Source organism: Verticiella alkaliphila (genome assembly GCF_018904615.1).
Lineage (GTDB): Bacteria > Pseudomonadota > Gammaproteobacteria > Burkholderiales > Burkholderiaceae_B > Verticiella > Verticiella alkaliphila.
Map to the genome: position 1 here is coordinate 1 of NZ_JADCNH010000024.1, position 57671 is coordinate 57671.

General features: G+C 67.6%; 41 protein-coding genes and 2 pseudogenes (1 of these 43 running past the window's edge). 19 read left to right on the forward strand and 24 right to left on the reverse strand.

Annotated elements, in window-relative coordinates; translation table 11 throughout:
• On the reverse strand, positions 1-809 hold an 809-nt coding region (locus IMZ29_RS23340), incomplete at its 3' end, for a type IV pilus assembly protein FimV (RefSeq protein ID WP_371820295.1).
• A 119-nt stretch (positions 810-928) separates the two neighbouring features.
• On the opposite strand from IMZ29_RS23340, the gene aptA reads away from it, so the two are divergent.
• The 5 genes from aptA to IMZ29_RS15080 all read left to right on the forward strand — a co-directional run bounded on the left by aptA (position 929) and on the right by IMZ29_RS15080 (position 6713).
• Complete coding sequence (gene aptA / locus IMZ29_RS15060) at positions 929-2248, forward strand: omega-aminotransferase AptA (protein WP_371820296.1); 1320 nt, start codon at positions 929-931, stop codon at positions 2246-2248.
• Positions 2249-2490: 242 nt separating this feature from the next.
• A complete protein-coding gene (gene ugpB / locus IMZ29_RS15065) occupies positions 2491-3795 on the forward strand; it encodes a sn-glycerol-3-phosphate ABC transporter substrate-binding protein UgpB (protein WP_216185574.1) in 1305 nt (434 codons plus the stop codon).
• Between the two features lie 48 nt (positions 3796-3843).
• Positions 3844-4725: a sn-glycerol-3-phosphate ABC transporter permease UgpA gene (ugpA, locus tag IMZ29_RS15070; protein WP_216185577.1), complete on the forward strand. Its 882-nt coding sequence runs from the start codon at positions 3844-3846 to the stop codon at positions 4723-4725.
• A gap of 34 nt (positions 4726-4759) precedes the next feature.
• Positions 4760-5596 (forward strand): sn-glycerol-3-phosphate ABC transporter permease UgpE, encoded by an 837-nt coding sequence (gene ugpE / locus IMZ29_RS15075; RefSeq protein WP_216185579.1) that lies wholly within the window; start codon positions 4760-4762, stop codon positions 5594-5596.
• A gap of 34 nt (positions 5597-5630) precedes the next feature.
• Positions 5631-6713: a sn-glycerol-3-phosphate import ATP-binding protein UgpC gene (locus IMZ29_RS15080; protein ID WP_216185581.1), complete on the forward strand. Its 1083-nt coding sequence runs from the start codon at positions 5631-5633 to the stop codon at positions 6711-6713.
• 731 nt (positions 6714-7444) lie between these two features.
• Here IMZ29_RS15080 and IMZ29_RS15085 read toward each other — a convergent pair.
• The 7 genes from IMZ29_RS15085 to IMZ29_RS15115 form a co-directional block, all read right to left on the reverse strand.
• On the reverse strand, positions 7445-8194 hold the full coding sequence (locus tag IMZ29_RS15085) for an ABC transporter ATP-binding protein (protein WP_216185583.1): 750 nt from the start codon (positions 8192-8194) through the stop codon (positions 7445-7447).
• Positions 8187-9986: a branched-chain amino acid ABC transporter ATP-binding protein/permease gene (locus IMZ29_RS15090; protein ID WP_216185585.1), complete on the reverse strand. Its 1800-nt coding sequence runs from the start codon at positions 9984-9986 to the stop codon at positions 8187-8189. Before IMZ29_RS15090 ends, IMZ29_RS15085 begins: the two co-directional genes overlap by 8 nt.
• A gap of 4 nt (positions 9987-9990) precedes the next feature.
• Positions 9991-11028: a branched-chain amino acid ABC transporter permease gene (locus tag IMZ29_RS15095; RefSeq protein ID WP_216185587.1), complete on the reverse strand. Its 1038-nt coding sequence runs from the start codon at positions 11026-11028 to the stop codon at positions 9991-9993.
• Between the two features lie 198 nt (positions 11029-11226).
• Positions 11227-12384, reverse strand: a complete 1158-nt coding sequence (locus IMZ29_RS15100) for an ABC transporter substrate-binding protein (protein ID WP_216185589.1) — start codon at positions 12382-12384, stop codon at positions 11227-11229.
• 159 nt (positions 12385-12543) lie between these two features.
• Entirely contained in the window at positions 12544-12975 is a 432-nt protein-coding gene (locus IMZ29_RS15105) for a hypothetical protein (RefSeq protein ID WP_216185591.1), read from the reverse strand.
• A gap of 37 nt (positions 12976-13012) precedes the next feature.
• Positions 13013-13888, reverse strand: a complete 876-nt coding sequence (gene htpX, locus IMZ29_RS15110; protein ID WP_216185593.1) for a protease HtpX — start codon at positions 13886-13888, stop codon at positions 13013-13015.
• 85 nt (positions 13889-13973) lie between these two features.
• Positions 13974-14423 (reverse strand): response regulator, encoded by a 450-nt coding sequence (locus IMZ29_RS15115; RefSeq protein WP_216185595.1) that lies wholly within the window; start codon positions 14421-14423, stop codon positions 13974-13976.
• A 370-nt stretch (positions 14424-14793) separates the two neighbouring features.
• On the opposite strand from IMZ29_RS15115, the gene egtD reads away from it, so the two are divergent.
• Both egtD and egtB read left to right on the forward strand, forming a co-directional pair.
• Complete coding sequence (egtD, locus tag IMZ29_RS15120) at positions 14794-15774, forward strand: L-histidine N(alpha)-methyltransferase (protein WP_216185597.1); 981 nt, start codon at positions 14794-14796, stop codon at positions 15772-15774.
• A gap of 37 nt (positions 15775-15811) precedes the next feature.
• A pseudogene (gene egtB, locus IMZ29_RS15125) lies at positions 15812-17118 on the forward strand (ergothioneine biosynthesis protein EgtB).
• Positions 17119-17198: 80 nt separating this feature from the next.
• Here egtB and IMZ29_RS15130 read toward each other — a convergent pair.
• From IMZ29_RS15130 to IMZ29_RS15150, 5 genes are read right to left on the reverse strand one after another with little or no spacing between them, the layout of a single operon-like run.
• Positions 17199-18179: a lysylphosphatidylglycerol synthase domain-containing protein gene (locus tag IMZ29_RS15130; protein ID WP_253207157.1), complete on the reverse strand. Its 981-nt coding sequence runs from the start codon at positions 18177-18179 to the stop codon at positions 17199-17201.
• Positions 18180-18219: 40 nt separating this feature from the next.
• Positions 18220-19458, reverse strand: a complete 1239-nt coding sequence (gene clsB / locus IMZ29_RS15135) for a cardiolipin synthase ClsB (RefSeq protein WP_216185599.1) — start codon at positions 19456-19458, stop codon at positions 18220-18222.
• The gene (locus IMZ29_RS15140) at positions 19455-20237 is read right to left on the reverse strand and encodes an endonuclease/exonuclease/phosphatase family protein (RefSeq protein WP_216185601.1); all 783 of its coding nucleotides are present in this window, start codon (positions 20235-20237) and stop codon (positions 19455-19457) included. Before IMZ29_RS15140 ends, clsB begins: the two co-directional genes overlap by 4 nt.
• Before the next feature lie 36 nt (positions 20238-20273).
• Positions 20274-22457 carry a VTT domain-containing protein gene (locus IMZ29_RS15145; protein ID WP_216185603.1) on the reverse strand — a complete coding sequence of 728 codons (2184 nt, stop codon included), beginning with the start codon at positions 22455-22457 and terminating at the stop codon, positions 20274-20276.
• 20 nt (positions 22458-22477) lie between these two features.
• Positions 22478-22696 carry a dodecin gene (locus tag IMZ29_RS15150; RefSeq protein ID WP_216185605.1) on the reverse strand — a complete coding sequence of 73 codons (219 nt, stop codon included), beginning with the start codon at positions 22694-22696 and terminating at the stop codon, positions 22478-22480.
• A 136-nt stretch (positions 22697-22832) separates the two neighbouring features.
• Here IMZ29_RS15150 and IMZ29_RS15155 point away from each other — a divergent pair, with 136 nt between their 5' ends.
• Together IMZ29_RS15155 and IMZ29_RS15160 are read left to right on the forward strand one after the other, a co-directional pair.
• A complete protein-coding gene (locus IMZ29_RS15155; protein ID WP_216185607.1) occupies positions 22833-23087 on the forward strand; it encodes a hypothetical protein in 255 nt (84 codons plus the stop codon).
• A 78-nt stretch (positions 23088-23165) separates the two neighbouring features.
• Positions 23166-24077 (forward strand): recombination-associated protein RdgC, encoded by a 912-nt coding sequence (locus IMZ29_RS15160; RefSeq protein ID WP_216185609.1) that lies wholly within the window; start codon positions 23166-23168, stop codon positions 24075-24077.
• A gap of 64 nt (positions 24078-24141) precedes the next feature.
• On the opposite strand, the gene pdeM is transcribed toward IMZ29_RS15160, so the two are convergent.
• Genes pdeM through IMZ29_RS15180 form a run of 4 tightly spaced genes read right to left on the reverse strand, consistent with a single transcriptional unit; the run spans position 24142 to position 30303 of the window.
• Positions 24142-24918, reverse strand: a complete 777-nt coding sequence (gene pdeM, locus IMZ29_RS15165) for a ligase-associated DNA damage response endonuclease PdeM (protein WP_216185612.1) — start codon at positions 24916-24918, stop codon at positions 24142-24144.
• Positions 24915-27584, reverse strand: a complete 2670-nt coding sequence (locus IMZ29_RS15170; protein ID WP_216185614.1) for a ligase-associated DNA damage response DEXH box helicase — start codon at positions 27582-27584, stop codon at positions 24915-24917. The genes pdeM and IMZ29_RS15170 overlap by 4 nt, the downstream gene beginning before the upstream one ends.
• Complete coding sequence (locus IMZ29_RS15175; RefSeq protein WP_216185616.1) at positions 27581-29224, reverse strand: ATP-dependent DNA ligase; 1644 nt, start codon at positions 29222-29224, stop codon at positions 27581-27583. The genes IMZ29_RS15170 and IMZ29_RS15175 overlap by 4 nt, the downstream gene beginning before the upstream one ends.
• A complete protein-coding gene (locus IMZ29_RS15180) occupies positions 29221-30303 on the reverse strand; it encodes a ligase-associated DNA damage response exonuclease (RefSeq protein WP_216185618.1) in 1083 nt (360 codons plus the stop codon). The genes IMZ29_RS15175 and IMZ29_RS15180 overlap by 4 nt, the downstream gene beginning before the upstream one ends.
• Positions 30304-30597: 294 nt before the next feature.
• Here IMZ29_RS15180 and glgA point away from each other — a divergent pair, with 294 nt between their 5' ends.
• The 10 genes and pseudogenes from glgA to IMZ29_RS15230 all read left to right on the forward strand — a co-directional run bounded on the left by glgA (position 30598) and on the right by IMZ29_RS15230 (position 52162).
• Entirely contained in the window at positions 30598-32241 is a 1644-nt protein-coding gene (gene glgA / locus IMZ29_RS15185) for a glycogen synthase GlgA (protein WP_253207158.1), read from the forward strand.
• Between the two features lie 37 nt (positions 32242-32278).
• Positions 32279-35425, forward strand: a complete 3147-nt coding sequence (locus IMZ29_RS15190; RefSeq protein ID WP_216185622.1) for a maltotransferase domain-containing protein — start codon at positions 32279-32281, stop codon at positions 35423-35425.
• 41 nt (positions 35426-35466) lie between these two features.
• A pseudogene (gene treS, locus IMZ29_RS15195) lies at positions 35467-38822 on the forward strand (maltose alpha-D-glucosyltransferase).
• On the forward strand, positions 38819-40990 hold the full coding sequence (glgB, locus tag IMZ29_RS15200) for a 1,4-alpha-glucan branching protein GlgB (protein ID WP_371820297.1): 2172 nt from the start codon (positions 38819-38821) through the stop codon (positions 40988-40990). Before treS ends, glgB begins: the two are co-directional and overlap by 4 nt.
• Positions 40987-43107, forward strand: a complete 2121-nt coding sequence (gene glgX / locus IMZ29_RS15205; RefSeq protein WP_216185628.1) for a glycogen debranching protein GlgX — start codon at positions 40987-40989, stop codon at positions 43105-43107. Before glgB ends, glgX begins: the two co-directional genes overlap by 4 nt.
• The gene (treZ, locus tag IMZ29_RS15210; protein WP_216185630.1) at positions 43104-44981 is read left to right on the forward strand and encodes a malto-oligosyltrehalose trehalohydrolase; all 1878 of its coding nucleotides are present in this window, start codon (positions 43104-43106) and stop codon (positions 44979-44981) included. Before glgX ends, treZ begins: the two co-directional genes overlap by 4 nt.
• The gene (gene malQ, locus IMZ29_RS15215) at positions 44978-47059 is read left to right on the forward strand and encodes a 4-alpha-glucanotransferase (RefSeq protein ID WP_216185632.1); all 2082 of its coding nucleotides are present in this window, start codon (positions 44978-44980) and stop codon (positions 47057-47059) included. The genes treZ and malQ overlap by 4 nt, the downstream gene beginning before the upstream one ends.
• A complete protein-coding gene (treY, locus tag IMZ29_RS15220; RefSeq protein ID WP_216185634.1) occupies positions 47056-49827 on the forward strand; it encodes a malto-oligosyltrehalose synthase in 2772 nt (923 codons plus the stop codon). The genes malQ and treY overlap by 4 nt, the downstream gene beginning before the upstream one ends.
• Positions 49828-49947: 120 nt before the next feature.
• Positions 49948-50319 (forward strand): sensory rhodopsin transducer, encoded by a 372-nt coding sequence (locus tag IMZ29_RS15225; protein ID WP_216185636.1) that lies wholly within the window; start codon positions 49948-49950, stop codon positions 50317-50319.
• A gap of 10 nt (positions 50320-50329) precedes the next feature.
• A complete protein-coding gene (locus IMZ29_RS15230) occupies positions 50330-52162 on the forward strand; it encodes a glycoside hydrolase family 15 protein (RefSeq protein WP_216185638.1) in 1833 nt (610 codons plus the stop codon).
• Between the two features lie 106 nt (positions 52163-52268).
• On the opposite strand, the gene IMZ29_RS15235 is transcribed toward IMZ29_RS15230, so the two are convergent.
• The 7 genes from IMZ29_RS15235 to ilvD form a co-directional block, all read right to left on the reverse strand.
• A complete protein-coding gene (locus IMZ29_RS15235; RefSeq protein ID WP_253207160.1) occupies positions 52269-52763 on the reverse strand; it encodes a hemerythrin domain-containing protein in 495 nt (164 codons plus the stop codon).
• A gap of 44 nt (positions 52764-52807) precedes the next feature.
• Positions 52808-53137 carry a hypothetical protein gene (locus tag IMZ29_RS15240; protein ID WP_216185640.1) on the reverse strand — a complete coding sequence of 110 codons (330 nt, stop codon included), beginning with the start codon at positions 53135-53137 and terminating at the stop codon, positions 52808-52810.
• 167 nt (positions 53138-53304) lie between these two features.
• Positions 53305-54108 carry an IclR family transcriptional regulator gene (locus IMZ29_RS15245; RefSeq protein WP_216185642.1) on the reverse strand — a complete coding sequence of 268 codons (804 nt, stop codon included), beginning with the start codon at positions 54106-54108 and terminating at the stop codon, positions 53305-53307.
• Positions 54109-54259: 151 nt separating this feature from the next.
• On the reverse strand, positions 54260-55234 hold the full coding sequence (locus tag IMZ29_RS15250; protein ID WP_216185644.1) for a tripartite tricarboxylate transporter substrate binding protein: 975 nt from the start codon (positions 55232-55234) through the stop codon (positions 54260-54262).
• A 19-nt stretch (positions 55235-55253) separates the two neighbouring features.
• Positions 55254-56036 (reverse strand): Bug family tripartite tricarboxylate transporter substrate binding protein, encoded by a 783-nt coding sequence (locus tag IMZ29_RS15255; RefSeq protein WP_371820298.1) that lies wholly within the window; start codon positions 56034-56036, stop codon positions 55254-55256.
• A gap of 38 nt (positions 56037-56074) precedes the next feature.
• Positions 56075-56218: a hypothetical protein gene (locus tag IMZ29_RS22835; RefSeq protein WP_253207161.1), complete on the reverse strand. Its 144-nt coding sequence runs from the start codon at positions 56216-56218 to the stop codon at positions 56075-56077.
• Positions 56219-56322: 104 nt separating this feature from the next.
• Positions 56323-57671, reverse strand: partial view of a dihydroxy-acid dehydratase gene (gene ilvD, locus IMZ29_RS15260; protein WP_216185646.1) — the 3' portion only. The gene runs 334 nt beyond the window's last position; only the last 1349 of its 1683 coding nucleotides appear in the window; its start codon lies beyond the right edge, outside the window; it ends in the stop codon at positions 56323-56325.

A 57671-nucleotide genomic window follows, 5' to 3' on the forward strand; every position in this document is an offset into this window, starting at 1 on the left:
TCGCCGCGCGCGGCGACGGGCGCCACCGTGCCGGCAGCCCGGGCCGTACGGGCGCGATAGGCCGCGAAGTCCGCCATGTGACGTGCATAGAGCCGGCGAGCCTCGGCAGGATCGATGGCGCGTACGGCAGCCGCGTCGGGCACGGCGAGCCGGGCGCCTGCGCGCAGCCGATTCAGATTGCCGTCGATGAACGCCGCCGGATTGGCCTGCAGCAACGCCGCGAGCACCTGATAGAGCGTCGCGTCACCATAGCCGCGCTGCGCGCGCAAACGCTGCGCGATGCGCCCGGCCGTGTCGCCCGAGCGAACGGTCACGCTGTCGCCCGCAGGCGCCGCCACGGGACGAGCCAGCGAGATCGGGCTCACGCCGGGCCGCAAGGCAGGGGGCAGCATGAGGATGAGGCGACGCTGCTGCGTGCCGCGCACGGAATCCAACGTGAGCCGCAGATCGGCCACGGGCAGACGCACCGGCTCGGGCGAGACCAGGATGGCGACCAAGCCGCCGTCGGTGCGTGAGCGCAGGATGGCTTCCACCGCCAATGGCTCGCGTCCGGTCAGCCCGGCATCGGCGGCCTGACCGCCCTGCACCCGCACGACCAGCGTCGTGGCGGACTCGCCCTCGGCCAGGCGCGCGACCGGGATCTCCACCCGTAGCGGCTGGCCCACGCCCGAGAGCGTGCGTGCGCGGCCGAACTCGGCGGCGTGGGTCGTGCCTGTGGCCAGGACGAGCAGCGCTACCGCAACTGCCTGGCTTCCCGGACGCCGACGCCAGCCTGGCGTCATCCGGCCCTGATTGCGCCCTGAAAGCACGAGGACTCCGTATGCGATTGGTTCAAATTGCAACCCAACATAGCACCCGCCGCGACGGGTGACAAGACGCGGATCACGCTTGTTGTTAGGCTTCACGTTTCGCCCTTGCAGGAGTGCCCATGCGCCGGCCCGATCACGCCCCTCTCGATCCTCTGTGGATGCCGTTCACCGCCAACCGCGCCTTCAAGGATGAGCCGCTCCTGCTGGCCTCGGCCGAGGGCATGCATTACCGCACGCCGGACGGCCTCGCTGTGCTGGACGGGACCGCCGGGCTCTGGTGCGTCAATGCCGGGCATGGCCGCACCGCCATCACCCAGGCTGTCACCGAGCAGCTCTCCCGTCTGGATTACGCGCCCGGATTCCAGCTCGGTCACCCGAAAGCCTTCGCCGCCGCGCACGCCGTCGCGCAGATCATGCCGGCCGGCCTGGACCGCATCTTCTTTACGAACTCTGGCTCTGAAGCGGTGGATACCGCGCTCAAGATCGCCCTCGCCTATCACCGCGCCCGCGGCCAAGGGCAACGCACCCGATTCATCGGCCGTGAGCGCGGCTATCACGGCGTGGGATTCGGCGGCATCTCGGTGGGCGGCATCCCGGCCAATCGCGCCGTCTTCACCGGCGCGTTGCTGCCGGCTGCCGATCACCTGCCTCACACCCATGCGCTGGAACACCAAAAGTTTTCCCGCGGCCAACCGGCCTGGGGCGCGCACCTGGCCGATGCCCTGGAGCCCCTCATCACGCTGCATGGCGACACCATCGCTGCGGTCATCGTCGAGCCGGTCGCAGGCTCCGCGGGCGTGCTCGTGCCGCCAGAGGGCTACCTGCAACGCCTGCGCGAGATCACCGAGCGCCACGGCATCCTCCTGATCTTCGACGAGGTGATCACCGGCTTCGGCCGTCTTGGCAAGGCCACGGCCAGCGAACGCTTTGGCGTGACGCCGGACCTCATCACGATGGCCAAAGGCATCAGCAACGGCAGCGTGCCTGCCGGTGCCGTGGCCGTGCGACGCGACATTCACGACACCGTCGTGGACAAGGCCGCCCCGGGGATCGAGTTCTTCCACGGCTACACGTACTCGGGCCATCCGCTGGCTGCAGCGGCCATCCAGGCCACGCTGCGGCTGTATCGCGACGAGGATCTCTTTGCGCGAGCCGCAACGCTCGAATCGAAGTTCGAGGCGGCCGTTCACCGCCTGGCCGATGCGCCTCACGTCCTGGACGTGCGCAATCTCGGACTCATGGCCGGCATCGAACTCACGCCGCGACCAGGCGAGCCTGGGGCGCGCGGCCGCGCGGTCTTTCGTGCCTGCTTCGCCGATGGCGTGCTGGTGCGCGTGACCGGCGACACGATCGCGCTGTCCCCACCTCTCATCGTGAATGCCGGGCAGCTGGAGACGATCGTGCAGACCTTGCGTCGCGCGCTCGACGCCGTGGCGTAGCCGCCACATCGAAACCCCACGGGCGCTACCCAGCGCCACGTGTCCGAGTGTTATAAGAGCGGGGAACAACGACGAACGCAGGCCGCCACGACGGCCTGTCCACCGCCTTGCGAGGAGGAGACGCCTCGTCCCACGCCGCCCCCGTGTCAGCTTGCCGGGCCGGCGTCATGCGCGCGTCATCTGCGGCCTTTACGCTGGATGGTTGTTCTGTACCCGCGCCACGGGCGCGCTTTGGAGGAAACATGCGTAAGCATTGGGGCATTCTGAGTCTGGCCGGCATGATGGCCACCGCACCGGCGTTCGCCGTCACCGACATCCAGTTCTGGCATTCGATGCAGGGCGCCTTGGGCGAGCGTGTCGAGGAACTCGCCAAGGGCTTCAACGAATCCCAGTCGGAGTATCGCGTCCAGCCCGTCTACAAGGGCACCTATGGCGAATCCATGAACGCCGGCATCGCCGCGTTCCGGGCGGGCAATGCCCCGGACATCCTGCAGGTGTTCGAGGTCGGCACCGCCACGATGATGTACGCCAAGGGCGCCGTGCAGCCGATCCAGGAGATGTCCGAGAAGGTCGGCAAGCCGATCAATCCGGACAACTTCATCGGCGCCGTGGCGGGCTACTACGCCTCGCCGGAGGGCAAGCTGGTATCCATGCCCTTCAACAGCTCGACGCCCGTCTTCTACTACAACAAGGACGCCTTCAAGCAGGCAGGCCTGGATCCCGAGAAGCCGCCCAAGACCTGGGCCGAGCTCGCCGAAGCCGGCAAGAAGCTGACGGCAGCAGGCTCAGCCTGCGGCTACACCACCTCCTGGCCGTCCTGGACCCAGCTCGAGACCTTCTCGGCCTGGCATAACGTGCCCTACGCCACGCAAGACAACGGCTTCAAGGGCCTGGATGCGCGCCTTGCGATCGATTCGGATCTGCACGTGCGTCACCTCACCAACCTGGCGCAGATGGCCAAGGACGGCGTCTTCACGTACGGCGGCCGGGGCGACGATCCCAACTCGCTTTTCATGTCGGGCCGCTGCGCCATGATCACCGGCTCCTCCGGCATGCGCGCGAACATCATGCGCACGGCCAAGTTCGAGTTCGGCATCGGCACGCTGCCCTACTACGACGACGTCAAGGGCGCACCGCAGAACACCATCATTGGCGGCGCCTCGCTGTGGGTCTTCGCGAACAAGCCGGAAGCCACCTACCGGGGCATCACGGAGTTCTTCCACTACCTCGCGAGTCCGGAAGTGGCCGCACGCTGGCACCAGCAGACGGGCTACGTGCCTGTCACCACGGCCGCGTACGATCTCACGAAGCAATCCGGCTTCTACGACAAGAACCCCGGCACCGAGATCGCCGTGCAGCAGCTGAACGTGGAAACCACGGCGCAGTCGCGTGGCATCCGCCTGGGCTTCCTGCCGCAGATCCGTGAACTGGAAGACGCCGAGATGGAGCGCATCATCACCGGCAAGGTCGAGCCCAAGGCTGGCCTGGAGAACATCGTCAAGCGCGGCAACGAGCTGCTCACCCGCTTCGAGCAGAGCGCGAAGTAATATTGCACCCCCGGGGCGGCACTCGCCGCCCCGATCGTCCGATATCCCATGGAAAAACGCGTCGTCTTCGGCCACAAGGTCCTGCCGTATCTGTTGCTCGCCCCTCAGGTGGCCGTGACGCTCATCTTCTTTTTCTGGCCCGCAGGCCAGGCGTTGTGGCAATCGATGCGCCTGGAGGATGTCTTCGGACTCTCCTCGCAGTTCGTCGGGCTCGCGAACTTTCGCGACCTCTTCGCCAACGACGATTATCTGCAGTCCTTTCGCGTCACCGCCGTCTTCTCCGTGCTCGTCGCCGGCATCGGCCTGGCCGTGGCGCTGCTGCTGGCGACCATGGCCGATCGCGTGATCAAGGGCGCGTCGGTCTACAAGACACTGCTCATCTGGCCGTATGCCGTGGCCCCTGCGGTGGTCGGCGTGCTGTGGCTCTTTCTCTTCTCGCCCTCCGTCGGCATCCTCGCCGTGTGGATGATGGAGTTCGGCTTTTACTGGAACCCGCGTCTGGACGAGACGCACGCCATGACGCTGGTCGTCATCGCCGCCGTCTGGAAGCAGGTCTCCTACAACTTCATCTTCTTTCTCGCGGGTCTGCAGTCCATCCCGCGCTCGCTGATCGAGGCTGCGGCCATCGACGGCGCCGGCCCCACGCGCCGCTTCTGGACCATCGTCTTTCCGCTGCTCTCGCCCACCACCTTCTTCCTGCTGGTGGTCAACATCATCTACGCCTTCTTCGACACGTTCGCGGTGATCGACACCACCACGCAAGGTGGCCCCGGCACGTCGACCGCCATCCTGGTCTACAAGGTGTACAGCGACGGCTTCCGCGGCCTGAATCTTGGTTCCTCGGCCGCGCAGTCGGTCATTCTCATGCTCATCGTGACGTTGCTCACCGTGATGCAGTTCCGCTATATCGATCGCAAGGTGCAGTACTGATGTCGCTGTCGCACGCCACCGCTCGGGAGTCCGCATGATCGAACGCCGCCCCTGGCTCGACCTGCTCGCGCACGCCATCCTTCTGTTCGGGCTGGTCATCGTGGCCTTCCCGATCTACGTCACGTTCGTCGCCTCCACGCAGACGGCCCAGGAAGTGGCCAACGCGCCGATGTCGCTGCTGCCCGGCCCGCACCTGATCGACAACTACACCCGCGCCCTCACCGGCGAAAGCGGCGCCCCGGTGGCCCGCATGCTCTGGGTGAGCCTGGTGATGGCGGTGGTCATCGCCGTCGGCAAGATCGCCATCTCGCTGCTGTCGGCCTTTGCGGTGGTGTACTTCCGCTTTCCGCTGCGCATGTTCTTCTTCTGGATGATCTTCGTCACGCTGATGCTGCCGGTCGAAGTGCGCATCGCGCCCACCTATCAGGTGGTGGCGGATCTGGGCATGCTTAACAGCTATGCGGGGCTCACGCTGCCGCTGATCGCCTCGGCCACGGCCACCTTCCTCTTCCGGCAGTTCTTCATGACGGTGCCGGACGAGTTGATCGAAGCCGCGCGCATCGATGGCGCGGGCCCCCTGCGCTTCTTTCGCGACGTGCTGCTGCCGCTCTCGCGCACCAGCATCGCCGCGCTCTTCGTGATCCAGTTCATCTACGGCTGGAACCAGTACCTCTGGCCACTGCTCATCACCACCCAGGAGAACATGTACCCGGTGGTGATCGGCATCAAGCGCATGATCGGCGGCGGCGACGCCCTCACCGAGTGGAACATCACCATGGCCACGGCCATGCTGGCGATGCTGCCGCCGGTGCTCGTCGTGGTCTTCATGCAGCGCTGGTTCGTCAAGGGTCTGGTCGATACCGAGAAGTGACCCACCCTTTCCTGTCTCTTTCTATCCCTCTCCCATGGCAACTCTGAGCCTGCGCAACGTCGTCAAGTCCTACCATCGCGGCGCCACTGTCATCCATGGCCTGTCGCTGGACGTGGCCGACGGCGAGTTCATCGTGCTCGTGGGCCCCAGCGGCTGCGGCAAATCCACGCTGCTGCGCATGGTGGCCGGCCTGGAAAGCGTCACGGATGGCGACGTCATGATCGATGACACGCGCGTGAACGGCCTGGAGCCGGCCGAGCGTGACATCGCCATGGTGTTCCAGAACTACGCGCTCTATCCGCACATGACGGTCTTCCAGAACATGGCCTATGGCCTGAAGATCCGTCGTCTCACGAAGGAACAGATCCAGGCGCGCGTGAAAGCCGCGGCGGACATCCTGGAACTCGGCCCGCTCCTCACCCGCCGCCCACGCGAGCTATCGGGCGGTCAACGCCAGCGCGTGGCCATGGGCCGGGCGATCGTACGCGAGCCCAAGGCATTCCTCTTCGACGAGCCGCTGTCCAATCTCGATGCCAAGCTGCGCGTGCAGATGCGCCTGGAGATCCAGCGCCTGCACCAGCGCCTGGGCACGACGAGTCTGTACGTCACGCACGATCAGGTCGAGGCGATGACACTCGCCCAGCGCATGGTGGTGATGAACAAGGGCCACATCGAGCAGGTGGGCACGCCCACCGAAGTGTTCGAGCGCCCGGCCACCACCTTTGTCGCGGGCTTCATCGGTTCGCCGCCCATGAACCTGGTACCGGTGGAAGTCACGGCGGACGGCGCGGTGCGCACGACGGATGGCGTGGCATTGTCGCTGGCGGCAGAAGAGATTCCGGCGCACGTGCGTGGCCGCTCGGTGATCCTGGGGTTGCGTCCGGAGCACACCACGATCGGCAAGCCCGGCCTGCCGGCTACGGTGGAACTGGTGGAAACGCTGGGCTCCGAACAGCTCGTGCACGCGCGCTGCGGCAAGGCCTCGGTGGTGCTGCGCTATGCGACCCGGCTCGCAGCGCAGGGCGTGGTCGGCATGGGCGACACGCTCATGATCGGCACCGACGGGCATCATCCGCTGCACTGGTTCGATACCGATGGGAAGCGGATCTCGGCGTGAGGTCCATTTGAGTTCTTGAGGCGCCGTTGCGGCGGCCCCGTGGGGCGGGCCGGTCGCGCGGCGGGCCTGAACGGCCCGGCTGCCCTTTCGCTCCGGGTGTCGTGACGGGCGGTCGGCGAACTCGGAGGGTGGACAGTCCCCCGGACTGTCCACACCCGCGTCCTCAGACATCGCCGCCCTTGCCTCCCGTCACGACACCCTGCGCTCGGCGCGCTCCAACGGCCCGCCCCACGGGGCCGCCGCAACGGCGCTGAGAGCGTTTCTGGCTCTGGGGTCATTCGGGCGAAGCGATGACACGGCAGCCAGGTCACCGAACGCGTTCTTACGTGTGTCTCGTATGGTCGCAATCTTCTCGCATGCCGCTCCCAACGTTCAAGTCGGCCGACTTGCTGAGGATCAGCTGGATGTCGAGCTTCATTCGGTCTGGCTTGTTCCGGATCCAACCTGAGCCGTTGCGGCCAGGGCCGGGGGGCGGGCCGTCGGAGCGCGCCGAGCGCAAGGCCTCGGGACGGGAGGCAAGGGAGGCGATGTTTGAGGAGGCGGGTGTGGACAGTCCGGGGGACTGTCCACCCTCCGAGTTCGCCGACCGCCCGGCCCGAGGCCTGGAGCGAGAGGGCAGCCGGGCCGTTAAGGCCCGGCCGCGCGACCGGCCCGCCCCCCGGCCCTGGCTGCAACGGCGGCTCAAGAACTCACAGACAGCGTCTTGAAAGAACGCCAGCCGCCCCGAACCCCTATTCCTTCCGGTTCTTCCCCAACCCCAGATAGCTCTCCACCACCCGCGGATTGCCCGCCAGCTCATCTGCAGGCCCCGACAGCACGACTTCGCCGGTTTCCAGCACGTAGCCGTGGTCGGCCACTTGCAATGCCGCGCGGGCGTTCTGCTCGACGAGGAGCGTGGCCACGCCCGTCTCACGCAGGCCGGCGATGATGTGGAAGATCTCGCGCACGATGCGCGGGGCGAGCCCCAGGCTGGGCTCGTCGAGCATCAGGAGGCGCGGCTTGGCCATCAGGGCGCGGCCCACGGCCAGCATCTGGCGCTCGCCGCCGGAGAGCGTACCGGCATGCTGACGGCGGCGCTCCTTCAGACGAGGGAAGAGCGCGAAGACGTTTTCCATCTCGTCGCGCCAGTCCTTTTCGCCGGCGCGGTAGCGGCGAAAGCCTCCAAGGAGAAGGTTGTCCTCCACCGTCATGCTGGCGAAGAGCTCGCGGCGTTCTGGCACGAGGGACATGCCGCCAGCGACGCGGCGCTCGACGGCCCAGTCGCTCACGCGCTCGCCGGCATAGACGACCTCGCCCTGAGCGGAGCCGCTGGTCGGCAGCGAGCCCATGATGGCGTTGAGCAGCGTGGATTTGCCGGCGCCGTTGGCGCCGATCACGGTGACGATCTGGCCGGCGCCGACTTCGAGGACGGCGTCGGTGACGGCGTGGACCTTGCCGTACCGGGCGGACAGCGCGGCGACTTTCAGGATGGGATCAGGCATGGGCGGGCTCCTCGTCGTCGATGCCGCCCAGGTAGGCTTCGAGCACGGCCGGGTTGGCCTGGACCTCGGCGGGCGGGCCTTCGGCGAGCTTGGTGCCGAAATCCATCACCACGAGGTGGTTCGTCAGTTCCATCACGAATTCCATGTCGTGTTCGACGAGCAGGATGCTCATGCCTTCGGCGCGCAATTGCTTGAGCACCTGGCCCAAGGCCTGCTTTTCCTTGTAGCGCAGGCCGGCGGCGGGCTCGTCCAGCAGCAGCAGGACGGGATCGGCGGCCAGGGCGCGAGCGATCTCGACGATGCGTTGCTGGCCCAGTGCCAGATTGCCGGCCTGTTCATAGAGGTAGTCGCCCAGGCCCACGCGCTGGAGCTGGCGGGCGGCTTCGTGCAGCAGCTGCGCTTCGCGCGGGCGGTCGGCATGCAGCGTACCGGCGAGCACGCTCACGTCCGAGCGCAGATGCGCGCCCAGGGCGACGTTCTCGAGCACGGACATGGTCGGGAGCAACTGCACGTGCTGGAAGGTGCGGCCCACGCCGCGCTTGGCGATGTCGCGCGCCTTCAGCGTATCGATGCGCTCGTCCATGAAGCGCACCATGCCCCGGGTCAGCGGCAGCACGCCCGTGATGAGGTTGAAGGTGGTGCTCTTGCCGGCGCCGTTGGGGCCGATGAGGCCGACGATCTCGCCCGCGCGCACGCGAAAGCCGATGTCGTTGACCGCGACGAGACCGCCGAACTCCTTGCGGGCGGCGTCCACATCGAGCACGACCTGACCGGCCTGCGGACGCGGGCGCTGCGGCAGTGCGGGCGCTTCCGGCGGCGGTGGCGCGGCCTTGACACCGCGCGCGCCGCGACGGCGGAACGGGGCCGAGACGATGGGCCAGAGGCCGCCCGGTGCGTACTGCAGGATGACCACGAGCAGCACCCCGAAGACGATCATCTCGAAGTTCGCGGTGGTGTCGAGCAGGCGCGGCAGCCAGTTCTGGATCTGGTCCTTGATGATGAGGACCAGCGACGAGCCGAGCAGCGCGCCCCACACCGAGGCCGCACCGCCCACCACAGCCATGAAGAGGTATTCGATGCCGTAGTTCAGACCGAACGGGCTCGGGCTCACGGCACGCTGCATGTGGGCGTACAGCCAGCCCGACACGCTCGCCAGCATCGCGGCGTAGACGAAGATGATGATCTTGTAGGCTGCCGTGTTCACCCCGAAGGACTCGGCCATGCCTGCCCCGCCCTTCAAGGCGCGGATGGCCCGACCCGGCCGGGAGGCGAGCAGGTTGTGGGTGGCCCACATCGCCAGCAGCACCAGCACCCAGATCAGGTAGTACATGTTGCGCCCGCTCGCCAGCGAGATCCCGAAGACCTCGATGGGACGGATGCCGGCGATGCCGTCGTACTTGCCGAAGGCCTCGATGTTGCCGAAGAGATAGAAAAGGCTCAGGCCCCAGGCGATGGTGCCCAGCGGCAGGTAGTGCCCCGACAGGCGCAGCGTGATGGCGCCCAGGATCCATGCGATGAGCCCCGTGAAGAAGAGCCCCACGAAGAGCGTCGCCCAGGGCGACCAGCCCGCCGCCGTGGTGAAGTAGGCCGTCGCGTAGGCACCCACGCCCACGAAGGCGGCCTGGCCGAAGGAGGTGAGCCCGGCCACGCCGGTGAGCACCACCAGGCCGATCACCACGAGCGTGGCAAGACCGATGTAGTTGATCTGCGTGATCCAGAACTCGGGCGTGGCCGCGAGCTGGGGCAGGATCGCCAGGATGGCGATGAAGCCGATGAGGATGAGGCGGTTCATGCGTTCACTCCTCGTCGTCGATGTGATGGCTGGTGAGCGAGCGCCACAGCAGCACCGGGATGATGAGCGTGAACACGATGACTTCCTTGTACGCGCTGGCGAAGAACGAGCCGAAGGACTCCAGGATGCCCACGAGCAGCGCACCGAGAGCGGCGATGGGGTAGCTCACGAGGCCACCGATGATCGCGCCCACAAAGCCCTTGAGACCGATCAGGAACCCGGTGTCGTAGTAGATGGTGGTGACCGGCGCGATGAGCATGCCGGACACCGCACCGATGAAGGCGGCCACCGTGAAGGTGAGGCTGCCGGACATGTTGGTGCTGATGCCCACCAGGCGCGCGCCGCGACGGTTGACCGCCGTGGCCCGCAGGGCGCGGCCATACAGCGTCTTCTCGAAGACGAGGAACAGCAGCAGGATGAACAAGGCTGCCGTACCCACCACGAAGAGGCTTTGCGCCGACACCATCGTGAAGCCCAGGTCGATGTTGCCCGACACGAACGCCGGCGTGCGCCAGCCCTCGGCCCCGAAGAACACGAGCGCCAGACCCATGAGCGCGAAGTGCACGGCCACCGAGATGATGAGCAGGACGAGCGGCGTGGCTTCGGCGAGCGGCTGGTAGGCGATGCGGTACAGCATCGGGCCCAGGGGCACCACGAGCAGCAGCGTCAACACCACGTCGGCGATGAGCGGCAGCTTCATCGGCGTGACGGTGGTGGTGAGCCAGAGCATGGCGAGCGGGAACACGATGCACAGCGCGAGCGTCTTGGGCAGGCCCGAGAAGCGACGCTGTCGGAACGCCGTGAAGAGTTCCATCGCGAGCACGATGACGCCTGCGATGACCAGCAGCCACGCGGTGCCCGGCACGATGCCGTTGACCAGCATGGCCAGCGTGAGCGCACCGAAGGCGACGAATTCGCCCTGCGGAATGAAGATGACGCGGGTGACCGCGAAGACCAGGACGAGCGCCATGCTAAGCAGCGCGTAGATCGCGCCGTTCACGATGCCGTCCTGGGTGAGGATCAATGCGATGGTCGAGTCCATTCTCCTGCCTTATCCATACGCTTATTTACCAGTATTAACTATTACGCAGAGTGAATCGAGCTAGCGTTTTCCCCAGGTGACGTGGGGAGGAACGTGCCCTCTGCGGCGCGCTCGCCTCGGGAAGAAAAAAGCCGCGACGAGGTCGCGGCCTTCCTTTCCGCAGCACGAGGCGCGCTGCACCTGCTCACGGTCGGCAGATCAGGGCAGATAGACCCACTTGCCGTCCTTGATCTGCACCATCACGCGGGCGCGCTCGTCCAGGCCGGCGTGATCACTCGCCGACATCGTGAAGACGCCGTGCGTGGCGGGCACTTCCTTCACGGTTTCGAGCGCATCGCGCAGGGCCTTGCGGAATTCCGGCGTGCCGGGCTTGGCACCGCCCTTGAGCGCCTCGGGCAGCGCGGCCGACAACAGCAGGCCGGCGTCCCACATGTGCGCGCCGAACGTCGACACCGAGCCCGCGCCGTGCGCAGCCTCGTACTTCTGGATGTAGTCCAGGCTGGGCTTCTTGGCGGGATGGTCGTCCGGCAGCTGGGTGGCCACCAGCACGGGGCCGGCGGGCAGCTTGGTGCCCTCGCCATCGGCGCCCACCACACGCAGGAAGTCGTTGTTGGCCACACCATGGGTCTGGTAGATGCCGCCCTTGAAGCCGCGGCTGCGCAGCTCACGCTGGGGCAGCGCCGCCGGCGTGCCGGCACCGGCCACGAGCACGGCATCCGGGCGCGCCGCGACGAGCTTGAGCACCTGTCCCGTCACGGACGTATCCGGGCGGGCGTAGCTTTCGGTCGCCACGATCTCGATGCCCTGCTTCTTGGCCGCGGCACTGAATTCTTCCAGCCAGCCCTGGCCGTAGGCGTCGGCAAAGCCGATGAAGCCCACGGTCTTGACCTTGTCCTTGACCATGGTCTCGACCAGCGCCGAGGCCATCAGCGAATCGTTCTGCGGGGTCTTGAACACCCAGGTGCGATTGCCTTCCACGGGCTGGACGAGACGCGCGTTGGCGGCCACCGTGATCATCGGCACCTTCTCGTCGCCAGCCACATCGATCATGGCGAGCGAGCCCGGCGTGGCCGAGGTGCCGAACACGATGTCGACCTTGTCTTCCGTCACCAGCTTGCGCATGTTGCGCACGGCCTGGGTGGTGTCAGTGGCGTCATCCAGAACGATGTACTGCACCTTCTGCCCGGCGATCTCGGTGGGCAGCATGGCGGCCGTGTTGCGTTCCGGGATCCCGAGCGAGGCAGCGGGCCCCGTGCTGGACACGGTGACGCCGACCTTGATCTGGGCATGGGCCAGGGAAGCGCCCATCAGGGCTGCCGCGAGCACAGCCAGACGAAACGTGGAAGTGGCTTGCATGAGTGTCTCCTCAAACAACGTTGTATACGGTTACAGCCCGGGACTATACCTGAGAGAAAACCCGATGACTGCAGCAGATTGGCGACAGAATGGCAGGGAGCACAACGTCCTGCGTGTTGCGTTGCCCGGCCGCGCGCGAATTGCACGCAACGCCTGCGATCACCGGGAATCCTCAGCGTTGTCCGTTTCGTCGAGCCGACGCCAGGGCATGAGGGGCGCAGACAAATCTTCGAGGAAGGGATCGACCCACCAGGCCTCGAGCGCCAGGCGGCGCTCATCGGGATCGAGACACAGGCGCTCGCCGTCGAACCCTTCCAGGCCGGCGTTGGCCCAGTGGAGGTATGCGGGCTGGTGCAGGTCCACAGCGTACGTGTGCCCGTTCACCAGGGTGAGGGCGCAATAACGCCGGGATCGCGACACCGCGAAGCGGTTGACCTGCGCGAGTTCGACGTCGAGGCTGGCCTGGCCGAGGATCACAAGCGCCGCGCGCAACGCCCTGACGTCCGCCTCCGAGGTCCCGGATTGAAAACGCGCCGCTGCGGCTCGCACCGAGCGGCGCTCGGCCCGGCGCGAGAGCCAGGCCTTCAGCACGGACGGACGCGCGCAGCGCGCCTGCCGGCACACCGCATCAGGGTGCCTCGTGCAGCGCGCGGATGCGCGCCTCGAGCGGGGGGTGCGACGAGAACATGGCACTGATGGCGCCCTTGCCCGAGATACCCAGCGCCTGCATGCTCTTGGGCAACTCGCCGCTCTGCAGCGAACCCAGGCGCATCAAGGCACGGATCATGGGCTCGCGACCGCCCAGCAGGTGTGCGGAGCCGGCATCTGCCCGGTACTCGCGGCGGCGCGAGAAAGCGGCCACGATGATGGTGGCCAGCACACCAAAGATGACCTCACAGACAAGAACGGTGAGGTAATACCCCATGCCGATGCCCCGCTCGTTCTTGAAGACGAGGCGATCGATGGCATAGCCCACCACGCGGGCGAGGAAGATCACGAAGGTGTTCACCACGCCCTGGATGAGGGTCAGCGTGATCATGTCGCCATTGGCGACGTGTGCAACTTCATGCCCCAGGACCGCGGCGATCTCTTCCTCGGTCATGCTCTCGAGCAGCCCGGTGGAGACGGCCACCAGCGCGTCGTTGCGAAATGCGCCCGTGGCGAACGCGTTGGGCGCACCCTCGTAGATGCCGACTTCCGGCATGCCGATGCCCGCGCGCTTGGCGAGCTGATGCACGGTTTCCACCAGCCACGCTTCGCGGGCATTGGCAGGCGCCTGCGGATCGATGATGCGGGTGCCCGTGCTGTACTTCGCCATGGGCTTGCTGATCAGGAGCGAGATGATCGCACCGCCAAAGCCGATGACCAGCGAGAAGATCAGCAAGGCGTTGAAGTTGATGCCCTGCTGCGTGATGATGCGGTCGACCCCCAGGATGCGCAGCGTGGCGCTGAGCACCAGTACCACCGCCAGGTTGGTCAAGAGAAAAAGCGCGATGCGTTTCATGCCGGCGTTGCCCTCGGTCAGGAAAATACGGCGGCGATATTACCTGACTCGCCGCCGTTCCTGACGTCTGACTGCGGTCGAGCCACTAAGTTTCGCGCTGACGGCCCAGTGGCACGGCCGTGCCGACCAGGGCATGCAGGAGGTCATCGAGGGTGACCGGCTTGTCGATGTACGCCTGAAACCCGGCGCGCAATGCCCGTTCGATGCCGGCCCGATCGCCGAAGCCGGACAGCGCAAAGGCTGGCGTCGCCTGGGTGCTCGGCCGCGCCCGCAACTGGGCGATGAGCTCGTAGCCATCCATTCCCGGCATGCCGATATCGGACAGGATGAGGTCGAATGCCTCGCGTTCGGTCAGCGCAAGGGCCGCGGCCCCACCACTGGCCACCTGGACACGTGCACCTTCGATCTCCAGCAGCAGCCGGAATGCCTCCAGCGTCTCGGGGCTGTCGTCCACCAACAGGACGCGCATGCCACGCAAGGCGTCCGGCGGCGGGCGGCGCCCGGCGTCATCCGCGGCGGCACGCCCGGGTGCCATCGGCAGCCACACCCCTGACCGCCCCTGTGGGCCGATATCCCAGCGGGCAAGGCCGCGTTCGCGATTGTCCCGCCACACATCACAACTTGGCAGGACGCCACGGCCCGGCCACGCGACGGCGGCACGACCACCGGGCGGGCCAGCGGTGTTAAGAAGGAGTGTCATTTCTAGCCACGTGAGAAGTTTTGGGGTCATTGCCAGAGCACCGTGCCCTGGGACGACCATCATCAAGCATTGCCGAAGCAAATTCCGCGCCCATTTCAGCGTTGGCGGTGGAATCCGTGGGCGGGCCCACGATTTGCTGTGGCCCCCCGCACCTGTCGCCCAGCCCTGCCCAGGGATGCCACGCGCGACGCCACTGGAGCTTCCTATGCACGTCACGCTCGATATGCCCGCCGCAGCACCCCGTTATTACCAGACCTTCCATCCCGACACGCATAGCGTGCGTGATGAGCTCGAAGGCGGCCTGTGTCGTCGTGACGCCAGCATTGCGCCCAAGTTTCTGTACGATGCCCTGGGTTCCTGCCTTTTTGGGGCCATCACCCAGGTCCCCGAGTACTACCCCACGCGCACCGAACAGCAGATCATGGCCCGCTATGCGGATGAGATCGCGCAGCGCACATCCCAGGCGCGCGTGCTGGTGGACCTGGGCGCTGGCGACTGTGTGAAGGCTGAACGGCTCTTTGGCCGTCTGCGCCCGCGCCAGTACGTGCCCGTGGACATCTCGACCGAGTACCTGCGCGGCGCGGTCGCTCGCCTGCACACTGCCTACCCCGACCTCGACATCGTGGCGCTGGGGCAGGATTTCTCCCAGACGCTGGCTCTGCCGGACGACGTCGGCACCGAGGGCCGACTCTTCTTCTACCCCGGCTCGAGCATTGGCAACTGGGCCCCAGAACAGGCGCTTGCCATGCTCGCGCGCATCCGCGCGGCATGCATGGATGACGGTAGCGGATTGCTGATCGGCGTGGACCGGGTAAAGAGCCCAGACGTGCTCGTGCCTGCCTACGACGATGCACTGCAGGTGACGGCCGCCTTCAACCGCAACCTGCTCCTGCACGTGAACCGTCTGCTGCGCACTGACTTCGCACTGGACGACTGGCGCCACCTTGCCTGCTTCAACGCCGAAGCCTCGCGCATGGAAATGCACCTGGTCGCCACGCGCGCCGTGACGGTCAACTGGCCGGGGCGCTGCCGGATCTTCGCGTCAGGAGAGAGCATCCACACGGAATGCTCTTATAAGTACCAGCCTCAGGATTTCGCCGCCCTGCTCGACGCCGCCGGTTTCTCGGACGTGGCGCACTGGACGGATCCGGAGGGCTGGTTTTCCGTCTTCCATGCCCGCGCCTGACCCTGCAGGCTCGCGACTCCTTCAAGGCAAGCGCACCATGAATGCAACCACCGGCCGCGCCGAGGACCTGAGCGAGGTCTCCTCCGGCCATGCCCACGAGCGCTACCTCCAGGTGCGCGCCACCACGCAGGGGCTGGCCGAGCCACTCAGCGCCGAGGATTGCCAGGCGCAGTCGATGCCCGACGCAAGCCCCGTCAAATGGCATCTCGCCCATTCCACGTGGTTCTTCGAAACCTTCATGCTGGAACGCTTCGAGCCGGAATTCACGCCGTTCGACGCCAGTTTCCGCATGCTCTTCAATTCCTACTACAACAGTGTGGGCGAGAAGCACCCTCGTCCTCACCGTGGTCTGCTCACCCGGCCCTCGCTGGACCGGGTGCTCGCCTACCGCGCCCACGTCGATGAGCGCATGCGGGCCGTGATCGACCGCCACGCCGGGCGCGACTCGGCCTTCGACGCGCTGCTTGCCCTGGGGCTGAACCACGAACAGCAACATCAGGAGCTCATCCTGATGGACGTGAAACACCTTCTCTGGTGCAATCCGCTGCGCCCGGCCTACCGGCGCGCTGCCGTCACGAGCGTGACGCCCACGCTGCCGACGGCCTGGGTGCACCTGGAAGGTGGCGTGGTCGACATCGGCCACGCGGGCGAGGCGTTCGGCTTCGACAACGAGACGCCTCGGCACAAGGTGCTGCTGCGCCCGTTCGAGCTCGCCAATCGGCCGGTCACCCAGGGCGAGTACCTGGCCTTCATCGAGGACGGCGGCTACGAGCGTCCGGAGTTCTGGCTTTCCCTGGGCTGGGAGGCTGTCTGTGACGGTGGCTGGCGCGCCCCCTGTACTGGGAGCGGCTGGACGACGAGTGGCACGTCTTCACCCTGGCGGGCCGCATGCCGCTGTCGCAGGACTTGCCGGTCTGCCATCTCAGCTACTTTGAGGCTGATGCCTTTGCGCGGTGGAGCGGTGCGCGTCTGCCCACAGAAGCCGAATGGGAGTATGCCGCCCAGTGCGCCGAGCCCACCCAGGCGAGTGCCAATACGCTGGATGCCGGCACGCTCATGCCGCAGCCCGCCCGCACGCCACACGCGGGATGCGCGTTCAGCCAGTTGCTGGGCGATGTCTGGGAGTGGACGTCGAGCAGCTACGCCCCCTACCCGGGCTTTGCACCGCCGCCTGGCGCCGTCGGTGAGTACAACGGCAAGTTCATGTGCAACCAGTACGTGCTGCGAGGCGGCTCCTTCGCCACGCCGGCCTCGCATCTGCGGCCAACGTACCGCAATTTCTTTCCGCCGGGCACCCAGTGGCAGTTCGCCGGCGTGCGTCTGGCACGTGACCTCGCTGGCTGACGCCGACGATTCGCGGACGTGACGAGGGGGCCCTGCCAGGCCCCCTCGTCACGTCGATCGTCGCCGTGGGCGGCCTACCCTCAGGCCGGACGCCCGGCCTGGCCCGCCGCAGGGGCGCGCTTGGCCGTCATCTCGGTGATCGCATAGATGACGGCGGCGAGCGCCAGCGGCGCGAGATAGTGCACGGCGCGAAACGCCACGAGGCTGGCCAGCAGCGGCCCCTGCCCCACGCTCGAGCCCAGCAGCGCCAGGAACACCGCCTCAGTCACGCCCAACCCTGCCGGGACATGGGTGATGACGACGGCGATGGCCGAGAGCAGGAACGCGCCCAGCACGATCGAATAGGCTGCGGATCCTTCGGGCAACAGCACATAGATGACCGCTGCCACAGTCATCCAGTGCACGATGGACAGGCCGGCTTGCAGCAGCGCGAAGCGAAACGACGGCAGCACCAGGGTGTGCCCGCGGATCACCCATTCGCGACGCCGGGCAAAGAGCGTGGCGCCCAGATAGAGCAGGAAGATCCCGAAGAGCACGGCGCCCGCCGCGCGCAACACCCAATCAGCGGCCCAGCTCTCCGGCAGCTGCAGAAAGCCTGACAGCAGGACGGCACCCGAGAGCCCCATGTAGCCGAGCCAATTGGTGAAGACCGAGATGGCAACCACGCGCGTGATCGTTCCTGTCGAGAGGCCGAGCCGCGAGTACAGCCGAAAGCGGAAGGCCATGCCACCAATGATGGCGCCGAAGTTCAGGTTGAACGCGTAGCTCACGAACGTCACGCCGGCGACGCGCACCGCCGGTAGATCATGTCGGGTGTAGGCCTTCCCGAGCAGATCGAAGGTGACGTAGAGCGTGTAGCTCAGGGCTGCCAGCAGCCCCGCCGGAATGAGTGCGGCGGGCTGGAACTCGCGCAGTGCCTGCCCGACCTCGGCCCAGTCCACCTCGGTGGCCTGCCAGACGAGCAGGCCGACCACGAAGAGAAAGAAGAGGATCGCGACAGGCCGGCGCAAACGCGGCCAGGCCGTTTGCAGGCGGTACATCAGACCAGGGGCGGCAGCCATGTCGGCACTCCGGAAGATACGGTGATGGGGAGGGGCGACCTCAGACGGCGCCCTGCTCGCTCTCGTCAGTCAAGGTCTGCGCGCCGTCCACACGGCGATGCCCGGGCAGAAGGCTGGGCTTGTGCGCAGGCAGCCAGCCCGCCCACGCCGGAAAGCGCCGCAGGAAATGGAACATCAACCAGCCCAGACCCAGCCGCCAATACCGCAGCACGGGCGTGCCGCTCGGCCGTGCCAACTGGCAGTGGTTGTGCATGAGCCCGGTGAGATTGCTGCGCAACTCACGATTGAACGCACGATCCCGAATCATGACGTTGGCTTCGAGATTGAGCGACAGGCTGAGCGGGTCCAGATTGCTGGAGCCCACCGTGGCCCACTCGTCGTCCACGATCGCGACCTTGCCGTGCAGTGGCCGTTGGCAATACTCATGGATCTCGACGCCCGCCTTGATGAGGTAGTCGTACAGCACCATGCTGGTCGCCCTCACCCATGGCATGTCGGGTTGCCCCTGCAGGATAAGCTGCACGTGCACGCCGCGGCGGGCGGCCTTGGCCAGATCGCGCAGCAGCCGGTAACCTGGCAGGAAGTAGGCGTTGGCGATGATGATTTCGCGACGCGCCAGGCGAATCGCCATGCGGTAGCTGCGTTCGATATCCGTGCGATGGCGGTCGTTGTCGCGCAGCACCAGGGCCATGGACACGCCGCCCGTTTGGGAGATCGGTGCGCCTGCGGCCAATGGCGCTGCACGGCGAGGCCAGCGAAAGCGCTTGCGCGCAGGCGCAAGCGTCTGCCGCAGAGCCATGTGCATGTCGCCGACGATGGGCCCTGTCACCCGAACGGCATAGTCCTGCTTCGCCTCGGGGCCGTAATCCCCCAGGTGATCGGCGCAGAAGTTCAATCCCCCGATGAAGCCCACCGTGCGGTCGATGACGATGAGCTTGCGATGCATGCGACGGAAGAGATTCGTGCGCATGCCGAAGGCGCGCGGGCGCGGATCGAACACGAGCAGGGTGATCCCCACCGCGCGCAACTCGGCCAGAAAGCTCTCGGAGAAAGCCGGCGAACCGTAGTCGTCCACGGTGAGCGTGATGCGCACGCCACGCGCCGCCGCCTGCACGAGCGCATCCTTCAAGGCGATGCCCACCTTGTCCTCGGCGAGGATGAAAGTCTCGAGCAGGATCTCTTCGCGGGCTTGCGCCACGGCCTCCTGCACGGCGGGATAGAACTCCTCGCCGTTCTCGAGCAACTGGATGGTGTTGCCCTGGGTCCAGTGGATGTTCATAGCGTAATCCTTGCTACCAGCGGCGCATGGTCCGACAGGTGCGACCAGGGCCGCCCGGTCAGCACGCGCGCGGCGTCGACAAGCACGTTTCGGGTGTAGATACGATCCAGGCGCAACAACGGGCACCGCGCAGGGAAGGTGCGCGGTGCCCGTTGTTCGCCCTGGAGAAAGGCGTTGCGCACGTTCGCGCCGCGCCCCAGGATGTCGTCGGCGCGCTCGCGCCAGTCGTTGAAGTCGCCAGCGATGAGCAGCGGCGCGTCTTCGGGTACTTCGTCGGCGATCATCCGGCACATGAGCTCGAGCTGCTGCGCGCGATGCGATTCGCGCAGCCCCAGATGGCAGCAGATCACGTGCAACGGCTGCGAGCGACCGGGAATATCCAGTACGCAGTGCAGCAGCCCGCGCTTCTCGGGCGGGCCGATGGAGACGTCGCGGTTCTCGTGGTGCAGGATGGGAAACTTCGTGAGCACGGCATTGCCATGATCGCCGTGCGGATACACGGCGTTCTGGCCATACGCGAACTGTGGCCAGATGGTGTCGGCGAGGAACTCGTACTGCGGGTGATCGGGCCAATTCGCGAATCGTGCGGAATGGCGCTCGTGGCTGCCCAGCACTTCCTGCAGGAAGACGACGTCGGCGCCAATCTCGCGCACGGCCGCCCGCAGCTCATGCAGGATGAATCGACGATTGAAGAAGGTGAAGCCTTTGTGCGCGTTCAAGGTGATGATCTGGAGCGTCGTCCGGTCTTCCTGGGCGCGAGGTTGGGCAGCACTAGTCATGCAACACCGAGAGCAAAGCCCATGCCCGACAGTAGGTCAGACCGTTTCGCCGCCCACCGGCGCGTCCTGGGCGCGCGCAGCGTCCTTGCGCTGACGCGCACGCCCCAGCGCGTCCACGCCACGCTGGATGCCCCAGGCGGCCACGATCAGCCCGACAGCCGCGGCAACGACGATCGCGATCGACAGCGCATCCGGGTCTTCCATCGCACGCGCGAGCTGGTGCGCGAAGCTCACCGTGAGCACGATCCCCGGCGCCATGCCCAGGAACGTGCCCACGAGATAATCCCGCAGACTGATGTGCGAAGCGCCTGCCATCACGTTCACCAGGCTGAAGGGCGCCACGGGAAGCACACGCAGCACCACCATGGCAAGAATGCCCTGGCTGGCGATGCGCTCGCTCAGCGCGTTGATGCGCGGGCCTGCCAGGCGTCGTACGGTGTCTCGTCCGAGCAGCCGGCCCACGCCATAGGTGACGAGCGCACTCAGCATGGTGCCTGCAAGCGCATACCAGCCTCCCTGCCAGGCGCCGAACACGAGCCCGGACGCGGCAATGAGCACCGTGATCGGCATGGCGATGAGGCCACCCAGCACGTAACACCCCACCACCGCCAATGCCGCATAGGGCAGCGCCTTCAGGGCATATCCAAGGCTCATCAGAAAGCCCAGGCTCAGATAATCGCTGAGCGGCGTCCAACGCCACAGCCCCATCACCAGCACCAGGGCCAGCACGAGGCCGACGAGCACCGCGCGGCGACGCGCCCTGGGCGCGGCCACGTCCGACATGAACTGGTCGATCAGGCGCTCTGGCGCCACCGGCCGCTCGCTGTCGAGCCACACGCCCGGCCCGACCAGGGCATCGTCCTCGACAGAGGCCTGCGGCGTGAAGGGCGCCAGCGTTTTGGCGTCCGGGTCGGCCGTGATGATGGCTTGGGCAATGCCGTCCTGGGCCGTTGCCGTTGCCACCTCAGCAGCCGTCTGACCCAGCCGTGCGCCGACCAATTCGGCGCGCAGATGTGCGAGCGCGGCCCGCACGTCGTCGCGGCCATTCGCCGCCACCACCACCTGACATTCCGTATCAAGGATGAACGACCGATTGTTGACGTTGGCCGACCCGATGCAGATCAGCTCGTCATCGACCAGCAGCAGCTTGTTGCGCACGCTGCTCGTGCCATCTGCGGGGGCGGTCACCGGGGCAAAAACCTGGAAACGCCCAGCCCCGTCGGCCTCTCCGATCTCGGCACAGGCGCGGGCGCGCAGCACCTGCATGGCGCGTTCATCGAGCCAGCCCGTCGCATCGCGCTGCGTGACGAGGACCACCTCGGGAGGTGCGGGCTCCCGCATCCGTTGCGTGAGCGCGCCCGCCAGGGCCTGCGCCGTGAAATAGGCATTTTCGAGATAGAGCGAATGACGCGCGTGGCTCACGGCGTCGAGATAGAGTTGCCGGATCTCGCCCACGCCCGGCCGGCCACCATAGGCCGGCGCGGTCCGGGCAATCCCGACGGTGACGTCGCGCACCGTCGGCGCCAGGCTGGGTGGCCAGGGATGGGCGGCGTCGCTCGCGGGCGTGCGCGAGAGGCGGGCCACGGGCCGGCCGGCAGACGCTTGCCAGCGCTCGCGGGCGAGTTCGCCCATCCAGGCCGCCGCACCGCCATCGAAGACAACTTGAAGATTGCGCTCGCCCGGGGCATCGGCAGGTGCCGGCCGGGCATCGCCCTGCCGGGTGTCACGGGCGAGATCCAGGCCGCCGACGAACGCAAGCGCGTCGTCCACGACCACAAAGTTCTGATGATGCGCGCCGCCGGCGGGGTGACGGGCATCGAGTCGATGCACGAGCCGGCGATGGTCAGGCCAGGCCTGGCGATACACCGGCGGCCACTGCCGCTGCGCGGAATACAGCATGGAAAAATCCCAGGCGAGCACATAGACGCGCAAGCCCGGGACCGCGTGCAACCGGGCCAGCAACAGATCGCCCAGCGCGGCGGCTGGTGCGGAGCCGTTGGCCGGCAGACGCGTGCGGGAATCCACGTGCCATCCGACGATGAACACCGTCTTGCGCGCTGCCTCCAGCGCCTCGCGCAGAGCCAGCGCCTGGGCCTGTGCCCCGGCAGCAAAGGCCAGACGCGTACACGCGCCCGTCCGCCAGCAATTGCGACCGGGCACGAGCAAGGGCTCGGTGACGAGAGCGTCCTGTTCGGGACGCACCGACGGTGTGGTTGTCATGATGCACGGGGCTCTCGCCCTCAGTCTCCGGCGCCTTCCACGCGCAGGCCGACCTTCAGGGCCACCTGCCAGTGCGCGATCTTGCCGTCCTTCAGATGGCCGCGGGTTTCCGTCACTTCGAACCAGTCGAGGTTCTTCAGCGTCTGCGACGCACGCTCCAGGGCGTTCTTGATGGCCTCGTCCGAGGACACCGGGGACGAGCCCACCAGCTCGATCTTCTTGTAGACGTGTTCACTCATGATGCGCACTCCTTGGGTTTCATGGTTCGGCGCGGGGCATCGAGCAGGAAGCGTGCCCGCGCGGGAACACGCGTTGCTTGGTTCTCGCCCGTTGAGGCGGCGCCGTCGCGCGCCTCCGTTATCTCAGGAACCCGTCATGCCCGACTCTCGCTCCCCGACCGAAGACCGCCACCACAATCCCGGCATGACGCCCGCCGATCCGCGCAGCGATCCGGAAGAAAAGCTCGGCCGCCGGCCCGATGCGGCCACGCTTGCCGAGGAAGCTCGCCTGCAAAAAAGCGGCGCTGCCGCCCGAAGCAGCGAGCGCAACGCCAACCTCCCCTCCCCCTCCGATCCCGCGCGCGAAAACGCCCGAGACCCAGACGCAGAACACCGTCTGCCGGGTAAATGAGCAGCAGTGCTGTTACCAGAGACGACAGGACGCCGGAGCGGCCGGGGTTAGAATCGACCCTTTGCCCGCTCCGTCGCCATGTGGTTCAAGAACCTGCAGATCTATCGCCTTGCCAACCCGTTCGACAAGGATCCCGCCAAGCTGGAGGACGCGCTCGCGCCGCTCGCGTTCGTGCCGGGCAATTCGCTCGAACCCCTTCGCCATGGCTGGGTGCCGCCCCGTGAGAACGGGCCGCTGGTGCACTCGGTGGGCGGGCACTTCCTGATTGCCCACCGCGCCGAGAAGAAGCTGCTGCCGGCGTCGGTCATCAACCAGTTCGCCAAGGCCAAGGCCCAGGAAATCGAAGAGCAGCAGGGCTTCAAGCCCGGCCGCAAGCAGATGAAGGAAATCAAGGAACAGGTCACGGACGAGCTGATGCCTCGCGCCTTCAGCATCTGGCGTGACACCCGCATCTGGATCGATCCCGTGGGCGGCCTGCTCGTCATCGACGCCAGTGGCTCGGCCAAGTGCGACGAAGTCATGCAATTGCTCAACAAATCCGTGGACCGTCTGGGCGCCCGCCCGGTGCAGACCGAGCTGTCGCCCGTGAGCGCCATGACTTCCTGGCTGGCCGCTGACGAAGCCCCTGCTGGCTTCACGGTGGACGAAGACACGGAACTGCGCTCGACCGCCCAAAGCAAGGCGACCGTGCGCTACGTGCGCCAGGCTGTCGATGCCGAAGACGTCCAACGCCACATCGCCTCGGGCAAGCAGTGCACGCGTCTTGCGCTCACTTGGTCCGATCGCGTTTCGTTCGTGCTCTCGGAGAACCTGGGCATCAAGCGCGTTGCCGCGCTCGACGTGCTCAAGGAGAACACGGATTCTGGCGCCACCGACGAGGCCGAACGCTTCGACGCGGACTTCGCGCTGATGACGGGCGAACTCACCCGGATGCTCCAGGATGTGTTCGACGCCCTGGGCGGCGAGAAGAAGGAAGCGCTGGCGGCCTAAGGCCAGCGGCGCCAGCCCGTGCTGCGGGCAGGCGCACGCCCTGCCCGGCCTTGCCGGGTCAAGGTCACGGCACCCGCAGCACCTGGCCGTCGGCCACGACGGCCAGCACATGCCCAGGCCGGGAGCGCACCACGTGCGCACCGGTGAAATCCCCGAACGCGGGCAGCACCATCCCGGCCGGACCGATGTCGAAGCACGGCAGGCGCAGCCTCTCGCGGCCTGGTCCAACGAGCACGGTGGCGGGGTGCACATGCCCCGCCAACGAAAAAGCGCCTGCGACCGCTTGCGGGTGATGGCACAGGGCGAAGGGGCCGCAGGCGAAGGGCTCATCCACCAACGTCATTCCAAGGCTCTGCGGCGGATCTCCGGCCCGATCATCGTGGTTGCCCCGCACCAGCGTGATGGCGAGCTCGGCATGGCGCGCCCGCCAGTCGTGCAAGGCCGTCATCGCAGGCGCCTCATGCGCATGCCGCGAGTGCAGCAAGTCGCCCAGGACAACCAGGTGTCGCGCGCCGGTGCGGCGCACGGCCATGTCCAGCCGGTGCAGGGTGGAGGCCGTCGTCCCGCTGGGGACAGGCTGGCCCAGTGCCCGGAAGGCCGCGGCCTTGCCCAGATGCACGTCTGCCACGAGCAGCGTTTGCTGCGCGGGCCAGTACAGGGCCGGATCCGCCAACAGATGCAGGCGCTCGCCCGCACAGTGATGGAGCAACCCGGTGGTGTGACCGGCGACAGGCGCCGCGCCTTCCGGTGGCGCGACGCCCGGGACGCCGGCCTGCCCTGTCGGCACGTCGTGGGAAGCTCGCAAGGGAGGCACGCTCGCCGGCACAGCGTCGCGGCTCATGGCCGCCCCCGCAGACGGGGCCGCCCGCTGCGACGCGGCGCGCGCGGCGGACGGTGAGCAGGTTCGTCCAAGGCCATCCGGATGTCCCCAGCGTCCGTGGGCGCGGCCGGCGCGACGGGCACGCCGTCCGCTGCGGCTTCCATGCTGGCCAGCAGGCGCGCGATGCGGTCGGCCAGCTTTTCCGTGGACAGGCGCTCGCGAAAGCGCTCGACCATCAAGGGAAAGGCAAACGGCGACGGGTGCGAAAGCGCGACGATCTCACGCCGGTGCGCCCGCACGGCGGCGACGGTATGGGTCAGCCGCCCGATATCGAGTTCCTGGGAGAGCACCTCAGCCTCGGCCTGCCCGAGTAGCAGATTGCCTGCGTCATGGCGGCGGAACACCTCATAGAAGAGGCTGGAGGACGCCTGCAGTTGGCGACTGGACTTGCGCGCATCGCCAGGCCCCTGGAAGACGAGTCCTGCCACCCGCGCGATCTCGCGAAAGCGTCGCTGGGCGAGTTCACCCGCGTTCAGGCTGGCGAGCACGTCCGCGAGCATGTCAGTCTCGTCATCCAGAGCGGCAGTAAGCATGCGGCCCCAGTCCACCTCGGTGGCGGACAGCAGTTCCAGCCCGTAGTCGTTGACTGCGATCGAGAACGTGGCCGCCTGCTGCTGGCCGATGCGCCACGCGAGCAGACTGCCCAAGCCCAAGTGCGCATGCCGGCCCGCAAAGGGATACAGAAAGGCGTGCCAGCCCTCACGCGAGCGCAAGGTCTCCACGAGCAGCATGCCCGCTTCGGGGATACGGGAAAAGCGGGCCTGCACGTCCAGCAAGGGACCGACAGCCTGCATCTCCGGCCCCTCGCGCCGACCGGCGGCGGCATCGGTGAGCCGCGCGACCAGCGCGTCGGCCAGTTCGCCCGACAATGGCATGCGGCCGCCATTCCAGCGGGGTACCGCGGCGCGCCCGCCCGTGGCGCGGCGCACGTAGGCCGTCATGTCCTGGATCCGGACGAGTTCGAGCAACCGTCCGCCGAAGAGAAAGCAGTCGCCCGGGGCGAGCCGTGCCACGAACCCCTCCTCCACGGACCCCAACGGTGCGCCTCCCCCGCTGCGGCTCCACCAGCGCACGACCATGCTCGCATCGCTCACGATGGTGCCGATGTTCTGTCGATGCCGCCGTGCCAGCCTGGCGTCCGGCACCCGCCAGACGCCATCCTCGTCCGGGACGACGCGCCGGTAGTCCGGATAGGCGCCGAGAGACGGTCCGCCGTGGGCCACGAACCCTAGGCACCAATGCCATTCCTCGTCCGTCAGGTGACGGAAGCTATATGCCAGGCGCACCTCGTCGCGCAGGGCCTCGGGCGTGAAGCCGCCGCCCAGCGCCACCGTGACCAGGTGCTGGACGAGCACGTCCAGCGGCTTGGCAGGTGGCGGGCGGGCCTCGACCCGCCCCGCCTGGATGGCATCTCGCACGGCAGCGGCCTCGACGAGTTCCAGGCTGTGCGTGGGCACCAGCGTGACCCGTGACGCACGGCCCGGCGCATGGCCCGAGCGCCCCGCCCGTTGCAGCAGGCGCGCCACGCCCTTGGCCGAGCCGATCTGCAGCACGCGCGCCACGGGCAGGAAATCCACGCCCAGGTCCAGGCTGGACGTGCATACCACCGCCTTGAGCTCCCCGCTCTTCAAGCCCCGCTCCACCCAATCGCGCACATCGCGGTCCAGCGAGCCGTGATGCAGCGCGATGAGCCCTGCCCAGTCCGGCCGGGCCTCAAGCAAGGCCTGATACCAGAGCTCCGATTGCGAGCGCGTATTGGTGAAGACGAGCGTGGAGGGGCTCGCTTCCAGTTCTGCCACCACCTGGGGCAGCATGCGCATGCCGAGGTGCCCGGCCCAGGGAAAGCGCTCCGGTCGCGCGGGAATCAGCGTGTCCACCGTGAGCGTCTTCTCACGCGGCCCGCGTACCAGCACGGCCTGGGGCGAGCCTGCGGTGAGCGTGGCCAGGGCCTCGTCGACATTGCCCAGCGTGGCGGACAAGCCCCACACGATGAGCCCGGGATGCCAGTGCCGCAGGCGGGCCAAGGCGAGCTGCACCTGCACGCCGCGCTTGTTGCCGAGCAGCTCGTGCCATTCGTCGACGATGACGACCCGAACGCCGGACAGACTGGCACGCGCGTCGGCCCGGGCGAGCAGCAGGGAGAGGCTTTCCGGGGTGGTGACCAGGGCGCTGGGCAGACGCCGCGCCTGCGCGGCTCGCTGCGCACTGCCGGTGTCGCCCGTGCGGCTGGCGAGATTCCAGGCCGGCGCGAGCGCGGGCAGCGGCTCGCGCAGGGCGCGCTCGGTATCGGCGGCCAGCGCCCGCATGGGGGTGATCCACAGCACCCGCAGCGGCTCCGCCTTGGCGGCACTGCGGCGCGCCGGCAAGGCCGAGGCCGTCGGATCCGCGAGCACTGCCAGCGCGCCCAGCCACACGGCGTAGGTCTTGCCCGCCCCGGTGTCAGCGTGCAGCAGGCCGCTGGCACCCTTGGCCATGGCCGACCAGACCTCACGCTGAAACGGAGCTGGCGTCCAGTCACGCGCGGCGAACCAGGCGGCGAGCGCGGCTGGGGTGCGTGCCCGGCGCGGCGCAGTTCTGCGCCGCGCAGCAGGTTCGTTCGTGGCTGTCGATGCCGCCCCGTCGCTCATTCAGCCACCAGCGCATTCAACTGATCCAGGGTGTCGGCCTCCGCAATGGGCTTGTCCAGACGCCAGCGCAGCATACGCGGAAACCGCACGGCGACTCCGCTCTTGTGGCGTGTGCTGCGGGCGATGCCCTCGAAGCCGAGCTCGAACACGAGCGTGGGCTCCAGGCTTCGTACGGGACCGAACTTTTCCTTGGTCGTCTTGCGCACGATCGCATCGACCTTGCGGATCTCCGCATCGGTCAGGCCGGAATACGCCTTGGCAAAGGGCACGAGGTTGCGGCCCTCCTGACCGGGCGGCCCATCCCACACGGCGAAGGTGTAATCGGTATAGAGATTGGCGCGCCGCCCGGAACCGGGCTGCGCATAGAGCAAGACGGCGTCGACCGTGATGGGATCGATCTTCCACTTCCACCAGACGCCCACGTCGCGCGTGCGGCCAACGCCGTAATGCGCGTTGCGTGCTTTCAGCATCAAGCCCTCCACGCCGCGCCCCCGGGATTCCTCACGCCGCACAGCGAGCGCATCCCAGGTGTCCTCGTGCAGCCTGGGAGACAACTGCAGCCCGGGATGATCCATCTGCGCCACCAGGCGCTCCAGCGCCGCGCGCCGCTCGTGCTGAGGCCGGCTGCGCCAGTCTTCGCCCTCGGTCTCGAGCAGGTCATACGCGAGCAGCACCACCGGCTGCTCCTTCAGCAACCGGGCGGAGACCGTCTTGCGGCCCAGCCGGCGCTGCAGCCGCGCGAACGACTGCACAGCGCCCTCCTCCCACACCAGGATCTCGCCATCCACCACCGTGCCATACGGCAACCGCTCAGCCATCGCCGCGAGCTCCGGGAAGCGGTCGGTGACGAGTTCCTCGCCGCGCGACCACACCCAGCCCCGGCCATCCCGCTGAACCACCTGGGCGCGGATGCCGTCCCACTTCCACTCGACGAGCCAGTCCTCCGGGGTGCCCAACTGTTCGCCGAACTGCGATAGCGGCAGCTGGAGCGGATGGGCCAGGAAGAACGGGTACGGCTGCCCGGCGTCACGCCCGGTCGCTGCGGCCTCCTCGGCCGATACGAGGGCGGCAAAGCCGTCTGCCGTGGGCGTGGCACTGCGATCCGTGTAACCGATGAGACGCTGCGCAATACGTTTGGCGTCCACGCCCGCCACCGCCGCGAGCGCCCGCGTCACCAGCAACTTGGACACGCCCACCCGCATGGCGCCGGTGATGAGCTTGGCAAAGACGAACCGACCCGCCGTGTCGAGTTGCGCAAAGCCCTCTCGCAACCGCTCGTGCAGGATCTCGGGCGGCAGGCCTCGCAAGGGCAGGAGTCGGTGTTCCATCCAATGGGCCAGGCCCTCGCTGTCCGTGCGCTCGGTGCCCGGCAGCAGCAGCGCGATGGTCTCGGCCAGATCGCCCACGGCGTGATAGCTCTCCTCGAAGAGCCACTCGGGGATCCCGGCTTCGGTCTGTGCGAAGGCGCGCAACACCCGCGTGGGCACGATCTGGCGCGGCTTGCCGCCCGCCAGGAAGTACACCGCCCAGGCCGCGTCCTCGGCAGGTGCACTGCCGAAGTAGGCCTCGAGCGCCGCACGCTTGGCATTGGTCGAGGTGGTCGCATCCAGCGCGGCGTACAGATCCGCGAACGCGTTCATGCCGAAGCCTCCCGATCGCTGGCCGGCGCATCCTCCGTGGTCTCGGGCGCCTCAGCCTCACGCTCGGGCGCGCCGCCCGCCTCGGGCAGCCCGTTCTCGTCGTCCTCATCGCCGTAGGCCGTCTGGAACGTGCGCGCGTCGAGCCCTTGCTCCTGGAGCCAGCGCTGCATGACCGCCGTGCTCCCATGCGTGACGTACACCCGCTCGGCCGCGGTGGCCGCGATGGCTTCCTGCAAGCCTGGCCAATCGGCGTGATCCGACATGACGAAGCCGCGGTCCACGCCCCGGCGCCGGCGCGCGCCGCGCACATGCATCCATCCGCTCGCAAAGGCATCGGCATGCTCGCCGAAGCGGCGCATCCAGGTGGTGCCGCGCGCGGACGGCGGTGCCAGTACCAGCGCCTGACGTAGTTCAGCGGGCTCGGCCCGGGTGGCGTTCGGGGCCTCGGGCAAGGCCACGCCCGCAGCACGGTACGCGGCGTTCAAGGGCTCCATGGCGCCATGGCACATGATCGGTCCGATCGCCGTGTCCAGCCCATGCAGGATGCGTTGCGCCTTGCCCAGGGAATAGCAGAACACCACGCTCGCGCGCTGCAGGGCGGCGTTGTCCGCCCACCAGGCGTTGATGTCGGCCATCAGCGCGGCCTGCGGCATCCACCGGTAGATCGGCAGTCCGAATGTCGATTCTGTAATGAAGGTGTGGCAGCGTACGGGTTCGAACGGCGTGCAGGTGCCGTCCGCTTCGGTCTTGTAGTCCCCGGAGGCCACCCAGACCTCGCCGCGGTGTTCGACGCGCACCTGGGCAGAGCCCAGCACGTGACCGGCCGGATGCAGACTGATCGTGACCCCGTTGACGGTGATCGGTTCGCCGTAGTCGAGCGTGCGCAGATGGATCTCGCCCAGGCGCGAGCGCAACAGGCCCTCTCCCGGTGCTGCTGCCAGATAGCTGCCCGAGCCCGTCCGGGCGTGATCTCCGTGCGCGTGCGTGATCACGGCCCGAGGCACCGGGCGCCAGGGGTCGATGTAGAAATCCCCGGGCGGGCAATACAGCCCTTCCGGTCGCGCAGTGATGAGGTCCATGGGCCACTGTCCAGCAAGCTTGACATGTTCTACCCGAGCAACGGCCGTGCCGCCTCGAACAAAGGAAGTTGGCATGCGAATTGCAAGGGTACTTCCCGACGACAGCTCCCCCCGCCTGCGGGTAATCCCGACAAGCCAAATTTACCGACCCGGAAATTTTGGCGTCTGAACCTGACGACCAGGGGAGCTGACCAGGTCCGGTGTCCACCGGATCCACCGCACCAAACCCTGAATTGCCCCAACCTTGCCCGCTCTGCGCGCCAACCGACGCGCGACCCTGAAGGGAGTATTACCTTGCTGCTCAACGTTCTCGTCGTCGCCTCCGAAGCGCTTCCCCTGGCCAAGACTGGCGGTCTTGGTGATGCCGTCAGTGGCATGGCTCGGGCCATGCGCGAGGCGGGTGTCGAAGTCACCCTGCTCCTGCCGGCCTACCGCGGCGCGCAGCGCCAGCTGGTCGATGTGAAGACCGTCGGCGAGATCGATGACATCCCGGGTGGACAGGCCAGCCTGGTCACGGGCCGCATTCCCCAGTTCGACCTGCCGGTGATCCTGCTGCGCAACGACGCGCTGTACGACCGTGACGGTACGCTGTATCTGGACGCCGAGGGCCGCGAACACGCAGACAACGGCGTGCGCTTTGCTGCCCTGGCACACGCTGCCACGCGTATTGCCGCCGGTCGCACGCCGCTGCCGGTGCCGCACGTGGTCCACGCCAATGACTGGCATGCCGGTCTGGTGCCGCTCCTGATGCACGCCGCCGGCATCCGACGCGTGAAGAGCGTCATCACGATCCACAACCTGGCGTTCCAGGGCGTGTTCCCGATGGCCGACGCCGAAGCGCTCGGCATCCCGCGCACCTACTGCACGCCGGACGGCTGCGAATACTGGGGCAACATCAGCTTCATGAAGGCCGGCCTGCGCTTCGCGGACCGCATCACCGCCGTGAGCCGCACGTACGCCCGCGAGATCCTGACGCCCGCCTTCGGCATGGGGCTGGAAGGTCTGCTCTATGAGCGGCGCGGCGATCTGGTGGCGATCCCGAACGGCTTCGATGCCGATATCTGGAACCCGTCGCTGGACGCCTTCCTGCCCGACACCTATTCGGTCATGGATCTGCAGGGCAAAGCCACCTGCAAGCGCGAGCTCCAGGAAACCTTCGGCCTGATCGCTGATCCGCAAGCCAGCCTCATCGTGTCGGGCAGCCGCCTCACCAGCCAGAAGATGGGCGACGTGGCCGTGCAAGCCCTGCCCGCCGTGCTCGACGCCAACCCGTCGGTGCAAGTGGCCGTGCTCGGTTGCGGCGATCACGCCATCGAAGAATGGATGCGCGGCCTGATGGCGCGCTACCCTGGCCGCGTGTCGGTACAGATCGGCTACGACGAGCGTCGCGCTCACCTGCTGCACGCAGGCGGGGACATCCTCCTGCACGGCAGCCGCTTCGAGCCCTTCGGCCTGACGCCGATCTACGCCATGCGCTACGGTACGCTGCCGATCTGCTCGCGCGTGGGTGGGCTGGCCGACACGGTGAAGGATCCGGGCAAGGCCGCCAGCCAGGCCGCCATGGCCACGGCCACGGGCGTGCTCTTCGACGGTGAAACCGCGGCTGACATGATCGACGCCATCGAACGCGCCCTGCGTCTGCGTGCGCAGCCCGTGCTGTGGCGCGCCATGCAGAAGAACGCCATGACGGCGAACCACAGCTGGGAAGTGCCGGCGCGTCACTACATGGAGCTCTTCCGTGAGCTGTCGCCGCGCACCGTCACCGTGCCGCGCACCATCACCGCGCCGGTACAACCGACCCAGCCGCGCCTGCCGGTGCCCGCCCTGGATCCGGCCGACGCGCTGCCCGCGCTCGCCGCCCGTCGTCGCGCACCTGCCGGCGTCGGCCGAGGTGGCGCCCAGCTCGGCCTGGGCGTGGCCGCGCCCGCCTCTGCCTGACTTCGACTGACACACGCTATCGCATAAGGATCCGCCCATGCCCCGTCGCAGCGCCCGGCCCCGTCTCTATCACGTCGCGCCGCGACACACACCGAGCCTGGCGCAGCCACCGGGCGATGGGGCCTGGGCCAGTGTGCTCGAGCGCGCAGAGTCGCTCGGGTTCGATCACATCCTGCTCGGTTCGGTCTGGCAGTCTGCGCCGGCCGACCCCTGCGCGGCCGATGATCCGGACGCCGTCCTGCCCGTACTCGGTGGCGGCACCACTGCCGACTATGTCGCCACCCTGGCCGAGGCGGCCAGGCGCGATGGCCTGGGTGTGTGGATGGATGTCGCGATCTCGCATGCCGCCCTCGAGGGTGCACTGCATCGCGCCCACCCCGACTGGTTCGACGGCCAGGCGCCCGAGAGCGCGGCCCTCGATCCACGCCGCGATCCCCAGGAACGCCGCGCCGTCCCCGTCGTCGTGCGGCACGGACACGCGGGCGTCGGCTTCGTCGCCTATTGGCAGGACTGGTTCTCCCGCATGGCGGCGGCAGGTGCCACCGGCTTTCGCGTGCTCCTGCCACACGGCGTGCCCGGTGCGGATTGGCAAGCGCTGATCGACGGCGTGCGCGCCAACCATCCCGACATCGTCTTCAGCGCGTGGACGCCAGGGCTGTGGCCCACCCACCTCGACGACCTCGCGCAGGCCGGGTTCGATGCGGTGTACAGCTCGCTGCCCTGGTGGAATCTCGCGGACGACTGGTACATCGGTGAGCACGAGCGCCTCGTGCGCGTTGGTGCCGTGATCGCACCGGTTGCCAACCCCGAATCCGCTCAGCCAACGGCGCCCGCCGCCGTGCTCCGCGCCCTGCGCAGCGCCGCCGAACTGGCCGACGGCGTGCTGTTGCCTCACGCTGCGGACCCCATCGACGCGGGCGGCGCCGAGGTCGCCGCAGGCATTGCCAAGGCCAACCTGGCGCTGGCACGCCGTGCGCCTGGCCAGGTTCGCCAGCTGCGCCGGCTCACGGGCGACACGGCCGCCGTCACGCTGATCCATCGCAAGGACGTCACCGGCGACACGCTGGTCGCGATCAATCCGAGTCTGGACGAGAGCCGGCCCCTCGATTGGACGCTTGCCCGCTCACGGCTGGCCAAGGCCGTGCCCGAAGCGGCGGCGCAACGCCAGCCCGAGTTGCCGGCTGCGGGCGTTGTGGCCATCAGCCTGGCGCCTGCCTCGCCGGTCGTCACGATCCGCAAGCGTGTCGGGCACGCACGGCAGCGCGAGGCACTGGAGCAGGCCATGGCCCTGCCCCGCGTCATCATCCAGGACGTCATGCCCAGCACGCCTGACGAAACGCACCTCATCAAGCGCGTCGTGGGAGAGCCCGTGACCGTGCGCGCCAACATCTTCATGGACGGCCATGACGTGCTGGCCGCCCAGGTGCTCTGGCGCTCGGTGGACGACGACAGCTGGGAAGCCGTACCCATGCGCGCGCTGGGCAACGACGCGTGGACGGCCACTTTCTCGCCGCAACGCGTGGGTCGTCATGAATTCACGGTGCAAGCCTGGCGCGACGTGTTCGGCACGTATCGCAGCGAGCTCGCCAAGAAACACGCAGCCGGTGTGGACGTTCACCTCGAAGTGATCGAAGGCCGCCAGCTGCTGGCATCGGCTGGCGTCTCCGTCCCGGATGACGTCGATGCCGACACGCTGCTGGGCGAGGCGGTGGCGCAAGCCATGGCCCGGGCCGACGTGCGTGAATTCGAGGCCCGCTGGCCCGTGGCGCAGGCCTTGTCCGTGGAGCGGCGCGCGGCGCGCTTTGCCAGCTGGTACGAGCTATTCCCGCGCTCGCAAAGCGGCGACCCTTCGCGGCACGGCACCTTCCACGACGTCATCGGTCGCCTGCCCTACGTGCGCGACATGGGCTTTGACGTGCTGTACTTCCCGCCGATCCACCCGATCGGCCGCAAGAACCGCAAGGGCCGCAACAACAGCCTGACCGCCCTCGACGGCGATCCGGGCAGCCCGTACGCCATCGGCGCAGAGGAAGGTGGGCACGATGCCCTGCATCCCGAACTCGGCACGCTGGAGGATTTCCGCGCGCTGGTGAAGGCCGCGCGCGAGCACGATCTGGAGCTTGCGCTCGACTTCGCCATCCAGTGCTCGCCGGACCACCCCTGGCTGCGCGATCACCCCGACTGGTTCGCCTGGCGCGCGGATGGCTCCATGCGCTATGCGGAGAATCCCCCCAAAAAGTACGAAGACATCGTCAACGTCGACTTCTACGGCACACCGGCCAAGCGGGGCCGCTCGCGCGGCAACGGCGGCCTGTGGCTTGCCTTGCGTGACGTCGTCCTGTTCTGGTGCAACGAAGGCGTGCGCACGTTCCGCGTGGACAACCCGCACACCAAGCCGCTGCCCTTCTGGCAATGGATGATCGCGGAAGTCCAGGCGCGCTCTCCGGATGCGATCTTCCTGTCCGAGGCCTTCACCCGACCCAACATGATGTATCGCCTCGCCAAGATCGGCTTCTCGCAGTCCTACACCTACTTCACCTGGCGCGACACCAAGGCCGAGATGGCGGAGTACCTGACTGAAGTCGGCAATCCGCCGGTGAGCGACATCTTCCGGCCGAATTTCTTCGTCAACACGCCCGACATCAACCCGCGCTTTCTGCAGCGCTCGGGCCGTCCCGGGTTCCTCATCCGGGCCGCCCTCGCGACCACGCTGTCGGGCCTCTGGGGCATGTACAGCGGCTTCGAGCTGTGCGAGGGCACGCCCGTGCCGGGCAAGGAGGAATACCTGGATTCGGAGAAGTACGAGATCCGGGCCTGGGATTGGGACCGCCCGGGGCACATCCGCGGCGAGATCGCCCAGTTGAACCGCATCCGCCGCGCCAATCCGGCGCTGCACAGCCACACGGGGGTGCAGTTCCACCCGGCGTCCGGCGATCACCTCCTCTTCTTCTCCAAGCGCACGCCCGAGGGCGACAACGTGCTGCTGATCGCCATCAACATGGACCCCACCCAGCCGCAGACGGCCAACGTGGAGCTGCCGATGTGGCTGCTGGGCCTGCCCGACGATGGCACGTTGCATGCGGAGGACCTGCTCCACGGTGATCGCTTCGCCTGGCACGGCAAGCACCAGCAGGTCACGTTGTCGAACGAAGCCCCGTACGCCATCTGGCGCGTGCGCGCCTAGCGCATCGCGCCTCGAACCTTTTGCATGGATGCTGCTGACCCATGAGCAAACGCCCCGCCTCCGTCGTGAACGCCGCCAACCGGGACGACCCGCAGTGGTACAAGGACGCCGTCGTCTACCAACTGCACATCAAGTCGTTCTTCGATGCCAACAACGACGGCGTGGGGGATTTCCCCGGCCTCATGCAGAAGCTGGACTACATCGCCCAGCTGGGCGTGGACACCATCTGGGTGCTGCCCTTCTACCCGTCGCCGCGTCGCGACGACGGGTATGACATCGCAGACTATCGCGGCATCCATGCTGATTACGGCACCATGCAGGACATGCGTGCCTTCGTGAAGGCGGCCCACGAACGCGGGCTGCGCGTGATCACCGAACTCGTGGTCAATCACACCTCGGACCAGCACCCGTGGTTCCAGAAGGCGCGCAAGGCCAAGCCCGGCTCGGCCGCTCGAGACTTCTACGTCTGGTCCGACGACGACCAGAAGTACGACGGCACGCGGATCATCTTTCTCGACACCGAGAAATCCAACTGGACGTGGGATGCCGAGGCGAAGGCCTACTTCTGGCACCGCTTCTATTCGCACCAGCCCGATCTGAACTACGACAACCCCAAGGTGCTGAAGGAGGTGTTGTCGATCATGCGGTTCTGGCTGGAGACCGGCGTGGACGGCCTGCGCCTGGATGCCGTGCCCTACCTGGTGGAACGCGAAGGCACGAACAACGAGAACCTGCCCGAGACGCACGAGGTGTTGAAGCGCATCCGGGAGGACCTGGACTCTGCCTTTCCTAACCGCATGCTGCTTTCGGAAGCCAACCAGTGGCCCGAAGATGCGCAGGAGTACTTCGGCTCTGGCGACGAATGCCACATGTCCTTCCATTTCCCGCTGATGCCGCGCATGTACATGGCGATCGCGCGTGAAGATCGCCTGCCGATCATCGACATCATGCGGCAGACGCCGGACATCCCGGAGAATTGCCAGTGGGCGATCTTCCTGCGCAACCACGATGAGCTCACGCTCGAGATGGTCACCAGCAGCGAGCGCGACTACCTCTGGAACTTCTACGCCGCCGATCGACGTGCGCGGATCAACCTGGGCATCCGCCGCCGTCTAGCGCCTCTGCTCGAACGCGATCGCCGCCGCATCGAGCTCATGAAGAGCCTGCTCTTCTCGATGCCCGGCACGCCGGTCATGTATTACGGCGACGAGATCGGCATGGGCGACAACATCCACCTGGGTGACCGGGACGGCGTGCGCACTCCGATGCAGTGGTCACCGGACCGCAACGGCGGCTTCTCGCGGGCCGACCCGGAGAATCTCGTCCTGCCGCCCATCATGGGCCCGCTGTACGGCTTCGAGGCCGTCAACGTCGAAGCCCAGGAACGTGACCCGCATTCGCTGCTCAACTGGACGCGCCGCATGCTCGCCATCCGTCGGCAGCATCGTGTGTTCGGCCGGGGCAGCCTGTCCTTCCTGTTCCCGGGCAACCGCAAGATCCTGGCCTATCTGCGCAGCTTCGAGGACAAGACCATCCTGTGCGTGGCCAACCTGTCCCATGCCACGCAGGCGGTCGAACTGGATCTGGCGGCCTACGATGGCCGCGTGCCGGTGGAACTGATGGGCGGCACGCCGTTCCCGAATATCGGGACATTGCCCTACCTGCTGACGCTGCCGCCCTACGGCTTCTACTGGTTCGATCTCTCGGCCGACGTGGCCCCGCCGAGCTGGCACACCACGGCGCCGGAGCAGTTGCCCGAGTACGCTACCCTGGTCCTGCGCGGTCGTACCGGCTATCAGCTCACCGAAGGCGCGGAGCGCACCCTGCGGCAGGAAGTGCTGCCCGCCTACCTACGGTTGCGTCGCTGGTTCGCCGCCAAGGACCAGAAGCTGGGGAGCGTGCAGATCGCGTATGCCGTGCCCCTGCCGGGCGTGACCGAAACCTACCTGGCGGAGATCGAAGCCAAGGTGGGCAACTCTACGCAACGCTACGCATTGCCGGTGACGCTGCGCTGGGCGGACGACCTTTCCGGCCTGCCGCAACAGTTGGCGCTGGCGCGCGTGCGGCGCATCGCGCAAATGGGCGTGGTCACGGACGCCTTTACCGTGCCGGAATTCGCCCATGGGGTGATCGCGGCGCTGCGTGCGGGCGCCGAGGTGCCCGTACGCTCGGCCGAGGGCAATCAGCGTATCCGCTTCCTCGCTCAGCCGGGCCTGGCCGACATTGATCTGCCCGCCGATGCTCCCATCGACTGGCTGAGCGCCGAGCAATCCAACAGCTCGCTCGTCATCGACGACAAGGTCATGCTCAAGCTGGTGCGCCGCGTGGTGGGCGGCGAGCATCCCGAAGCAGAGATGACGCGTTACCTGACTGCCGCAGGGTATGCCAACACCCCTGCCCTGTTGGGCGAGGTCGTGCGCGAGGATGCGCAAGGCATGCGACACACTTTCATCCTCGCCAGTGCCTTCGTCCCGAACGAAGGCGACGCGTGGAACTGGACACTCGATTACCTGCGGCAGACCCTGGACGCCGTCCAGATGACGGACGAGGACAAGGCCCATTACGACGACCAGCTTCAGGGCTACGCTGCCGTGGCGGCCATGATTGGCCGCCGCCTGGCCGAGCTGCACGCCGTGCTGGCAGCCCCCACGGACAATGCCGCCTTCGCGCCGGAAGATCTCGATGCGCGTGGCGCCAAGCAACGGGCAGACGCCGTCACCAAGATGCTGGAGCGCGCGCTCGATGCGCTGCGCCAGTGGGGTCCGAGCGCCGACGCGCGCCTGCGGACGGTGGCCGATGCCCTGCTGGCGCAGCGTCAGTCCTTGCTCTCTCGCGTGCGCGAGCTGGCCGAGGCTGAGCGTGGCACCCGCCAGACCCGCATCCATGGCGACCTGCATCTGGGTCAGATCCTCGTGGCGCAAGGCGACGCCTACCTGATCGACTTCGAAGGTGAGCCCGCCCGCGGCATCGAGGAGCGCCGTGCCAAGGCCTCGCCCTGGCGCGACGTGGCGGGCATGCTGCGCTCGTTCGACTATGCCGCCGCAGCGCTCGCCGACACCGGTGACGCCGTGCAGGCCGATGGCGCCGCACAGGCCGCGGCGGCCGATCCGGCCAGCGTGTCGCGCCAGCGGCGCGATGCCCTGCTCGCCCGCTTCCGGCACGTCGCGAGCGCGTCGCTGCTCGAGGCCTATCGTGCGCGCCTGACCGAAGCAGGTGACACGCTCGGCGAGGCGGCAGGGCAGCCCGTGCTGGAGCTGGCACTGCTTGAGAAGGCCGCCTATGAGATCTGCTACGAAGCGGCCAACCGCCCCACCTGGCTCGGCATTCCCCTGCAGGCCTCGCGCGCATCGCGAGCCGACTGCTCGGCCAACCCCTGATCGACGAGGAAGCCCCGTGAACGAGGCCCTGGAGCGCGATATCGACGCGCTGATGCATGCGCGTCATGCGGATCCCTTTGCTGTCCTGGGCCCGCATGACACCGAGAACGGCCGCGAGATTCGCGCCTGGATGCCCGGTGCCGTCAGCATCGAAGCCGTCGCTGCCGATGGCGAGGACGTGCAGACACTGCATGCCGTGCGCGACGGCTTCTTTCGTGGTGCGGGCCCGCAGGGCACGTATCGGCTGCGCGTGCAGTGGCCTCACGGCACGCATGAGACCGAAGATCCTTACGCGTTCGGCAACATCCTCGACGAATCGGATCTTCACGCGTTTCGCGAAGGCCGTCATGGCGCCCTGGACGAGCGGCTCGGCGCCCACGCCTGCACGTGGCATGGCGTGGCCGGCACCCGTTTTGCAGTGTGGGCGCCAAACGCCCGCCGGGTATCGGTGGTGGGCGACTTCAACAGCTGGGATGGCCGGCGCCATCCCATGCGGTTGCGCTTCACCGCGGGCGTCTGGGAGCTCTTCCTGCCAGGCGTCGGCCCAGGGTCACGCTACAAGTTCGAGATCCTCGGTGCGCACGGCGGCGTGAGCCAGCGTGCCGACCCTTTTGCCCGGCAAACCGAGGCGCCGCCAGGTACGGCATCGATCGTGGTCGACCCGACGCCGTTCGCCTTCACGGATGCGGAGTGGATGGCGCAGCGCGCCGAACGCCATGCGCTGGATGCCCCGATCAGCATCTACGAAGTCCATGCCGGCTCCTGGCGCCGCGAGGATGGGCGCGAGCTCAACTGGCATGCCCTGGCCGACCGCCTCGTGCCCTACGTGAAGGCCCTGGGCTTCACGCACATCGAGCTGATGCCCATCATGGAGCATCCGTTCGGCGGCTCCTGGGGCTATCAGCCGCTGGGCCTGTTCGCGCCCACGGCACGCTATGGTTCGCCAGCGGATTTCGCCTATTTCGTGAACGCCTGCCATGCAGCGCACATCGGTGTCATCCTGGACTGGGTGCCAGCGCACTTCCCGAACGACGCGCATGGGCTGGTCGAATTCGACGGGACGGCGCTCTTCGAGCACGCCGATCCGCGGGAGGGCTACCACCCCGACTGGAACACGATGATCTACAACCTCGGGCGCAACGAGGTTCGCAATTTCATGATCGCAAGCGGGATCGCCTGGCTGCAGCGTTTTCACGTCGATGGGCTGCGCGTGGATGCCGTGGCCTCCATGCTGTATCGCGACTACAGCCGCAAGGCCGGCGAATGGGTGCCGAACATCCATGGTGGGCGCGAGAACCTCGAATCCATCACTTTCCTGCAGGCCCTGAATGAGGCCGTGGACACGCGGTGTCCTGGCGCCATCACGATCGCCGAGGAATCGACCGCGTGGCCCGGCGTCACCGCGCCCGTGCGCGACGGCGGGCTGGGCTTTCACTACAAGTGGAACATGGGCTGGATGCACGACACCCTCCACTACCTGGAACAGGACCCGATCCACCGGCGCTTTCATCACCACCACATGACGTTCGGCCTGGTCTATGCGTGGTCCGAGCATTTCGTCCTGCCTCTCTCGCACGACGAAGTGGTGCATGGCAAAGGCTCGCTGCTGGGCAAGATGCCGGGCGACGACTGGCAGCGCTTTGCGAATCTGCGCGCGTACTTCGGCTTCCTGTGGACGCATCCGGGGAAGAAGCTGCTCTTCATGGGCGGCGAGATTGCGCAGCGGGCCGAGTGGAACCACGATGCCGAACTCGCCTGGAACACGCTCGACGATCCTCGCCATCGCGGCGTCCAACACCTGGTGCGTGACCTCAATCGCGTCTATCGGGAACTGCCCGCGCTGCACCAGCGCGACGCGAATCCCGATGGGTTTGCCTGGGTGGTGGGCGACGACAGCACGAACAGCGTGCTGGCCTATCTGCGTCAGGCACCCGGCACCGCCCCGGTGCTCGTGGTGGTCAACCTGACGCCGGTGCCACGCGGCGATTACCGCATCGGCGTGCCCCATGCCGGCTTCTGGGCAGAGCGTCTGAACAGCGACGCCGATCTCTATGGCGGCTCAGGCATGGGGAATGCGGGAGGGCGAGCCACGGATGACGTCACTGCGCATGGCTTTGCGCAGTCGCTGAGTCTGGTCCTTCCTCCGTTGTCCACTCTCATCCTCCAGCTCGAAGGATTCGCATCATGACCGCCCCGTTTCCGGACCGTCTTGCCCCTGGCCAGCCCTATCCCCTTGGCGCCTCGGCAGACGGCCTGGGTGTGAATTTCGCCGTGTTCTCCGCCCACGCCACGCGCGTGGACCTCTGCATCTTCGACGCCTCCGGGCGCAAGGAAATCGCCCGGCTGCCGCTGCCGGAATGTACCGATGAAGTCTGGCACGGCTACCTGCCCGACGCAGGCGCTGGCCTGGTCTACGGCTATCGGGTGCACGGCCCCTACGATCCCAAGCGCGGCCACCGTTTCAATCCGCACAAGCTCGTGCTGGATCCCTATGCCAAGCAACTCACCGGGCCGCTGCGCTGGTCCGACGCGCTCTTTGGCTATCGGATGAACCACCCTCGCGAAGACCTGGCCATGGACCGCCGCGACAGCGCGCCCGCCATGCCCAAGGCCATCGTTGTGGAGGACGCCTTCAACTGGGGCGGCAGCACCCGTCCGCGTACGCCGTGGGAATCGACCTTCATCTACGAAGCCCACGTGAAGGGCGCGACGATGCGTCGCGAGGAAATCCGCCCGGATCTGCGCGGCAGCTTCGCGGCACTGAGCAACCGCCACTTCATCGATCATCTGGTGAAGATCGGTGTCACGGCCATCGAACTCCTGCCAGTGCATGCCTTCCTGCAGGACCGCTTCCTGGTCGAGCGCGACCTGCGCAATTACTGGGGCTATAGCACGCTGTCGTTCTTCGCGCCCGAGCCCGGCTACTTCTCCAGCAACACGATCAACGAGCTGCGCGCGGCGGTGCGCCGCCTGCATGCCGCCGGCATCGAAGTGATCCTGGACGTGGTCTACAACCACACCTGCGAAGGCAATCACATGGGGCCGACGCTCTCCTGGCGCGGCCTGGACAATGCGAGCTACTACCGCCTGGTGCCGGGCGACGAGCGCCACTACATGGACTTCACCGGTTGCGGCAACAGCGTGAACCTCACCCATCCGCGCGTGCTGCAGATGGTGACTGATTCGCTGCGCTACTGGGCCACAGCGTTCCAGGTCGATGGATTCCGCTTCGATCTCGGCGTGAGCCTGGGCCGCGAGCATGACAACTTCGACCCCAACTCGGGCTTCTTCGACGTGATCCGCCAGGATCCGCTGCTCTCGCAGCTGAAGATGATTTCCGAGCCGTGGGACCTGGGCCCGGATGGCTACCAGGTGGGGAATCATCCGCCTGGATTTGCGGAGTGGAACGACAAATTCCGTGACGGCGTGCGCAAGTTCTGGCGCGGCGAGGAGGGTCACCGCGGCGAACTAGCCGCCCGGCTCGCGGGCTCCGGCGAAGTCTTCAATCGCCGCCATCGTCGCCCGTGGTCCTCGGTGAATTTCCTCGCGGCCCACGACGGCTTCACCCTGCAGGACGTCGTGAGCTACAACGACAAGCACAACGAGGCCAATCGCGAGGAGAACCGCGACGGGCACAGCGCGAACGCCAGCAACAATTGGGGTGTGGAAGGCGAAACCGATGACGCCGCCATCCTCGAGACGCGCGGCCGCGTCAAGCGCAGCCTGCTCGCTACCCTCTTCTTCTCGTACGGCACGCCGATGCTGCTCGCCGGCGACGAATTCGGCAACAGCCAGGGCGGCAACAACAACGCCTACTGCCAGGACAACGAGATTTCCTGGCTCGACTGGGAGGCCGCAGCTAGCGACGCCGGCCAGGAGCAACAGGATTTCGTTGCGCAACTGACACGGCTGCGCCGCGAGCATCCATCACTGCGCGCCACCCGTTACGAGGACCCGAACCGTCAGGTGGGTGAGGGCATGAATGCCCTCGCCTGGTTCGACTTCGACGCGCAGCCGATGGACGATGCGCGATGGAACGATCACCAGGGTCGTCTGCTGGTGCTGCGCCGTGCCGTCAACAGCGAGGAAGGCGTGCTCGACGTGACCGCCGTCCTCATCAACGGCTGGCACGAGGCCCTCGACTTCACGCTGCCGCCCCCTGGGGTTGGCCAACGCTGGCGCATTCTCCTCGACACGGCGCAGCCGCGGGACTTGGCAGCGCGTGACAGCGGGCCTACGCTGTCCGTTCAGGCCCGCAGCGTGGTGCTGGTGCACGCCGTGGCGGGTGGTGCCGAGGAGACATGATGGCAAACGATTTCACGTACGCTTTTGGCCCGACGGTACTGGACGACGGACGCACGCGCTTTCGCCTGTGGGCGCCGAACGCTGAGGCGGTCCGCCTCGAAATCGGTGGGCAGGACACCGTCCCCATGCAATCCGCACAGGATGGGTGGTGGGAAGCGGTGGCCGAGTGCCCCGCGGGCGCGCGCTATCGCTTTGGCGTGGGCGAGGTGTCCGTCCCCGATCCAGCCTCTCGCCAGCAGGACAACGACGTCCACGATGCCAGCATCGTGTTGTCCGCCGAGGGCTATGCCTGGCGGCATCCCGAATGGCGCGGCAGGCCCTGGCACGAGACGGTGCTCTACGAGCTGCATCCCGGCGTGCTGGGCGGCTTCGCGGGCGTGACGGCACGGCTGCCCGAGCTGGCCTCGCTGGGCATCACGGCGGTCGAGCTGATGCCGATCGCGGATTTCCCCGGCCCGCGCAATTGGGGCTATGACGGCGTGCTGCCCTACGCCGTGGACACGGCGTACGGCACGCCCGACGAATTGCGCCTGCTGATCGACACCGCGCATGGCCTGGGCATGATGGTATTTCTCGACGTGGTCTACAACCACTTCGGCCCGGACGGCAATTATCTCAATCACTACGCGAGCGACTTCTTTCGCGACGACCTGCAGACGCCGTGGGGCCCAGCGATCGACTTTCGCCGTCCGCAGGTGCGCCAGTTCTTCGCCGAGAATGCCCTCTACTGGCTGCGCGAATTCCGCTTCGACGGGCTGCGGTTCGATGCCGTGCATGCGATCCCGGACATGGCCTGGCTGGACGAGATGGCCGCGTTCGTGCGCAGCCACCTGCCCGCCGAGCGCCACGTTCACCTGGTACTGGAGAACGACGACAACTCGGCGTCGCATCTGCACAAGGATTTCGATGCGCAGTGGAACGACGACGCGCATCACGTGCTGCACGTGCTGCTCACGGACGAGCGCGACGGCTACTACGGCGATTATGCCGACCAGCCGGAAGCCCGCCTTGCCCGGTGCCTTGCTGAGGGCTTTGTCTATCAGGGCGAGCCCTCTGCGCACCGCAAAGGCGAGCCGCGCGGCGAACCGAGTGCGGATCTGCCGCCCACGGCCTTCGTCATGTTCCTGCAGAACCACGACCAGATCGGCAACCGGGCGTTTGGCGAGCGTCTGACGACGCTGCTCGACGCCCGCGCGCCGCGTGACGAGCCCAATCCGCTGGCGGCAGCCGTGGCCCTCACGCTGCTCACGCCGCACATTCCCATGATCTTCATGGGCGAGGAGATCGGCTCGAAGGCGCCTTTCCTGTACTTCACGAGCCATCACGAGACGCTCGCCCAGGCCGTGCGTGACGGTCGACGCAAGGAGTTCTCGGGCTTTGCCGCCTTCGCGGGCGGCGGGCCGATGACCGATCTGCCCGATCCCAATGCGCGCGCGACCTTCGCGCGCTCTGCGCCCGGGGATCCGCATGCCGTGCACGTGGACGAGAGCATCTGGTCCGCCTTCTACTGGCGCCTGCTCAAGGTACGCCGGCAGGCGTTGGCGCCCCGACTGCCCGGCTCGAGCGCGCTCGGCGCCGACGTGCTGGGCGAGAAGTGCGTTCAAGCGCGCTGGCGCCTGGGCGACGGTGCCCGCCTGCACCTGCTCGTGAATCTGAGCCAGCAGGATGTGGCGCTGCCCGACGCAGCCCTTATGGGCGACGTGCTGTTCGAGACCCGCCCAGGGCTTGCCGAGGGCGTCCGGCACGGCAGGCTGCTGGCAGGTGGTCTGCTCGCCATGCTGGACAAGTCCGATGCTGCCGCCAGCCTTCCCTCGCCACAATCGGCCGAACGCGATGACATCGCGCAGCGCACCGTGGTCGGAGGCGCCTCGTGAGCGATCTGGATCGGCTGGCCCACGCGGCCGGCGTGGCACTGGACTGGCAGGATGCCCGCGGCCAGCCCCAACGGGTGGCGCCGGAAGTGGCCCAGCGCGTCCTGAATGCGCTGGGTCTGCCTGCCGACGACGCGGCGAGCCGCGCGCAGAGCCTGGCCGTGCTCGCCGACGAAGCGCGGGCGTGTCCGCCGCTCGTGACCGCGCAAGCCGGCAGTCCGATCATCGTGACAGGCGCAGGGCGCAGTGATCTGGCCTATTGCATCGAACAGGAGGACGGCACGCGCGTGACCGGCACGGCGGACAGCACAGGCGAAGGGCGGCTGCGTCTGCCCGCGTTGGCCGAGGCTGGTTATCATCGCCTGATCCTGGGCCAGCAGGAACTGACCCTCGCGAACGCACCTGCGCGTGGCTTCACCGTGCAGGATCTTCCTGCAGGTCGAGGTCGGCCCTGGGGCGTGGCGGCCCAACTCTACAGCCTGCGACGCTCGGCGGCCGGCACGGGAGACGCGCGCGGCGTGGGCGATTTCACGGCGCTCACGCGGCTCGCGGCCAGCGTGGCGCGGGCGGGGGGAGACGCTGTTGCCATCAGCCCCGTGCACGCCATGTTCAGTGCGGACACGCATCGCTATAGCCCCTACGCGCCGTCGAGCCGGCTGTTCCTGAATGCCGTGCATGCGGACCCGCGCGACACCTTTTCGCCTCGGGCCGTCGAGGCTGCGCTCGCAGTGACGGGTGCAGGCGAACGCCTGCTGACGCTCGAGGACGCCGAACTGGTGGAATGGCCCGAGGTGGCTCGCCTGCGGCTGGACTTGCTCGCGCATCTGTTCGCGGGCTTTCCGGCCAACGCCAGCCCGGCAGCCGCCACGCAGTTCGAGTCATTCCTGAATCAGGGCGGCGACACCCTCATGCGCCACGCGCGCTTCGAAGCGCTGCATGAGCACTATGTGGCCCAAGGCAACTTCGATTGGCGGCAGTGGCCCGCCGAACACCGCGATCCCACGAACCCGGCCGTGACCGCGTTCGCGCAAGCGCATGCCGAGCGGGTGCGTTTTCACGCCTTTGTGCAGTGGCTCGCCGATCTCGGCCTGGCCAAGGCGCACCGCACCGCCATCGGCGCGGGCATGCGCATTGGCCTCATCGCCGATCTCGCCGTGGGCACCGACCCGGCGGGCAGCCATGCCTGGAGCCGCCAGGAGGAGATCACGACAGGCTTGTCGCCCGGCGCGCCGCCCGACATCTACAACCCGAAGGGTCAGGCGTGGGGCCTCACGGCGTTCTCGCCGCGCGCCCTGCGCCGTCACGGCTATGCCGCCTACCTGGAGATGCTGCGCGCGGCCTTAGCCCACGCCGGTGGCCTGCGCATCGATCATGCACTCGGGCTGGCGCGCCTCTGGCTCGTCCCTGAGGGCGCACCACCCAGCGAGGGCGCCTACGTCAGCCTGCCCTTCGAGGATCTCATGCGCCTGACGGCGCTCGAGTCGCATCGACATCGGGCGCTGATCCTCGGCGAGAACCTCGGCACCGTGCCAGAAGGCTTCAACGCGCAGATCGCCCGCTACGGCATGCTCGGCATGCAGGTGCTCTGGTTCCAGCGCGACAACGCCTGGCCGCCTGGCTTCGTGCCACCGTCGCAGTGGAATACGGGCGACATGGCGACGACCAGCACGCACGATCTGCCCACGGTGGCGGGCTGGTGGCAAGGCCGCGACATCGATTGGCGCAGTCGCCTGGATCTCCTTGGCGACGGCTCCGAATCGGAGGAACGGGCCGCGCGCGCGGGTGACCGACACGCACTCTGGAAGGCGATCCGCCCGGCCCCCGAGGCGCCCGAACCCGCGCCGGAAAGCCCCCCGGTGGACGATGCCATCGACTTCCTGGGACGCACCGCCAACGATCTCGTGTTGCTGCCGCTCGAAGACGCCCTCGGCCTGGTGGAGCAGCCCAACCTGCCCGGCACCATCGATTCCCATCCCAATTGGCGCCGGCGTCTGCCGGTGGCCGCCGACGACCTGGCGGGCCAGGCACCGGCTGCCGCCCGTCTGCAACGCCTGGCTGACGCGAGAACCCGCTCATCATGACCGCCCCGCGCGCCACCGTGCGCCTGCAGTTCCATCCCGAATTCACGCTGGATGATGCCGTCCCCCTGGTCGATTACTTCGCCAGTCTGGGCGTCAGTCATGTCTACGCGTCCCCACTCACCGAGGCCCGCGACGGCTCCACCCACGGCTACGACGTCATCGACCACGGTCGCATCCGGCACGCACTGGGCGGTGAGCTGGCGCTGCGACGCCTGGTGGATCGCCTGCGCGCCGCCGGCATGGGCCTCATCCTGGACATCGTGCCCAATCACATGGGAACGGGCTGCGCCAACCCCTGGTGGTGGGACGTCCTGCGCTGGGGACCGGAGAGCCGCTACGCCGGGCACTTTGACATCGACTGGCGTGCGCCCGATCCGGCGCTGACCGGCAAGATCCTTGCGCCGTTCCTGGGCGGCGCCTATGGTGCCGAGCTTGCGAGCGGCGATCTGCGTCTGGTGTTCGATGCGCCCAGCGGTGCATTCGAGATCCGCTATCACGACAACCGCTTTCCCGTGACGCCCGCGAGTTTCGCCGGCATCTTTGCGAGCGTGCCAGGTTCGCCCACGGCGGCCGGGCTCGCGGATACCTTCGCGGCCCTGACGCCGGGTACCGCGTGGCACGCCCGCCAGGCCGCCTGCACCACGTTGCGCGCAGCCGCCGGCGAACCCACCGTGCGCGCCGTGATCGATGCGGCCCTGGTGGCCCATGACCCTGCCGAGCCGGCCGGGCGCGAGCGACTGCACCAGCTGCTCGAACGCCAGCACTATCGCCTCACGTGGTGGCGCAACGCGGCCGAGCAAATCAATTGGCGGCGCTTCTTCGAGATCAGCGACCTCGTCGGCGTGCGCGTGGAAGAACCCGAAGTCTTTGCCGACGTCCACGCCCTCATCGTGCGGCTCTACGCCGAAGGCATCATCGATGGCGTGCGCATCGACCACGTCGATGGCCTCACGGACCCGCGCGGCTACTGCCGTGCCCTGCGCGCTGCGCTGCGCGCCGTTGCCCAGGAACGCCCAGGCGAATTGGCCGGGGACGAGCCGGTGGTGCTCGTGGAGAAGATCCTCGGTGCGCATGAAACGATGCCCGAGGACTGGGACGTCGATGGCACGAGTGGCTACGACTTCATGGCCGAGGTGGGCGGCGTGCTGCACGATGCCGAGGGCGAGGCCCCGCTCACAACACTCTGGAAGAGCGTGTCGGGCGAGCGCCGCGACATCTCGGTGTTGGTGCCGGAAGCCCGGCGCATGCTCATCTCCCGCCACTTCGCGGGTGAACACGAGAACCTTGCGCGCGCCCTGCATGGCATTGCACAGGAAAGTGCGCAGTCCAGAGACTGGAGCCTGGCTGCCATCCGCCGCACGCTCACCGAGCTGCTCGTCGCCTTCCCCGTCTATCGCACCTATGGCGGTCTGCACGGGCGTACCGACGCCGATCAGGTGTTCTTTCGCGAAGCGGTCGAGGCAGCCCGTGCCCGCTTGCAAGCCGACGACCAGGTGCTCCTGGACCAGATCGATGCCTGGCTCGGCGGGGAAACCGCGGCCAACCATCCGCCCGGACCGCGTCGCAATGCCCGGCTCACGGCCATCCGGCGATTCCAGCAACTGACCGCGCCCCTGGCGGCCAAGTCGCTGGAGGACACGGTGTTCTTCCGCTACGGGCGCCTGCTCTCGCGCAACGAGGTGGGTGCCGAACCTGGCGTTTTCGCCCTGAGCGTGGCGGATTTCCACGCGGCGGGGCAGGCGCGTGCGAAGCATTGGCCGCAGGCCATGCTGGCCACGGCCACCCATGACCACAAACGCGGCGAGGACGCCCGGATGCGCCTGGCCGTGGTGAGCGAAGTGCCGGAAGCCTGGCGCACGTTCGCCGAGAGCTGGATGTCGTCGGCAGAAGACGCCCCGCACCCTGCTGACCAGTACATGCTGCTAAGCACGCTCGTGGCGGCCTGGGCACCCGATCTCGGCGTGAACGACGAAGCCGGCATCGATGCGTTGCGAGAACGTGTCGATGCGTGGCAGGTGAAGTCGCTGCGCGAAGGCAAGCTGCGCTCGACGTGGTTCGCGCCAGACACGGACTACGAGGCCCGCTGCTCGGCCTTCCTCACCGAGCGCCTCGCACCGGGGCCGCATCGCGACGCGCTCTATGCCTTCGTGACGATGATCGCGCCCGCCGGCGCCATCAAGAGCCTGGCTCAGACGCTGGTGCGCCTCACGTTCCCGGGCGTGCCCGATCTTTACCAAGGCACGGAATTCTGGGATTTCAGCCTGACGGATCCGGACAACCGCCGGCCGGTGGATTTCGACGCTCGTATCGAGGCCCTTGGCCAGCCCCTGTCGGGCCCTGGTGCGTTGCAAACCTGGCAAGACGGGCGCGTCAAGCAATGGCTGGTGCGGCGTGCCCTTGGGTTGCGTCAGCGCGAACCTGCGCTCTTCGTGGGCGGCGACTACGTGCCGCTCGTCGTGACGGGCGCACACGCCGATGACGTTATCGCCTATGCCCGACGCCAGGGCGACGCCATCGCGCTGGTGATCGTGCCGCGGCGCGCCGCCGCGCGCCTGGGCCAGACGGGCGAAGCGACCGCATCGCTGCCGCTGCTGCCTGCCGAGCGCTGGGCGGACACGCAGATCGTCCTGCCCGACGCATGGTCCGACATCACGTGGGCTGACGCCCTCGCCCGCCTCGATGCCCCGGCCATTGCCGCCACCCAAGGCCGACTGCCGCTCGCGCAGGTGCTGGCGGACTTCCCTGTCGCGCTGCTGCGCCGCGAATAGCGGGGCTCTTCGTCCCGGCGCCGCGCGGCGCCGGGAACTCTCTTTGCTGAAGCATTCGTGACGTGGCCCTGCGGCCGCGGCCCGTCCATCGTGGGCGCGGCGCCCGGACGAGGACACGACATGAGCATCGGCAAGACGCATTGGGCCATCGCGGAAGGCTATATCCCCGGCAAGAGTGTGGACGACAGCCGCGAACTGCTGTCGCACGAAACGGCCTGCATCCTCAACGCCAATGATGCGCCTGCCCATGTGCGCATCCTGCTGTACTTCGCGGATCGCGAGCCTGTCGGCCCGTACGAGGTGACAGTGGCGCCGCGCCGCACGCTGCACCTGCGCTTCAACGACCTGACGGATCCCGCCCCCGTGCCGCGCGATACCGACTATGCCTCGACCTTCGAATCGGACGTGCCGATCGTGGTACAGCACACCCGGCTGGACTCGCGCCACCCGAACATTGCGCTCCTGTCCACCATGGCCTTTGCCGGCAACTGACGGGAGGCCCATGCCCAAGCAACCCCCGATTTCCGACTACGCCCTGCTGGGCGATTGCGAGACCGCCGCGCTGGTGAACCGTCACGGTGGCATCGACTGGCTGTGCTGGCCGCGCTTCGATTCCCAGGCGTGCTTCACCCGCCTCCTGGGTGAGGAGGACCACGGCCATTGGCGTATCGCGCCGCTGACTGGCGGCCCCTGCGCCACCCGTCGCTACCTGCCGGGCACCCTGGTGCTGGAGAGCCGGTTCGACACGGATACCGGCGCCGTCCGCGTTCTCGACTTCATGCCGATCCGCGAGCACGCGGGGCAGTCGCCCTCCAGCGTCGTGCGTCTGGTCGAGGGCATCGAAGGCAGCGTGGACATGTGCATGGAGCTCGTGATCCGCTTCGACTACGGCCGCACGGTGCCGTGGCTGTCCCGGCTGTCCGATGGCAGCCTGCGCGCCGTGGCAGGTCCCGACGCCGTGGTGCTGGACACGCCAGTGCGCACGCACGGCAAGGCCTTCAAGACGTTTGCCGAGTTCACGGTGAAGGCCGGCGAGCGCGTGCCCTTCTCGCTCACCTATCATGCATCGCACCTGCCGCGCCCGCCCAGCCCCAAAGCCGACGAAGCCCTCGCGCAGACTGTCGCATTCTGGGAACGCTGGTCCCGTCAGAGCCGTTACGAAGGCCCCTGGCAGGATCCGGTAAATCGCTCGCTCGTCACGATCAAGGCCCTGACGTACGCGCCTACCGGCGGCATCGTGGCGGCACCGACCGCATCGCTGCCGGAACACCTGGGTGGCGAGCGCAACTGGGACTATCGCTTCTGCTGGCTGCGCGACGCCACGTTCACGCTGTCCTCGCTGCTGGCCGCCGGCTATACGGACGAAGCGGCCGACTGGTGCGACTGGCTGCTGCGCGCCGTGGCGGGCGTGGCCACCCAGATGCAGCCGCTCTACGGCATTGCCGGCGAGACGCGTATCGAGGAATACACGCTGGATCACCTGCCCGGCTATCACGGCTCGCAGCCCGTGCGCATCGGCAACGCCGCCTATACCCAGCTGCAGCTGGACATGTTCGGCAGCGTGATCGCCACCTTCCACGAAGCCAGACGCGCCGGGGTGACCATGCACCACGACGCAGGCGCGATGCAGGTGCATCTGCTGCGCCAGCTGGAGAAGGTGTGGCACAAGCCCGATGAAGGCATCTGGGAGGTGCGCGGCGAGCCGCAGCACTTCGTCCATTCCAAGCTCATGTGCTGGGTGGCGTTCGACCGCGCCGTGCGCAGCGCAGAGGCTTTCGGCCTGCGGGGCCCGGTGGACCAGTGGAAGGCGACGCGCGCCAAGCTGCGCGAGGAGATTCTCGCGCGCGGCTACAACGAGAAACTGGGCGCGTTCACGCAGGCCTACGGCGGCAAGACCTTGGACGCAGCGGTGCTCCTGATGCCGCTTGTGGGATTCGTGAAGCCTGACGACCCGCGCATGCTTTCCACGGTCAAGGCCATCGAATCCGGCTTGAAGAGCGACGGTCTCATCCTGCGCTATGACTCCGAGGATTGCACCGACGGCTTGCCCCCGGGCGAGGGTGCGTTCCTCGCGTGCTCGTTCTGGCTGGCGGACAATTACATCCTCCAGGGTCAGCGGGACAAGGCCCAGTCATTGTTCGAACATTTGCTATCGATGCGCAACGACGTGGGATTGCTCGCCGAGGAATACGATCCACGCACCAGGCAGCAGCTGGGCAATTTCCCGCAAGCGTTCTCGCACTTCGCATTAATCGACACGGCATTCCACTTCGAGGGCGCGGCCTGCATGGGGAATCAGATGGGTTCCATCCTACCGTGCGGCAAGGCGGCCTGAGGCCTCAAGCGGCGGCGCGGCCGGGCGCGCCACGCGGGCTGCGCAACGAGACGGGGGGGCCGGCATCGCTACCGGCCCCCCGTTTCTTGCTCAGATATCACGCGCGTCAGATCGTGGCTGCGGCGTCGGTCTCGCCCTTGACGATGTTTCGAGGCTGGGCCTTTTGCTTGTCCATCCGCTTTTGCAGCGCATCCATCTCGGCCGCAAGCCGCTCACGCTCGTCTTGCGGCACACCCTTCTTCAGCTTGGGAAACAGATCTTCTTCTTCTTCGCCATGGTGGTGTTCGGCCTGCTCGGCCAGCACCTTCAGCTTGGGCTCGAATGTTTCGTCCTTGGGATCGAGCGCCATCAGGTCGACCATCAAGCGCTTGAGCGACAGGTGCTCTTCCAGGGACTCCATGAGGATGTCCTTGGTCTTGGCAGCCTTCACTGCAGGGAAAAGTACCTGCTCTTCCGATTCAAGATGCAGGGCCAGATGATCCGCCGCTTCCTTAAAGAGTTCAAGGCGCTTTTGCGGATCGTTCTTACAGTCCACCGCTTTATTGAGCATGCCCTCAACTTCGCGATGTTGCTTCGTGAGATACGTGACGACTTCCACCATGGGAATCTCCGGGATTGATCAAAACCCCCGGAGTTGAGCAAGGCTCATTCCCGCGTGGGCGGAGAATCTGCAGGCGGTGTGGTCAGGGCCGTCTCGAGCATGGCGCGCGCATTGACCACCTCTTCCGGCAGGCCGGAAAGCTTGGCGAAGTGCAAGGCTTCGAGCACGCCGCGCCAAATCGGGTCGGGGCGCTCGACCGTGCCCGCACGCGGTTCGACGAACGCGATGGCGTCGTCCAGCGAAGAGAACTCGCCGCGTTGTCCCTCGCGGTCGTAGGCGATCGGTTCGCCAAAGGGGGCCTGCTCGATTGCAGGCGGCATGGCGCCGGGAAGACCGGAGGCATTCACCGCAAGCGTATCTTGGAATTTTGTCATCGAGGACTCCAGTGCGCCAACAGTCGGCGCGGTCAGCCCGCCCGCGGCGGTCACCGAATGGTCACGTCCCGGGCGGCGACGGAAAAGAGCAAGCCGTGTGCCACACCTGAGGCTCTCCGTGGTCGTCCGAGCGGCTCTGGCGTACCTTGCGTCGCCCGCGCGGACGCTCACCGGCCCAACATCTCCTGACGCATGGCCTCGACCGCCTCGCGCAAGGCAGGCCCGACCGTGTCGCGCAGGTAGCCTTCCGGCATCGCAAAGCTGGGCGCCCCGAAATTCAGGGCGAGCAGATCGCCGCGGGCGTCCTCGAGCGGCACTGCCACCGAATGGACGAGCGGAGAGACCTCGCCCAGGGATAGACACAGTCCGTCCTGTGCGAAATCCGCCTGTGCCTGCGCCAGCCCGGCAGCCGCGCGCTCGTGCGCGGCGCGATCGGCCCGGGCAAGCTGCGCCACGAGACGTGCGTGGGCAGACGCGTCATGCGCGGCCAGGGCGCACAGATACGCCCGGCCCAGGGCGGACTCGCGCATGGCGATGCGCGCGCCCAGTTCATGGTTGGAGCGCAGGGTCGCGCTGCGCGAGCGCGCGATCTCGATCAGCACCATGTCGAGATCGTCACGCACGGCCAGGTACACGGCCCCGCTGAAGCGTTCCGCAAGCGCGGCCATGTGCGGCCGGGCCACGGCGCGCACGTCGACGTGGGCGAGAAAGGCGCTGGCGAGCGGCACAACCCCGGCGGCCAGGGCGAAACGCTCGGTGACGGGGTCCTGCCGCAACATGCCCAGACTCACGAGTGTCGTGGCCAACCGCGTCACCGTGGGCTTGGGGATGCCGGTGCGCAGCGACAGCTCTGCGTTGCTCAGCGTCGGGATCGTCTCCGTGAAGCACCGCAGGACGGCGATGCCACGCTCGAGGGCAGTGACCGTGCCGGCAGCGTTGGCAGGCAGGGCGTGGACGGGCGTCGACGGCATGGCTCTCCTTGGGGCAGCGACCGCACGCGCAGGCGCGGCGAGGGGGTGCACGGGCAAGGCGCGATTATCGCAGCGTCTGGCTCGGGCGACCCGCGGCGCGCGATGAGCCACGGCCGGCGACCGGAGCTCACCGCGCGGCGCGGCCGGCAGCTCAGCCGTCCACCTGAGCGCCCGACTGCTTGACGACCGGCGCCCACTTCGCGATCTCTTCGCGGATGTAGGCGTCGAAGGCCTTGGGCGTGGTGCCGATGGGTGTCATGCCGATCTGCGCCAGGCGCGCCTGGATGTCGGGCATGGCCAGCACGGCGCCGAATGCCTGACTGAGCGTGTCGAGCGTGGCGGGCGGCGTGCCGGCCGGCGCGACGACGCCGAACACGCTTTGCACGTCGAAGCCCGGCAGGACTTCGGCCACGGTCGGTACGTCAGGCAGCGCGGGATCCCGTTTCGGCCCGGTCACGGCCACCGGGACGAGCCGCCCGGACTGGATGTGCGGCAACGAGGAGAAGAGCGGGTCGATCAGGAGCGACACGCGCCCAGAGATCACTTCCGGATACGCCGGGCCCGCGCCCTTGAACGGCACGTGCATCATCTCGACGCCCGCCATGCCCTTCAGGAGTTCGCCCGCCATGTGCATCGAGCTGCCGCTGCCGGGCGAGGCGTAGCTGATGCGCTGCGGATCTGCCTTGGCCAGCGCCAGGATGTCGGGCAGCGTGCGCGCGCCAAGCTCGGGCGATGCCGTGATCACGATCTGCGAGGATGCCAGCAGCGAGACGCCGGCCAGATCCTTCTGCGTGTCGAACGGCATGTTGGTGCGCAGACTGGGGTTGATGACGTGCGACGTCACCACCATGCCCAGCGTATGGCCATCGGGCTCGGCACGGGCGACGACATCCGTCCCGAGCACGGTGCCGGCACCCGGCTTGTAGAGCACGATGATGTTCTGCCCGAGCCTGGCCTGCAGCTTGTCCGACAGCAGCCGGGCGAGAATGTCCACGGCGCCGCCGGGCGCATTGGGCACGATCAGTGTGATCGGGCGGGTGGGAAATTCCGCCGCGGGAGCGGCGAGGGCACTCAGTGCCGTCAGCCCGAGCGCCGCAGCGCCGAGCCATCGTTGCCAGAGAGTCATGAGGCCAGGTCCGATGAGGTCACTCGAAGACGATGTTGTTGTCGCGGATGGTCGTCACCCAGCCGTCGTAGCGTTCACGAAAGAAGGTGGTGAACTGCTGGGGTGACATGCCGTAGCCTTCAAAGCCCTGCTCGGCCAGCTGACGGCGCACCTCGGGGTCGGACAGCGTCTTTTGCAGGGCCTCGCTCAGCGTGGCCGTGACATCGGCCGGCATGCCCGCCGGACCGAAGAAGCCCGCCCATGGCAGGATGGTGATCTGGTCCACGCCCACTTCCGATGCCGTGGGCACGTCCGGCAGCAGCGGGCTGCGTTCGGGCTGCAACGTGAAGAGCGCGCGCGCCCGGCCATCCTTCACGAGACTCGGGGCCGAGGTGCCCGTCGTGAAGAGCAGATTCACCCGCCCTGACATGAGATCGGTGAGCGCCGGCACGTCGCCCTTGTAGCGCACGTTCAACGCCTTGGCGTCGGCCTTGGCGAGCAGCTGCACCATCGCAAGCTCGGACGCGCTGTTGCTGGAGGCCGAGTTGAGCTTGCCCGGGTTGGCCTTGGCAAAGGCGAGCAGCTCATCCACGGTCTTCACCGGCAATTGCGGGTTGACCACAAGGAACATCGAGAACTGCCCCGCCGAGCTGATCGGCGTGAAGTCCTTGAACGGGTCGTAGTTGACGACGGCGTCGCTGCGGCTGGGCATGGCCACCATGGCCGAATTCGTCCCGAGCACGAAGGTGTAGCCATCCGGGTCCGCCTTGGCGACGGTGTTGGCCGCAATGGTGCTGTCCGCCCCAGGGCGGTTCTCCACCACGACCTGCTGTCGGATCTGTCGCCCGAGCCCTTGCGCGATCACCCGCGCCAGGACGTCGGCTGCCCGCCCGGGGCAAAGCCCACCACCATGCGCAGCGGTCGATCAGGATAGGCCGCGGCTGCCGGCGCGGCCGCCACGGCACACAGCGCCAGCGCGGCACCCATGCGAAACCAGGTTGTCATGCGAGTCTCCTCCCGCCGTGTCGGCGATGTCGTTGGAATCGTGGCGCGCAGGTTCGAGCGCTCGCCGGCACGCGGCGCGTCGTCACGTGCCGGCCAAGGTACCGTCAGGACTTTCCGGCCAGCACGGCGCCTTGCGGCAATGGCCCGACATTTGCGCGATACAGCCTGAGCCACCCGGCGTCATGCAAGGGAGCCGGCTTGCGCCAGGCTTCACGGCGTGCCGCGAGCGTCGCCTCGTCCACATGCAGGTGCAGATCGCGCGTGTCGAGATCGATGCTGATGCTGTCGCCCTCCTCCACCAGCGCGAGCGGTCCGCCCACGGCGGCCTCGGGCGAGACCTCGGCCACGACCAGCCCCTTACACACCAAGCCAGACAGATGGCCGTCGGTGAGCATCGCCACCTCGTCGCCAAGGCCAGCCCCATCGATGCCGAAGACCACGCGCGAGGCGCCCCCGCCCATGGCGGGGCCGCCGCGCACGCCGGCGCCGCGCATGACCACGACGTGACCGGGCTGGATGCGCTTGTCGCGCAGGGCCTGCAGCGCGGCATCCGAGGTGTCGAAACAGATCGCAGGGCCAGTGAAGCGCCGGTTCTTGCGCACGATGATGCCGGTCTTGACGATGCCGGATTCCGGCGCGAGATTGCCGCGCAGCACCACGATGGCCGGCAGGCGCGCCACCGGATCGCTCATCGGACGGATCACGCGGGGATCGGCCACCTGGACGCTTGCCAGGTGCTCGGCCACGCGCTGGCCTGTCACCGTGAACGCATCGGTGTCGAGCAGCGGCTCGAGCTGCTTCATGAGGGCGCGACAGCCGCCGGCGGCTTCGAAGGCCTCGATGACCTCTTCGCCCACTGGCCGCACCGCCGACAGCACGGGCACCTCGGCCGCACAGGTCTCGAAAAGCCGGTAGATGTCCACCTCGCTGCCTGCTTCCGTGGCCACGGCCTGCATGTGCTTGACGGTATTGACGGACCCGCCCACGGCGAGGATCACCCGCACCGCATTGGCGAAAGCGCCCGGGCTCAGGATGTCGCGAGGCTTCAGATCGTCCCACACCATCTGCACGATGCGCGCGCCGGCGCGGCGCACCGTGTCCATCATGGCAGCACTGTTGGCGGCCACAGGGGTGCTGCCCGGCAAGGCCATGCCCAGCGCCTCGCACACCATGTGCATGGAGTTGGCCGTGCCCAGGCCCGAGCACACGCCCGGCCCGCGAATCGCCTCGCGGCTCATGCCCACCACCTCATCGATCGGCACATTGCCCGTCACGGCATGCATGGACTTGATGAAGACGTCCTCAATGTCGACGTGCGCGCCACGGTACTCCCCGCTCGGCTGGTAGCCACAGGCCACCACCAGACTCGGAATGTTCAGCCGTGCCGCGGCCATCAGTTGCCCGGGCACGGTCTTGTCGCACGACGCGAGGCACACCATGCCATCGAGCTGCG

Coding starts and splice junctions, on each gene's coding strand:
- IMZ29_RS15080 (WP_216185581.1), top strand. CDS start 5,631: ATGGCAACTCTGAGCCTGCGCAACGTCGTCAAGTCCTACCATCGCGGC.
- IMZ29_RS15175 (WP_216185616.1), bottom strand. CDS start 29,224: ATGAACGCGTTCGCGGATCTGTACGCCGCGCTGGATGCGACCACCTCG.
- treZ (WP_216185630.1), top strand. CDS start 43,104: ATGATGGCAAACGATTTCACGTACGCTTTTGGCCCGACGGTACTGGAC.
- clsB (WP_216185599.1), bottom strand. CDS start 19,458: ATGAACATCCACTGGACCCAGGGCAACACCATCCAGTTGCTCGAGAAC.
- treY (WP_216185634.1), top strand. CDS start 47,056: ATGACCGCCCCGCGCGCCACCGTGCGCCTGCAGTTCCATCCCGAATTC.
- IMZ29_RS15230 (WP_216185638.1), top strand. CDS start 50,330: ATGCCCAAGCAACCCCCGATTTCCGACTACGCCCTGCTGGGCGATTGC.
- egtD (WP_216185597.1), top strand. CDS start 14,794: ATGCACGTCACGCTCGATATGCCCGCCGCAGCACCCCGTTATTACCAG.
- IMZ29_RS15140 (WP_216185601.1), bottom strand. CDS start 20,237: ATGACTAGTGCTGCCCAACCTCGCGCCCAGGAAGACCGGACGACGCTC.
- IMZ29_RS15090 (WP_216185585.1), bottom strand. CDS start 9,986: ATGAACCGCCTCATCCTCATCGGCTTCATCGCCATCCTGGCGATCCTG.
- IMZ29_RS15225 (WP_216185636.1), top strand. CDS start 49,948: ATGAGCATCGGCAAGACGCATTGGGCCATCGCGGAAGGCTATATCCCC.
- htpX (WP_216185593.1), bottom strand. CDS start 13,888: ATGAAACGCATCGCGCTTTTTCTCTTGACCAACCTGGCGGTGGTACTG.
- IMZ29_RS15145 (WP_216185603.1), bottom strand. CDS start 22,457: ATGACAACCACACCGTCGGTGCGTCCCGAACAGGACGCTCTCGTCACC.
- ugpA (WP_216185577.1), top strand. CDS start 3,844: ATGGAAAAACGCGTCGTCTTCGGCCACAAGGTCCTGCCGTATCTGTTG.
- IMZ29_RS15095 (WP_216185587.1), bottom strand. CDS start 11,028: ATGGACTCGACCATCGCATTGATCCTCACCCAGGACGGCATCGTGAAC.
- IMZ29_RS15190 (WP_216185622.1), top strand. CDS start 32,279: ATGCCCCGTCGCAGCGCCCGGCCCCGTCTCTATCACGTCGCGCCGCGA.
- IMZ29_RS15085 (WP_216185583.1), bottom strand. CDS start 8,194: ATGCCTGATCCCATCCTGAAAGTCGCCGCGCTGTCCGCCCGGTACGGC.
- IMZ29_RS22835 (WP_253207161.1), bottom strand. CDS start 56,218: ATGACAACCTGGTTTCGCATGGGTGCCGCGCTGGCGCTGTGTGCCGTG.
- IMZ29_RS15155 (WP_216185607.1), top strand. CDS start 22,833: ATGCCCGACTCTCGCTCCCCGACCGAAGACCGCCACCACAATCCCGGC.
- ugpE (WP_216185579.1), top strand. CDS start 4,760: ATGATCGAACGCCGCCCCTGGCTCGACCTGCTCGCGCACGCCATCCTT.
- IMZ29_RS15160 (WP_216185609.1), top strand. CDS start 23,166: ATGTGGTTCAAGAACCTGCAGATCTATCGCCTTGCCAACCCGTTCGAC.
- IMZ29_RS15100 (WP_216185589.1), bottom strand. CDS start 12,384: ATGCAAGCCACTTCCACGTTTCGTCTGGCTGTGCTCGCGGCAGCCCTG.
- IMZ29_RS15170 (WP_216185614.1), bottom strand. CDS start 27,584: ATGAGCGACGGGGCGGCATCGACAGCCACGAACGAACCTGCTGCGCGG.
- IMZ29_RS15250 (WP_216185644.1), bottom strand. CDS start 55,234: ATGACTCTCTGGCAACGATGGCTCGGCGCTGCGGCGCTCGGGCTGACG.
- IMZ29_RS15235 (WP_253207160.1), bottom strand. CDS start 52,763: ATGGTGGAAGTCGTCACGTATCTCACGAAGCAACATCGCGAAGTTGAG.
- glgX (WP_216185628.1), top strand. CDS start 40,987: ATGACCGCCCCGTTTCCGGACCGTCTTGCCCCTGGCCAGCCCTATCCC.
- aptA (WP_371820296.1), top strand. CDS start 929: ATGCGCCGGCCCGATCACGCCCCTCTCGATCCTCTGTGGATGCCGTTC.
- IMZ29_RS15240 (WP_216185640.1), bottom strand. CDS start 53,137: ATGACAAAATTCCAAGATACGCTTGCGGTGAATGCCTCCGGTCTTCCC.
- IMZ29_RS15130 (WP_253207157.1), bottom strand. CDS start 18,179: ATGGCTGCCGCCCCTGGTCTGATGTACCGCCTGCAAACGGCCTGGCCG.
- IMZ29_RS15150 (WP_216185605.1), bottom strand. CDS start 22,696: ATGAGTGAACACGTCTACAAGAAGATCGAGCTGGTGGGCTCGTCCCCG.
- pdeM (WP_216185612.1), bottom strand. CDS start 24,918: ATGAGCCGCGACGCTGTGCCGGCGAGCGTGCCTCCCTTGCGAGCTTCC.
- IMZ29_RS15180 (WP_216185618.1), bottom strand. CDS start 30,303: ATGGACCTCATCACTGCGCGACCGGAAGGGCTGTATTGCCCGCCCGGG.
- ugpB (WP_216185574.1), top strand. CDS start 2,491: ATGCGTAAGCATTGGGGCATTCTGAGTCTGGCCGGCATGATGGCCACC.
- IMZ29_RS15115 (WP_216185595.1), bottom strand. CDS start 14,423: ATGGCACCCGGGCGTGCCGCCGCGGATGACGCCGGGCGCCGCCCGCCG.
- IMZ29_RS15245 (WP_216185642.1), bottom strand. CDS start 54,108: ATGCCGTCGACGCCCGTCCACGCCCTGCCTGCCAACGCTGCCGGCACG.